The sequence below is a fragment of the Pseudomonas sp. GM78 genome, from assembly GCF_000282475.1.
Lineage (GTDB): Bacteria > Pseudomonadota > Gammaproteobacteria > Pseudomonadales > Pseudomonadaceae > Aquipseudomonas.
This window is the reverse complement of record NZ_AKJF01000200.1, coordinates 56,891-108,523: the sequence shown is the minus strand read 5'-3', so window position 1 is coordinate 108,523 and position 51,633 is coordinate 56,891. Positions and strand designations below refer to the sequence as shown.

Here is a 51,633-nt window from a genome sequence, read left to right as displayed (position 1 = left end):
GAGCCAGCCTGCTGGCGATGGTGTGTCAGACACATTGATGTCGACTGACACACCATCGCCAGCAGGCTGGCTCCCACAGGTTTACAGCACAGGGTTTAGGACTGTTTTTCGAACTTCAAATCCCAAACGCCATGCCCAAGACGTTCGCCACGGCGTTCGAACTTGGTGATCGGGCGCTCGGCCGGGCGTGGCACGCACTTGCCGTCTTCGGCGAGGTTGCGGTAACCCGGGGCAACGTTCATCACTTCCAGCATGTATTCGGCATACGGTTCCCAGTCGGTGGCCATGTGCAGGATACCGCCGACTTTCAACTTGCTCCGCACCAGCTCGGCGAAGGATGCCTGAACGATGCGACGCTTGTGGTGACGGCTCTTGTGCCATGGGTCCGGGAAAAACAGCATCAGGCGATCAAGGCTGTTATCGGCCACGCAGCGGTTGAGCACTTCGATGGCATCGCAATCGTAGACCCGCAGGTTGGTCAAACCCTGGGTCAACACGCCGTTGAGCAGCGCGCCAACACCCGGACGGTGAACCTCGACGCCGATGAAATCCTGCTCCGGCGCCGCCGCAGCCATTTCCAGCAGCGAATGGCCCATGCCGAAACCGATCTCCAGCGAACGCGGTGCCGAGCGACCGAACACCTGGTCGAAGTCCACCGGCGCGTCGGCCAGGGGCAGCACAAACAGTGGCGCGCCCTGCTCCAGGCCACGTTGCTGGCCTTCGGTCATGCGCCCGGCGCGCATCACGAAACTCTTGATGCGGCGGTGTTGGCGCTCGTCGCCTTCTTCCGTCTGGATTGGCGTGTCGTTCGATTCAGTCATCAATGGCTCTTACTTGATCAGACCATCCAGCGGCGAAGAGGCGCTGGCATAGAGTTTTTTCGGCATGCGGCCGGCGAGGTAGGCCAGGCGGCCTGCGACGATCGCGTGTTTCATGGCTTCGGCCATCATGATCGGCTGCTGGGCGTGGGCGATGGCCGAGTTCATCAGCACCGCATCACAGCCCAGCTCCATGGCGATGGTGGCGTCGGAAGCTGTGCCGACACCGGCATCCACCAGCACCGGGATTTTCGCTTCTTCGAGGATGATCTGCAGGTTGTACGGGTTGCAGATCCCCAGGCCCGAACCGATCAGGCCGGCCAGCGGCATGACCGCGATGCAGCCGATTTCCGCCAGCTGACGGGCGATGATCGGGTCATCGCTGGTGTAGACCATCACGTCGAAGCCTTCCTTGACCAGCGATTCGGCGGCCTTGATGGTTTCGATCACGTTGGGGAACAGGGTTTTCTGATCCGCCAGCACTTCCAACTTAACCAGGTTGTGACCATCGAGCAGCTCACGGGCCAGGCGGCAGGTGCGCACGGCCTCGACAGCGTCGTAGCAACCGGCGGTGTTCGGCAGGAAGGTGTAGCGATCCGGCGAGAGGAAATCCAGCAGGTTCGGTTCGCCCGCGTTCTGGCCGAGGTTGGTGCGGCGCACGGCGAAGGTGACGATCTCGGCACCCGAGGCCTCGATGGCCAGGCGGGTTTCTTCCATGTCACGGTACTTGCCGGTACCGACCAGCAAACGCGACTGGTAAGTACGACCGGCCAGGACGAAAGGCTTGTCGCTACGAACGATGCTCATGGGGAATCCTCTGTAGGGGTGAGGGTCTTGCAGAATTCTGTCGGCCCTTGGGCCACGGGCTAGCCGCCACCGATGGCGTGCACCACTTCGACATTATCGCCGTCGTTCAACGCAGTGTCTGCGTGCTGGCTGCGCGGGACGATATCCAGATTGAGTTCGACCGCCACCCGGCGTCCGGTCAGGTCCAGACGGGTCAGCAGGGCCGCAACGGTTTCACCGTCGGGCAGTTCAAAGGATTCGCCGTTCAACTGAATGCGCATGTCGAATGCCGCCATCATTTTTTGGGGCTGGCATTCTAGCCCGATCGTGACCTAAAGGTCAGCAACAAGCGTCAAGCGGTCAGCGGCAGGCGCCAGGCGGCGAGCCCCAGGCAGAGCCAGCCGGCGAGGAAGGCCAGGCCACCGAATGGGGTGACGATGCCGAGCTTGCTGACACCCATCAGCGTCAGCACGTACAGGCTGCCGGAGAACAGCACGATGCCGATGGCAAACGAAGCGCCGGCCCAGGTCACGAGGCGACCGGGAATCTGCGTAGCCAGCAACGCCACGCCCAGCAATGCCAGGGTATGCACCAGCTGATAGGTGACGCCGGTATGGAAAATCGCCAGGTATTCGGCGCTCAGGCGGTTTTTCAGGCCGTGGGCGGCAAACGCCCCGAGACCGACACCGGTGAAGCCGAAAAAAGCGGCCAGCATCAAAAAGCCACGCAGCATGAAGAACTCCAGTCAGTCTCGATCAACAGGGTCTGTATAATGGCCCGCTCAACGGGTTCGGCCAAGCCATCTCTATGCTGCGTATCTATTTCCGCCATTTCATCAAGGCCGTGCTCTGGTTCATGGGCGGCAGCGTATTGCTGGTGCTGATTTTCCGCGTGGTGCCTCCTCCGGGAACGGCCTTGATGGTCGAGCGCAAGATCGAATCCTGGTTCGACGGCGAACCCATTGACCTGCAGCGCACCTGGAAGCCGTGGGAAGAAATTTCCGACGACCTGAAAGTTGCGGTGATTGCGGGCGAAGACCAGAAATTCCCCGAGCACTGGGGGTTCGACGTGAATGCGATCAAGGCGGCACTGGCCCATAACGAACTCGGCGGTTCGATTCGCGGCGCCAGCACCCTCAGCCAGCAGGTGTCGAAAAACCTGTTCCTGTGGTCTGGCCGCAGCTGGTTGCGCAAAGGCCTGGAAGCTTGGTTTACCGGGTTGATCGAAGTGTTCTGGCCCAAGCAGCGGATTCTTGAGGTGTACCTCAATAGCGTCGAATGGGACGACGGGGTATTTGGCGCCGAGGCGGCGGCCAGGCATCACTTTGGTACAAGCGCAAAAGGCCTCAGTCGCCAGCAATCGAGCTTGCTGGCCGCCGTGTTGCCGAACCCGCGAGTGTGGAGTGCCAGCCATCCGACCGCTTACGTGGCGCGACGTGCGGGCTGGATTCGGCGGCAGATGAGTCAGTTGGGTGGGGACAGTTATTTGGTAGGGCTCAACGATTCACGCCGGGCACTTTGGGAACAATGATCCCCAAAGCAAAAGATCGCAGCCTTCGGCAGCTCCTACAGGGTGTACATCATTCCAATGTAGGAGCTGCCGAAGGCTGCGATCTTTTGCTCTTCAAACAAAAAACGCCCCGATCATTGATCGGGGCGTTTTTTATTGCCTTCGCGCAGGTTACGCCGCGATCGACAATTTGAGCTTGTTCATCGCGCTCTTCTCGAGCTGACGGATACGCTCGGCCGACACGTTGTACTTCTGCGCCAGGTCGTGCAGCGTGGACTTTTCTTCTGCCAGCCAGCGCTGGTAGAGGATGTCGCGGCTACGGTCGTCCAGCACTTCCAGCGCTTCGTGCAGGTTGTGGTTGGAGTTGTCGCTCCAGTCGGCATCTTCCAGTTGACGGGCCGGGTCGTACCGGTGGTCTTCCAGATAGTTGGCCGGCGACTGGAAGGCGCTGTCGTCGTCGGCTTCAGCAGCCGGGTCGAAGGCCATGTCGTGACCGGTCAGGCGACTTTCCATCTCGCGCACTTCCCGCGGCTCGACCCCGAGGCTTTCCGCCACACGGTGGACTTCCTCGTTGTTCAGCCAGGCCAGGCGTTTTTTCTGGCTGCGCAGGTTGAAGAACAGCTTGCGCTGGGCCTTGGTGGTCGCGACTTTGACGATCCGCCAATTACGCAGGATGAATTCGTGGATCTCAGCCTTGATCCAGTGCACGGCAAAGGACACCAGGCGCACGCCCATTTCCGGGTTGAAGCGCTTTACGGCCTTCATCAGGCCGACGTTACCTTCCTGGATCAGGTCAGCCTGAGCCAGGCCGTAGCCGGAATAGCTACGGGCGATATGTACGACAAAACGCAGGTGGGCGAGCACCATCTGCCGAGCCGCCTCAAGATCCTGCTCATAATAGAGACTCTCGGCCAGTTCACGCTCCTGCTCCGGCGTCAGCAATGGAATGCTGTTGACGGTGTGCACATAGGCCTCCAGGTTCGCACCCGGGACCAGAGCATATGCAGGCTGCAAAGAATTGGTCATACGAAAAAACCTCCCACTTACATACTCGTGCCATTGGCACTGCGAAAATTGACCGGAAACCGCAAGACAAGTTCCCTTAGAAACTGCAAGGTCAATCACGCGCAAAAAAGATTCTACTTCGGCGCCAGCTCCCTGAGATGACGTGCGACTGCAATCCATGCACCGATATAACCCAACAGCACCGCGCCAAGCAAGAGAGACAGACCGTCGGCAACCGGTACACCGGCCAGGGCGAAATCACTCCCGTACAACCCGGCCAGCCCGACCACCGCATCGTTCAGCCAGTTCAGGCCGAACGCCAATACGCCCCAGGAAAGAATCCCCGCACCGAAACCATACAGCGCCCCCATATAGAGAAAGGGCCTGCGCACATAGCTGTCAGTGCCGCCCACGAGTTTAATCACTTCTATCTCTGTGCGGCGGTTTTCAATATGAAGACGAATGGTATTGCCTATCACCAAAAGTAATGCAGAAACCAGAAGCACGGTCAGACCGAAGACAAATCGGTCGCCCAGCTTGAGGATGGCTGCCAGACGCTCGACCCAGACTAGATCAAGCTGCGCCTGTTGTACCTTGGGCAGTTCGGAAAGTTTTTGTCTTAATGCTTCAAGGGCCGGCTTGTCGACCTCCGTCGGCGTTACCAGCACCACGCCAGGCAGCGGGTTTTCCGGCAGCTCCTTGAGCGCTTCGCCCAGGCCCGACTGTTGCTGGAACTCTTCCAGCGCCTGATCCCGACCGACGTATTCGGCATCGGCCACCCCAGGGATGCCCTTGATCTGTTCGCGCAACGCCTCGCCATCCGTCGGGCTGGCCTCGAGTTGCAGGTACAGGGAAATCTGCGCCGCGCGCTGCCAGGAACCGCCGAGGCGTTCGACGTTACTTAGCAAAAGTGACAGGCCCATGGGCAAACTCAAGGCCACTGCCATCACCATGCAGGTGAAAAAGCTGCCGATGGGCTGCTTGCCCAGGCGACGCAAGCTGTCCAGCAGGCTGGCGCGATGGCTTTCGATCCAGGCACGCAACAGCGTGGCGAAATCCGGACCATCATCGTCGTCGCGTTTTTTCTTCTGCGGTTGCGGGTCGGCAGCCTTGGGGGCCACGCGCTCGGAAACCTTTGGACTGCGAGTAGCACTCATTCGCCGGCCTCCCCATCGCCGATCAATCGGCCGCGTTGCAGTGTCAGCATGCGGTGGCGCATGCGCGCGATCAGCGCCAGGTCGTGGCTGGCGATCAGCACACTGGTACCCAGGCGATTGATGTCTTCGAACACACCCATGATTTCAGCCGCCAGACGCGGGTCGAGGTTACCGGTTGGTTCGTCCGCCAGCAGCAGCGCCGGGCGGTGAACGATGGCGCGGGCGATGCCGACGCGTTGCTGCTGGCCGGTAGACAGGTCGCCAGGATACAGATCGGTCTTGTCCGACAGCGCCACGCGCTCCAGGGCCGAGTCCACGCGCTTGGCGATTTCGGCCTTGGACAGACCGAGGATCTGCAACGGCAGCGCGACGTTATTGAACACCGTGCGATCGAACAGCAACTGGTGGTTCTGGAACACCACGCCGATCTGCCGACGCAGGAATGGAATCTGTGCGTTGCTGATGGTGCTCAGGTCTTGCCCGGCCAGCAGCAGCTTGCCGCTGGTCGGGCGCTCCATGGCCAGCAACAGCCGCAACAAGGTGCTCTTGCCGGCGCCGGAATGGCCCGTGACAAACAAAAATTCGCCCCGACGGACTCGAAAGCTCAGCTCATGCAAGCCGACGTGACCGTTCGGGTAGCGTTTACCGACCTGTTCGAAACGAATCATGAACGCTCCCGCTCGGCAAACAGTGCCTGGACAAAGGGTTCAGCTTCAAAAGTGCGCAAATCGTCGATGCCTTCACCGACGCCGATGTAGCGGATCGGCAGGCCAAACTGCTTGGCCAGGGCGAAAATCACCCCGCCCTTGGCGGTCCCGTCGAGCTTGGTCAGCGCCAGGCCGGTCAGTTCGACGGTCTGGTTGAATTGCTTGGCCTGGTTGATGGCGTTCTGGCCGGTGCCGGCATCGAGTACCAGCAACACCTCGTGCGGCGCGTCGGCATCGAGCTTGCCGATCACCCGGCGAACCTTTTTCAGCTCTTCCATCAGGTTGTCTTTGGTGTGCAGGCGACCGGCGGTGTCGGCGATCAGCACATCGATGCCACGGGCCTTGGCGGCTTGCACGGCGTCGAAGATCACCGAAGCCGAGTCGGCCCCGGTGTGCTGGGCGATGACCGGAATCTTGTTGCGCTCGCCCCAGACCTGCAATTGCTCGACCGCGGCAGCACGGAAGGTGTCGCCGGCGGCCAGCATGACTTTCTTGCCTTCCAGCTGCAGCTTCTTCGCCAGTTTGCCAATGGTGGTGGTTTTACCGGCGCCGTTGACGCCCACCACCAGGATCACGAAAGGCTTGTTCTGCGAGGTGATTTTCAGCGGCTGCTCGACGGGCTTGAGCATGGCTGCCAGCTCGGCTTGCAGGGATTTGTACAACGCATCGGCATCGGCCAGTTCCTTGCGCGCAACCTTCTGGGTCAGGCGCTGGATGATCACCGAAGTGGCCTCCACACCGACATCGGCGGTCAGCAGGCGGGTTTCGAGGTCATCGAGCAGCTCGTCATCGATGGCTTTCCTGCCCAGGAACAGGCTGGCCATGCCTTCGCCGATGCTGGCACTGGTCTTGGACAGGCCTTGCTTGAGACGGGCGAAGAACCCGGCTTTGGTTTCTTCGGTGCGAACCGGCTCGACTGGAACTTCGACGGGGGCAGCGGCAACAGGAGTAATAACTGGTGCAGGTGCAGGTGCAGGTGCAGGTGCAGGTGCAGGCTCTGGCTCTGGCTCTGGCGTTTGAACAATCGGCGCAACCGGTGCAACCGGCGGCACAAATGCAGCAGCCGCAGGCATTGGCGCAGCCTCGACGACCGGTGCCACGACCGGCTCGACCACGGGTGCCTGAACCGGCTCAGGCGCCGATACCGTCTGCACCGGAATTGGCGGCGTCACGTGCGGCGCCAGCTCATCTTCAACCAGCGCCACCGGTTCTTCCGCCACCGGCAAGGTCAACCAGGGCTCGGAGACCGGAGTCAGTGGCAATTCGGCGACGATTTCAGGCGCCGCCTCTACAACCGGTTGCAGCACCGGCTCGGCGATCGGCAGCACAACTGGCGCAGGTTCGGCAGCATTTACTACCGGCGCAGGCGTTGGCTCAGGAAGTGGTTGTGGCTGTTCGACGACGGGTTCCTGCGGCTTTTTGCGCAGCCATCCGAACAGGCTTTTCTTTTCGCCAGCCGTAGCTGGGGTCTTCTTGTCGTCGTTGGAACCAAACATGGGGGACGGCTATCTCACGGTAGCGACGCGCCAACGGGCGCCCCGGCAAATGAATATTCGATGCAGAACAGACTGCGATTGATCCAGCTTGTTCATGCGCAACATTTTGTCGAGGTGCAAAAGGCACCCTGCAAAAACGATTTCACTAAGGACTGATGGCGGAAAATCGGCGAAAAAGCAGAGTTTAGTTGATAAACCATAGCTTACGGCCGCAAACCCAAACAACCTGATCAAACGCAAAGGCCTGATAGGCGTGGCCGCCAGTAAAACGGATCAGTATCCTAGCACCCTCTCGCCCGCTGACGCTAAGAACAAGCGGGCAGCCCCAAAGGTTTAAAAACGAATGAATGCCCTAGCCCGCCGCGCTGCAGGCCTGCTGCTCAGCACACTTTGCCTGCCCCTTTCGGCCCTGGCGGCCGACCCGCAACCGACCCACGAATTCACCCTCGACAACGGCTTGAAGGTCGTCGTGCGCGAAGACCATCGCGCGCCGGTGGTGGTTTCCCAGGTCTGGTACAAGGTTGGCTCCAGCTATGAGACGCCCGGCCAGACCGGCCTGTCCCATGCCCTGGAACACATGATGTTCAAGGGCAGCGAGAAAGTCGGCCCCGGCGAAGCGTCGCTGATCCTGCGCGACCTCGGCGCCGAAGAAAACGCCTTCACCAGCGACGACTTCACGGCGTACTACCAGGTCCTGGCCCGCGACCGCCTGGGTGTGGCCTTCGAACTGGAAGCCGACCGCATGGCCAGCCTGCGCCTGCCGCCCGACGAGTTCGCCCGCGAGATCGAAGTCATCAAGGAAGAACGGCGCCTGCGCACCGACGACAAACCCATGTCCAAGGCCTATGAGCGCTTCAAGGCCATGGCTTACCCGGCCAGCGGCTATCACACGCCGACCATTGGCTGGATGGCCGACCTGGACCGCATGAAAGTCGAGGAGCTGCGTCACTGGTACCAATCCTGGTACGTGCCGAACAACGCCACGCTGGTGGTGGTCGGCGACGTCACGCCGGACGAGGTCAAGACCCTGGCCCAGCGCTACTTCGGCCCGATCGCCAAGCGTGAGGTACCGGCGGCGAAGATTCCGCTGGAACTGGCCGAGCCCGGCGAACGCCAGATCACTCTGCACGTGAAGACCCAATTGCCCAGCCTGATGCTGGCCTTCAACGTGCCGAGCATCGCGACCGCCGAAGACAAGCGTCTGGTCAATGCCTTGCGATTGATTTCGGCCCTGCTTGACGGCGGCTACAGCGGACGCATCCCGACGCAACTGGAGCGCGGCGAAGAACTGGTGTCCGGCGGCTCGTCGAGTTACGACGCCTACACCCGTGGTGATAGCCTGTTCACCCTGTCGGCAACGCCCAACAGCCAGAAGAACAAGACCATCGCCCAGGCCGAAGCCGGTTTGTGGAAGCTGCTTGAACAACTGAAAACCACCGCGCCGACCACCGAAGAACTGGAACGCGTACGGGCACAGGTCATCGCCGGCCTGGTTTACGAGCGCGACTCGATCACCAGCCAGGCCACCGCCATCGGCCAGCTGGAGACCGTCGGCCTGTCGTGGAAGCTGATGGACACCGAGCTCGCCGAGCTGGAAAGCGTGACACCGCAAGACATCCAGAACGCCGCCAAGCTGTATTTCACCCGCGAACGTCTCAGCGTCGCCCATGTTCTGCCGGAGGAGACGACTCATGAGTGAACATAAAAAACCGCGCCTGGCCCTGCTCAGCCTGATCGCAGTCGCCCTGATCGGCTCTGCTGCATTCTATTTCTCCAAAACCAATGACTCGGTTGCCAGCGAAGCGCTGGACAAGGCCAAGGCCAGCCAGAAGCTGCAATCGCTGACCGAACTCAACGGCAAGGCGCCAAGCCACCGCACACTCGACGTACAGACCTGGAGCACCGCCGAAGGCGCCAAGGTGCTGTTCGTCGAAGCCCGTGAGCTGCCGATGTTCGACATGCGCCTGATCTTTGCCGCCGGCAGCAGCCAGGACGGCAACGCACCTGGCCTGGCGCTGTTGACCAACGCCATGCTCAACGAAGGCGTGGCCGGTAAGGATGTCAGCGCCATTGCCCAGGGCTTCGAAGGCCTGGGCGCCGATTTCGGCAACGGTGCCTATAAAGACATGGCGGTGGCGTCTCTGCGCAGCCTCAGCGCCGCCGACAAGCGCGAACCGGCGTTGAAGCTGTTCGCAGAAGTCGTCGGCAAACCGACCTTCCCCGCCGACTCGTTTACCCGCATCAAGAACCAGATGCTTGCCGGCTTCGAATACCAGAAACAGAACCCCGGCAAACTCGCCAGCCTCGAGTTGATGAACCGCCTGTACGGCGAACACCCGTACGCGCACGCCAGCGATGGCACGGCGCAAACCGTTCCGGCCGTCACCCTCGCGCAACTGCGCGGGTTCCACCAGAAAGCCTATGCCGCGGGCAACGTAGTGATCGCGCTGGTCGGCGACCTGTCTCGCGCCGAAGCCGAAGCCATTGCCGCCCAGGTCAGCGCCGCCCTGCCCAAAGGCCCGGCCCTGCCGAAGATCGAGCAACCCGCCGAACCCAAGGCCAGCATCGGCCACATCGAGTTCCCATCCAAGCAAACCAACCTGATGCTCGCGCAACTGGGCATCGACCGTGACGATCCGGATTACGCGGCTCTGTCCATGGGCAACCAGATCCTCGGCGGTGGCGGTTTCGGTACGCGGCTGATGAGCGAAGTGCGCGAGAAGCGTGGCCTGGCGTATGGTGTGTACTCAGGTTTCAGCCCGATGCAGGTACGCGGCCCGTTCATGATCAACCTGCAGACCCGCGCCGAGATGAGCGAAGGCACCCTGAAACTGGTGCAGGATGTGCTCGCCGACTACCTCAAGACCGGCCCGACCGAAAAAGAACTCGACGATGCCAAGCGCGAACTGGCCGGCAGCTTCCCGCTGTCCACCGCCAGCAACGCCGATATCGTCGGCCAGCTGGGTGCGATCGGCTTCTACGACTTGCCGCTCAATCACCTGGAAGAATTCATGCAACAGTCGCAGAACCTGACCGTCGAGCAGGTCAAGGCGGCCATGAACAAACACCTGAGCACGGACAAACTGGTCATCGTCAGCGCTGGCCCGACCGTGCCGCAAAAGCCGTTACCGGCCCCAACTGATAAACCCGCCGAGCAACCGCTCGGGGTTCCGGAGCATTAATGGCCACTTCTCGCCCGAAAAAACCTGTCCACAACGTGCATAACGGTGTGAACCAGCTGCGCATCATCGGCGGCGAATGGCGCAGCCGCAAGCTGAGCTTCCCCGACGCGCCGGGCCTGCGCCCGACGCCAGACCGGGTGCGTGAGACCCTGTTCAACTGGCTCGCACCCTACGTCCCGGGCGCCAAGGTGTTCGATCCGTTCGCCGGTAGCGGCGCACTGTTCCTCGAGGCACTGTCCCGTGGCGCCGCGATGGGCCAGGCGCTGGACGCCAGTAGCCTTGCGGTATCGAGCATCAAGGAGCACCTGGGTACCCTGCGCTGCACCACCGGCCAGATTCAAACGGCCGACGCCTTGCGCTACCTGGAAACCCAGGCCGCCGTTGCCTACGACCTGGTGTTCCTCGACCCGCCGTTCAACCAGAACCTGCTGCCGACCGTTTGCGCCCTGCTTGAAGAGCGCCAGTGGCTGGCGGATGACGCCTGGGTCTACACCGAAAGCGAAAACGCACCCTCGACCCTCGGCCTGCCAGGCAACTGGCGCCTGCACCGGGAGCAAAAATCCGGACGGGTCTATTATTCATTGTGGCAACGTATGGCAGAGATCGCCGGTTAACCGACCGGCCTGAACAAGGCGCGCGCCGCAATGCAGGCGTGCGCCACTGCATAGAGACCCATCGTGTTCCATCCGCCAGAACGCTTCACCCCGGCCTTCGGCCTCGGCAATCCGCACTTGCAGACCTTGTGGGGCCCGCTGTGGCGCAAAACCACCCACCTGCAACGTGAGCGCGAACGCCTGTGGCTGGAGGATGGCGACTTCCTCGACCTCGACTGGCATGGCCCGCACACCCTCGATGCGCCTTTGGTCCTGGTGTTGCACGGACTTACCGGCTCGTCGAATTCACCTTACGTTGCCGGGATACAGAAAGCGCTGGGCGACCAGGGCTGGGCCAGTGTCGCGCTGAATTGGCGCGGCTGCTCCGGCGAACCCAACCTCTTGCCGCGCAGCTACCATTCCGGCGCCAGTGAAGACCTGGCCGAAACCATCAGGCACCTGCGGGCAAAACGCCCTCTCGCGCCGTTGTATGCCGTCGGATACTCCCTGGGCGGCAATGTGCTGCTCAAGCATCTGGGCGAAACCGGCAGCGCCAGCGGCGTGCTCGGTGCGGTGGCGGTGTCGGTGCCGTTTCGCCTGGACCAGTGCGCCGACCGCATCGGCCAGGGTTTCTCCAAGGTCTATCAGGCGCACTTCATGCGCGAGATGCTGGCCTACATCAAGAACAAGCAACGGCAGTTTCAGCATGACGGCCGCGAAGAAGGCCTCGCGACCCTCGCGGCCCTCGGCTCGCTGGAAAACATGCGCACGTTCTGGGATTTCGATGGCCGGGTGACCGCGCCGCTCAATGGTTTCGCGGATGCTCACGACTACTATCGCCGCGCATCGAGCCGCTACTTCCTCGGCGAGATCTGTACGCCGACCCTGATTATCCACGCAGCCGACGACCCCTTCGTTTTTCCCCACAGCCTGCCGCACGCTGACGAGTTGTCAGCCTGCACGCAATTCGAATTACAGGCCCGGGGCGGGCATGTCGGCTTCGTCGATGGCACCTTCCGCCAACCGGGGTACTACCTGGAGCGACGCATCCCGCAGTGGCTGGCCAGCATGGGTCGCGGGTAAGCCATGGATAACGCCCAGGGCGAGTCCATCCACTTCTGGCAAACGGCGCCGCTGGCCGGAGTCGAGCTGTTGTCGGCACGCTACATCGAGCACCGTTTCGCCCCCCATGTGCATGACGGCTATGTGATCGGCATGATCATGGCTGGCGCCCAGCGTTACCGTTACCGCGGCGCCGAACACCTGGCCGGCAGCGGCACATTGGTGCTGATCAACCCTGATGAACTGCACACCGGCCACAAGGGCACGGAGGACGGCTGGCTGTACCGGGCGTTCTATCCCGACAGCGGGCAGATTCTTTCACTGCTGGCCGAGCTGGAACTGCCGACCCATCACCTGCCGGCGTTTGGCGCCACGCTGTATCGCGACCAGGATCTGGTGAACGGCTTCTGTCAGTTGCATCGCTTGCTGGAAAGCCCGGCCACCGCACTGCAGCAACAAACCGCCTGGCGGGAACTGATGCTGTCACTGCTGCAACGTCATGCGGCGGTGCCGGTTGCCGGCAAACCGGGCAAGGAGCACCGGGCGGTGACATTGGCCAAGGACCTGCTGCACGCGCAATTGGCGGCGCCGCCCTCGCTGGAAGAACTGGCAGCAGCGGTGAACCTGTCGCCTTTCCACTTCGCCCGGGTATTCCGCCGCGCCACCGGCATGCCGCCGCACACCTGGCTGATGCAACAGCGCATCGCCCGGGCGCGGGCGTTGTTGCAGGGCGGCTGTTTGCCGCTGGACGTCGCGACGCAACTGGGTTTTGCCGACCAGAGCCACCTGAGCCGGCAATTCAAGCAGGTGTATGGGGTTGGGCCTGGGGCGTATCGCAGCGCGCGCCTTTTTTGATTTTTATTCGCCGGTGGCAACACCGCGAGCCGGATCATTGATCCACTCACTCCACGACCCGGCATACAACGCCCCCAACGGATAACCCGCCAGGCACAGGGCAAACAGGTTATGGCACGCCGTCACGCCAGACCCGCAATACGCCACCAGATCGGCCGGCGAACGCCCGCCGAGTTTCGCGGCAAACCGCTGTTTGAGCTGATCGGCTGGCAGGAAACGCCCGTCGCTGCCCAGGTTGTCGGTGAAGGCCGCACATTGCGCACCGGGGATGTGCCCGGCAATCGGATCGATCGGTTCGACTTCGCCCTTGAAGCGCGGCAAGGCGCGGGCATCGAGCAAGGTCAGCGAGGGCTGGGCCAGTCGCTCCTGCAACTGCTCGGCGCTGAGGATCAGCGCGTTTTCCGGCACGCCGGTAAATGCGCCGCGACCGGTCGACGGTGGATCAAGGCTCAGGGGCAGGCCCGCCGCGTGCCAGGCCTTGAGCCCGCCATCGAGGATGAACACGCCGTCACGCTTGCCCAGCCAGGCCAGCAGCCACCAGGCCCGCGCCGCAAAGGCACCCGGCCCGTCGTCATATAAAACCACTTCGCTGTCGGCGTTGATGCCCCAGGCCTGCAGGCGTTCGATCAGGTCGGCCGGCTCGGGCAATGGATGACGCCCGGTCACGCCCTTGATCACTTTGCCACTCAGGTCGCGCTCGAGATCGGCAAAAGACGAGCCGCCGATGTGCCCTTGTGCGTAGCTGCGCTGGCCGTAATCCGGGTCTTCAAGAGCAAAACGACAATCAAGAATCACCAACCCCGGCTGGTCCTTTTTCAGGTCCAGTGCTTGCGGGCTGATCAGTTGCGCAATGGGCATAACGGGCTCCTGTGATGGGCAGTTTTCGATCCTGCTGAATTCGTTATTTCATACTTCTTCCAATGCCTGGGCCAACGGCACGTAAAACTCTTCGAACAGCGCATCGACCGCGTCACGCGCCTGGTCCGTGACGAAACCCGCCTCCAGCACCAGTACCTGGTACACGCCGCGCTTGATGGCCTGCTCGCTGAGGTGGCTGGAGTTTTCCCGCGTGGTGCACAAAAAACGCACCCAGGAGGTGAGGATGATCCACGCATTGATCGTCAGGGACTCGATCTGCACCCGATCCATCTTCAGGATGCCGGCGGCGACAAAACCTTCGTAGATGGCGGCGCCCTGAATCACGCAGCGCTGGGAAAAGCGCCGGTAGCGGGCCGCCAGTTCCGGGTCACTGTCGAGCAAGTGCTCCAGGTCCCGGTGCAGGAACCGGTAGCGCCACATGGCTGACAACAGCTCCTTGAGGTAGAAGCGCTTGTCTTCCACCGTGGCGGCGCGCCCCTGTGGCGGGCGCAGGAAACTGTCCACCAGGCTCTCATACTCGCTGAACAGCACGGCGATGATCGCCTGCTTGTTGGGGAAGTGGTAGTACAGGTTGCCCGGAGAAATCTCCATGTGGGCGGCGATGTGGTTGGTGCTGATGCTGCGCTCGCCCTGCTGGTTGAACAGCTCCAGGCTGTTCTGCACGATGCGCTCGCTGGTTTTTATCCTTGGGGCCATGGCTTGAGCTTAAATTCAGAGTGCGTTGAGGGGCATCTTACGGCCTATCCGCGAGCGATAAAACAAAGCGGTGCCGAGGATGGTATTTGACTTTTTAGAGTATAGACTCTAGAAATGCTCTCACTACAATAAATCCGGAGCCCAGCATGACTGCCGACATTTCCTATCTGCAAAATCTCCAGCAGCCTCTGGAGGAGCTCCAGGCCCTGTTCGACGCACAGCGCGCGGCCTATGCCACCAACCCGATGCCACCCGCGGCCCAGCGCCAGCAATGGCTCAAGGCACTGCGGGATCTGCTGGACAACGAACGCCAGGCCCTGATCGATGCGATCAGCCAGGATTTCAGCAACCGCAGCGCCGATGAAACCCTGCTCGCCGAACTGATGCCCAGCCTGCAAGGGATTCATCACGCCAGCCGCCACCTCAAGGGCTGGATGCGCCCGTCGCGGCGCAAGGTCGGTGTCGCATTCCAGCCGGCTTCGGCGAAGGTGGTCTACCAGCCACTCGGCGTGGTCGGGGTCATCGTGCCGTGGAACTATCCGCTGTACCTGGCCATAGGGCCTTTGGTCGGCGCGTTGTCGGCGGGTAACCGGGTGATGCTCAAACTCAGCGAGTCGACCCCGGCCACCGGTTTGCTGCTCAAGGCATTGTTCGCGCGAATCTTCCCCGAAGACCTGGTCTGTGTGGTGCTGGGCGAAGCCGATATCGGCGTGGCGTTTTCACGCCTGCCCTTCGATCACCTGCTGTTCACCGGCGCCACCAGCATCGGCAAGCACGTGATGCGCGCGGCGGCGGAAAACCTCACGCCGGTCACGCTGGAACTGGGCGGCAAGTCCCCGGCCATTGTTTCCCATGACGTACCGCTCAAGGATGCCGCCGAACGCATCGCTTTCGGCAAGACCCTCAATGCCGGCCAGACCTGCGTGGCCCCGGATTACGTGCTGGTGCCGGAAGATCGCGTCGGCGCGTTCGTGGAGGCCTATCGACAGGCGGTTCGCGGTTTTTATCCGACCCTCGCCGACAACCCGGACTACACCGCGATCATCAATGACCGACAACTGGCGCGACTCAAGGGCTATGTCAGCGACGCCACCAGCAAGGGTGCGCTGCTGATTCCATTGTTCGAGCAAGGCCAGGGCCGTCGCATGGCGCATAGCCTGCTGCTCAACGTCAGCGACGAGATGACGGTGATGCAGGACGAAATCTTCGGCCCGTTGCTGCCGATCGTGCCTTACAAGCATCTGGACCAGGCGTTTGCCTACATCAACCAGCGGCCTCGCCCACTGGCGCTGTACTACTTCGGCTACGACAAGCGCGAGCAAGACCGCGTACTCAACGAGACCCATTCCGGAGGCGTGTGCCTCAACGACACCCTGCTGCACGTGGCCCAGGATGACATGCCGTTCGGCGGCATCGGCCCTTCGGGCATGGGCCATTACCACGGCCACGAAGGCTTCCTGACCTTCAGCAAGGCCAAGGGCGTGCTGATCAAGCAAAGGTTTAACGCGGCGAAACTGATCTACCCGCCCTACGGCAAAGCCATTCAGAAACTGATCCAGAAGCTGTTCATTCGCTAACGATGACCACCGCCGGGTAATAACAATAATGCACCCAAGCCTGTCCGAAACACCCGCGCTGTCACGGCGCGGCCTGCTCAAATTCAGCCTCGGCGCCAGCGCCTTTCTTGCCACCGCCGGGTTGGGCGCCAGCCTCGGCGGCTGCTCATCGAGCGTGCCGGCCAGTGGCTTCACGGCGCTGCGCAGTGGCGATTTGCAGTTTCTGCGCGCCCTTGTGCCGGTGATGCTCGACGGTGCAGTAGCGGCCGCCAGCATGCCCGAGGCTGTCGAGGGCACGCTGAAAAGCCTCGACTACAACCTCGATCACCTGTCGCCGGAAATGCTCAAGCTCACCCGGCAATTGTTCGACGTGTTGGGCATGGCCGTGACCTGCGGGCCGCTGACCGGGATCTGGGGCAGCTGGGAAAACGCCAGCGCCGAAGATATCCGCAACTTCCTCGATCGCTGGGAAAACAGCTCGTTGAGCCTGCTGCGCATGGGGCACAGCTCATTGCTGCAGCTGGTGATGATGGCCTGGTACGGGCGCAAGGAGTCATGGGCGCATTGCGGGTATCCAGGGCCGCCAACGGTTTGAGACCGTGTCGCCCCCATCGCGGGCAAGCCCGCTCCCACAGGATTGAGTCGTTCACAAAAGGTAGGACACCTCAAAACCTGTGGGAGCCGGGCTTGCCCGCGATGGCGTCATCCGCCTCACCACTGCATCCAAACCATAACAACTAGAGAATTTTAAGATGCCCGTACCCGACCCGTTCCGCGAAGGCATGGCCCGTGGCTGGAAAACCCATGACGGCTCACAACTGACCCAGGACCTGACCCTCGAAGCGGATGTGGCGATCATCGGCAGCGGTGCCGGTGGCGGGACCACGGCCGAAATCCTCAGTGCGGCCGGCTACAAGGTGCTGCTGATCGAGGAAGGCCCGCTCAAGACCAGCAGCGACTTCAAGTTGCTCGAAGACCAGGCCTACGCCAGCCTCTACCAGGAAGGCATCGGCCGCATGAGCAAGGACGGCGCGATCACCATCCTCCAGGGCCGGGCGGTGGGCGGTACCACGCTGATCAACTGGACCTCCAGCTTCCGCACGCCAGAACCAACCCTGGAACACTGGGCCAGGGAACACGACGTGAAGGGCCACTCCCCTGCTGAAATGGCGCCCTGGTTCGAGAAAATGGAACAACGCCTGGGCGTCGCTCCATGGATGGTGCCACCCAATGCCAACAACGATGTGATCCGCAAGGGCTGCGAAAAGCTCGGTTACAGCTGGCATGTCATCCCGCGCAATGTGCGCGGCTGCTGGAACCTCGGCTACTGCGGCATGGGCTGCCCGACCAACGCCAAGCAATCGATGATGGTCACGACCATTCCGGCCACCCTGGATAACGGCGGAGAGCTGCTGTATCTGGCCCGCGCCGAAAAACTCATCATCAGCGGCGACACAGTCAGCGGACTTCACTGCGTGGCGATGGACGAGCGCTGCGTCGAGCCCACCGGGCGCAGTATCAAGGTCAAGGCCAAGCATTACGTGCTGGCCGGCGGCGGCATCAACAGCCCGGCGCTGCTGTTGCGCTCCGACGCGCCCGATCCGCACAAGCGGCTGGGTACACGAACCTTCCTGCACCTGGTGAACATGTCCGCCGGCTTGTTCGACGAGGTCATCAACCCGTTCTACGGCGCGCCACAGTCGATCTACTCCGACTATTTCCAATGGCAGGATGGCACCGCTGGCAAGATTGGCTACAAACTGGAAGTCCCGCCGCTGCACCCGGCGCTGGCCGCCACCCTGCTGGGTGGCTTCGGCCAGGAAAGCGCCCGGCACATGGCCGACCTGCCGCACACCCACGCCATGCTGGCGCTGCTGCGCGACGGCTTCCACCCGGACAGTCCCGGTGGCAGCGTTCAACTGCGCAATGACGGTACCCCGGTGCTCGACTACCAGGTTTCACCCTACGTCTGGGACGGTTTGCGCCGGGCCTTCCACAGCATGGCCGAGATCCAGTTCGCCGGGGGTGCCAAGGCCGTGATGCCCATGCACGCTGATGCCCGCTACGTTAAAACCCTGGGCGAAGCGCGCACGCTGATCGACGGGCTCAACCTGGCGTTGTACCGCACGCGCTTGGGCAGCGCCCATGTGATGGGCGGTTGCAGCATGGGTGAAGACCCGAAAAATGCCGTCACCGATAGCCTTGGCCGGCATCATCAACTGGGTAATCTGTCGATCCATGACGGCTCGCTGTTCCCCACCAGCATTGGCGCAAACCCGCAGTTGTCGGTCTATGGACTGACGGCGCAACTGGCGACTTCCCTGGCCGAACGTTTAAAAAACCCATGAAAAAAGTGATTATTCCCATCGTCTATAGTGCTTTCTTACCCAACAGGCGACTTGGCCGACCGGTTTGGCTGCGATACCATCCGAATCCCCAACGCACTCCCGCCAGGACGACGCGATGAACCGAGTGTTGTACCCAGGTACCTTCGACCCTATTACCAAGGGCCATGGCGATCTGGTCGAACGCGCCTCGCGCCTGTTCGATCACGTGATCATTGCCGTTGCCGCCAGCCCGAAGAAAAACCCGTTGTTTCCCCTGGAACAGCGTGTAGAGCTGGCCCGCGAAGTCACCAAGCATCTGCCGAACGTTGAAGTGGTCGGCTTCTCGACGCTGTTGGCGCATTTTGCCAAAGAGACGAATGCCAACGTGTTCCTGCGTGGCTTGCGCGCAGTGTCGGACTTCGAATACGAATTCCAGCTGGCCAACATGAACCGCCAGCTGGCCCCGGATGTGGAAAGCCTGTTCCTTACCCCGTCCGAGCGTTATTCGTTCATTTCCTCGACGCTGGTTCGTGAAATTGCAGCCTTGGGTGGCGATATCACCAAGTTCGTGCACCCGATCGTGGCGGACGCCCTGACACAGCGCTTCAAAAAGTAGGAGCTGCCGCAGGCTGCGATCTTTTGATCTTGCCTGCGCTCTTCCTGCTCTCGATCGCACCCGGGTGCAATGCGGGCGCCAATGCGGCACAATTAGCGCATTGATTTATTGCGCCCGGGCCTGCCGCCCCGGCTGGAGTTAGCATGTCCCTGATCATCACCGACGATTGCATCAACTGCGACGTCTGCGAACCCGAGTGCCCCAACGCCGCCATTTCCCAGGGCGAAGAAATCTATGTGATCGACCCGAACCTGTGCACCCAGTGCGTCGGCCACTACGACGAACCGCAGTGCCAGCAGGTCTGCCCGGTGGATTGCATTCCTCTGGACGAAGCCCATCCAGAGACTGAAGAGCAGTTGATGGAGAAGTACCGGAAGATTACCGGGAAGGCTTGAAGTCCTGCGCTGCCTGCTCCGGCGCCATCGCGAGCAGGCTCGCTCCCACAGGGGATTTGTGAACGTTCAGCTCTGGCAGCGTGGGCAAAAAACGCTGGCGCGCTGCCCCAGTTTCACTTCCCGCAGGCCCGTGCCACAGACTTTGCAGTGCTCACCGCCGCGACCGTACACGAACAGCTCCTGCTGAAAATAACCCGGCTGCCCGTCCCCGCCGATAAAGTCGCGCAGCGTGGTGCCGCCGCGCTCGATGGCGGCCGCCAGGATGCGCTTGATCTCGATCGCCAGCTTCAGGTACCGCGCCCGGGAGATGCTTTTGGCTTCGCGACGCGGGTCGATACCGGCGGCGAACAGGGCTTCGGTCGCATAGATATTGCCGACGCCCACCACCACCGCGTTGTCCATGATGAACGGCTTGACTGCCATCGAACGCCCGCGTGACTGCTGGAACAGTCGCTCGCCATCGAACAGGTCGGTCAACGGCTCCGGCCCCAGGCGAATCAACAGCTCATGATTGAGCGGATCGAGACTCCACAGCATCGCACCAAACCGCCGCGGGTCGGTGTAGCGCAAGGCCAGGCCCGATTCCAGTTCGATATCCACATGCTCATGCTTGGCTGCCGGCAGGCCGGCTTCCACCAGGCGCAAATTCCCCGACATGCCCAAATGACTGATCAAGGTGCCGACCTCGGCATTGATCAACAGGTACTTGGCGCGCCGCTCCACCAGCACGATGCGCTGACCGGACAGGCGCACATCGAGGTCTTCGGGGATCGGCCAGCGCAAGCGGCGATCGCGCACGATCACCCGGCTGACGCGCTGGCCTTCCAGGTGCGGCGCAATCCCGCGGCGGGTGGTTTCGACTTCTGGCAGTTCAGGCATGGTGCTCTCGGATCAGGCGCTCGGTGAGAAGAGGTTCGCCGTTCAGCGGTGAGCGCCGAGGTCGCGAATAGTCTGCTTCAGGGTTTCGAAATCGTAATCCGAGAGCCCAACGTAATCGAGCACCAAATGGCCGATGCTGTTCCACTCGTGGTCTTCGGCCTGGTTACCCAGCACCCGGTAGGACGCACAAATGTGCTCGGCCATTTTCAGGATCGCCAACAGGTTTTTCAGGGCGCTGTTGCGTGACGACTCGTCGCTGAAAATCGCCAGCGCATTGTGATGATTGGCGATCGCGGCAGACACGTGATCCGGCAGGCGCCAGGACTTGGCTGTGTAATACCCGACCACGGCGTGGTTGGTGTTGAACGCCTGGTTCTCGGTGTCCACCACCCGGCAATCGGGGCCGGCGTTGGCATAGGCCTGTTCCAGCACGCTCATGTAGTTGGGGAACCGCTGCAGCATCAGCGGCACGCCGCAGTCGTGGAACAGGCCCAGGGCATAGGCTTCATCGCCGGCCTGGGCGCCAATGCGCTTGGCCAGGGTCAGGCAGGTCATCGCCACGTCCTGGGCGGTGTCCCAGAACCGGTTCAAGGTGACGATGGTGTCATCGTTCATCTCGCCCTTGATCGACTGCGCATTGATCAGGTTGATGATCGAACGGCTGCCCAGCAGATTCACGGCGCGCTGGATCGAGGCGATCTTGTTGCTCAGGCCGTAATACGGCGAGTTGACGATTTTCAGCAGGGAGCCAGAGAGGCCAGGGTCCTGGGAAATCAGCTTCGCGATCACGTCCAGATCCGGGTCGGGCATGTACTGCTCCATCTGCAGATCCACCATGATCTGCGGTTGGGCCGGCACACTGATGCCTTGCAAGGATTGCTGGATTTGTTCGGCGGTAAGCTCTTGGGACATAAGTACACACTCTGGGTCAGGCGCAGATTCTAACTTTTCTGGATTGGATCCGACACCTTGGCCGGTGCACCGATTGAAGTTTCATCTGCTCCCGGCTGACTCAACCGCATGTCCATCCACCGCGCCGCGGCCTTGTGCAACACGGTATACTCCCGCTCTTTTTTCCGGAGCGACGTCATGTCCCTGCCTAGCCTGCGCCTCAAAGCCAACGCCGACCGTCGCCTGCGCAACGGTCACCTGTGGGTCTACAGCAACGAAATCGACGTGGCTGCCACCCCGTTGCACGGCTTCAAGGCCGGCGACCAGGCGATCCTCGAAGCCGCTGGCGGCAAGCCGCTGGGCATCGTTGCGATGAGCCCGAACAACCTGATCTGCGCGCGCCTGCTGTCGCGCGACATCAAGCTGCCACTCGACAAGTCGCTGCTGGTGCATCGCCTGAACGTGGCCCTGTCGCTGCGCGATCGTCTGTTCGACAAGCCGTTCTATCGCCTGGTCTACGGCGACTCCGACCTGCTGCCAGGCCTGGTGGTCGACCGTTTCGGCGACATCCTGGTGGTGCAGATCGCTTCGGCGACCATGGAAGCCCATAAAGACGACGTGATCGCAGCGCTGACCCAAGTGCTCAAGCCAAGCGGCATTCTGTTCAAGAACGATTCCGCCGCGCGTGATGCCGAAGGCCTCAACCGCTATGTCGAAACCGTGTTCGGCCTGGTGCCGGAATGGGTTGCACTGGAAGAGAACGGCGTGAAATTCGAAGCGCCGGTCATCCAGGGCCAGAAAACCGGCTGGTTCTACGACCACCGCATGAACCGCGCACGCCTGGCGCCATACGCCAAGGGCAAACGCGTGCTCGACCTGTACAGCTACATCGGCGGCTGGGGCGTTCAAGCCGCGGCATTCGGCGCCAGTGAAGTGTTCTGCGTCGACGCCTCGGCCTTCGCCCTCGACGGTGTCGAGCGCAACGCCGCGCTGAACGGTTTCGCCGAGAAGATGACCTGCATCGAAGGCGACGTCTTCGAAGCCCTGAAAGAGCTCAAGGCCAGCGAAGAGCGCTTCGACGTGATCGTGGCCGACCCGCCAGCATTCATCAAACGCAAGAAAGACATGAAAAACGGCGAAGGCGCCTACCGCCGCCTGAACGAACAAGCCATGCGCCTGCTCACCAAGGACGGCATCCTCTTCAGCGCCTCCTGCTCGATGCACCTGCCGGAAGACGACCTGCAGAACATCCTGCTGACCAGCGCCCGCCACCTGGACCGTAACATCCAGATGCTGGAACGTGGCGGCCAGGGCCCGGATCATCCGGTGCATCCGGCCATCCCGGAAACCCGCTACATCAAGAGCATTACTTGCCGGTTGCTGCCAAACAGCTAATAACACGACACCATCTACTGTAGGAGCTCGTTCCTACAGTAGATTCAGAAACGTCCCACGCACCCCGCATTGACTTCCAAGTTCAGCAAGCCAACTCTCGACCACTCCTCACGGACCGAGAGCGCTGTCGATGCCCCCTGCCCCGCACGCTACAAAAAAATCCTCGCTGATCCTGCTGTTAATGACCATGACGCTATTGGGCGTATTTCCGCTGGACGTCGTCCTGCCGTCGTTTCCCGCCCTGTCTGACTACTTCCAGACCTCGGCTTCGGACATTGCCCTTTCTGTCAGCCTGTTCGCCATCGGCCTGGGGATATCCGTGGTGCTGGTCGGACCGCTTTCGGATTTATGGGGGCGCAGGCAGCTTCTACTGATCGGTATCGCCATCTCGGTGATCGGCGCAGCGGGCTGCCTGATAACCCCGGATTACCGCTGGTTCCTGATGTTTCGCGTTGTCCAGGCAGTGGGCTGCGGTTCGTTCGTGCTATCGCAGGCGCTGATCCAGGATCTGTTCGTCGGCAGGGAACAGGAGAGCCTCAGGATCTGGATGACCACCGCAGGCGGCGTCTTCATTTCCATATCACCGCTGCTGGGAACATGGCTGCAAATGCATCTTGGCTGGGAGGGTAGTTTCTATGTCTTCATCGCGCTGGCGGTCACCGTCTGGATAAATGCTGGCTTGCTGCTCAAGGAAACCCCGTGCATTCGTGGCCCGACCCCCAGTCGTTTTTTCAGCGCCTACTGGCGCCTGTGCTCCGATCCACGCTTCATGGGCTATTGGCTGATTTCCGCCCTGGCCTTCGCCTGCCATTTCTCATTCATCGTCATCTCGCCGATCATTTTCATGGAGCGCCTGGCACTCACACCCTACGAATTCGCGTGGGTAATGCTGCTGTACGGTGCTGCTTACATAGTTGGCGGGATAGTCGCCAGCGCACTGCATCGGCGCCTGCAGGCCAATACGCAGATCATCGTCGGCCTGGGGCTGATCGCGCTATCGGGGTTGGTCATGCTGTGGCTGGCCAGCCAGTTTGGGCTCACTGCCGCAGCCGTGCTGATACCGATGCTGATTTGTACCGCCGGCACTACTATTGCCCGCCCCATTGCCAATTCCAAAGCCATGACCCTCCACCCGCAGGATGCCGGCACGTCCACTTCGGTCGGCGGAGTGATGATATTCATGTGCGGCGGCGTGATCAGCGTTGTGATCAATCTGGCCTCCGCAGAACTGACCTCTGCCCTCGCCCTGTGTTTCCTTATCCTGAGCGGTGTGAGCCTGGCAGTGAACACGCTGATCACGCAGCGCAATCCAGCACTGAAAGTGAGCTGAAACACGCCGGTCGTCATCCAGCACACGCCACCGACGCTTGATCCACGCTTCACGGCATTCCCTCCAGCCGCCAGCCGTGTAGAATCGCGAACATTCATCGCCAGTCATCCCCGGCGGGTTTATGAGCTCAAGCTGAAGCGCGCGGCGATCCCGCAAAGTTATCGGCAACTTCCGGACACCCGGCCATTTCTGAGTGTTCCAGACGTCAATAGAAGCTCACTTCCCTTTTGATACCTGATTAGCCGCCCGGAGTGCTTCATGCCTGATTACCGCTCGAAAACATCCACCCACGGCCGCAACATGGCCGGCGCCCGCGCACTGTGGCGCGCAACGGGGATGAAAGATGACGACTTCAAAAAGCCGATCATCGCCATTGCCAACTCCTTTACCCAGTTCGTACCGGGCCACGTCCACCTCAAGGACCTGGGCCAACTGGTCGCCCGCGAAATCGAACGCGCTGGCGGCGTGGCAAAAGAATTCAACACCATCGCCGTCGATGACGGCATCGCCATGGGCCACGACGGCATGCTCTATTCGCTGCCGAGCCGCGAGATCATCGCCGACTCCGTCGAGTACATGGTCAATGCCCACTGCGCCGACGCCATCGTCTGCATCTCCAACTGCGACAAGATCACCCCTGGCATGTTGATGGCTTCCCTGCGCCTGAACATCCCGGTGATCTTCGTGTCCGGCGGCCCGATGGAAGCCGGCAAGACCAAACTGGCCAGCCACGGTCTCGACCTGGTCGACGCCATGGTGATCGCCGCCGACTCCAGCGCTTCTGACGAGAAGGTTGCCGAGTACGAGCGTAGCGCCTGCCCGACCTGCGGTTCGTGCTCCGGCATGTTCACCGCCAACTCGATGAACTGCCTGGTTGAAGCCCTGGGCCTGGCATTGCCGGGCAACGGTTCGACCCTGGCCACCCACAGCGACCGCGAGCAGCTGTTCCTGCAGGCCGGCCGCACCATCGTCGAGCTGTGCAAGCGTTACTACGGCGAGAACGATGACTCGGTGTTGCCGCGCAACATCGCCAACTTCCAGGCGTTCGAAAACGCCATGACCCTGGACATCGCCATGGGCGGTTCCACCAACACCATCCTGCACTTGCTGGCCGCCGCCCAGGAAGCCGAGATCGATTTCGACCTGCGCGACATCGACCGCCTGTCCCGTCACGTGCCGCAACTGTGCAAGGTCGCGCCGAACATCCAGAAGTACCACATGGAGGACGTGCACCGTGCCGGCGGGATCTTCAGCATCCTCGGTTCGCTGGCCCGTGGCGGCCTGCTGCACACCCAGCTGCCGACCGTGCACAGCCGCAGCATGGAAGAAGCCATCGCCAAGTGGGACATCACCCAGACCAACGACGAAGCCGTGCATCACTTCTTCAAAGCCGGTCCTGCGGGCATCCCGACGCAAACCGCGTTCAGCCAGTCGACCCGCTGGGACACCCTGGACGACGACCGTGAAAACGGCTGCATCCGTAGCGTCGAGCACGCCTACTCGCAAGAAGGCGGCCTGGCTGTGCTGTACGGCAACATTGCGCTGGACGGCTGCGTGGTGAAAACCGCCGGCGTCGACGAGTCGATCCACGTGTTCGAAGGCAACGCGAAGATCTTCGAAAGCCAGGACAGCGCCGTGCGCGGCATCCTCGCCGACGAAGTGAAAGAAGGCGACATCGTCATCATTCGCTACGAAGGCCCGAAAGGCGGCCCGGGCATGCAGGAAATGCTCTACCCGACTTCGTACCTGAAATCCAAAGGCCTGGGCAAAGCCTGCGCCCTGCTCACCGACGGCCGCTTCTCCGGCGGCACCTCGGGCCTGTCCATTGGCCACGCTTCGCCTGAAGCGGCTGCTGGCGGCGCGATTGGTCTGGTGCAGGACGGAGATAAAGTGCTGATCGACATTCCGAACCGCTCGATCAACCTGTTGGTCAGCGATGAAGAACTGGCGGCACGCCGGGTGGAGCAGGACAAGAAAGGCTGGAAACCGGTTGAAGTGCGCCCACGTAAAGTGACCACCGCGTTGAAGGCCTACGCCCTGCTGGCGACCAGTGCCGACAAGGGTGCTGTGCGTAACAAGGCGATGCTTGATGGGCTGTAAGGCTTAAGCGTTGAACAAAAAATGCCCCGCCAAGTGCGGGGTATTTTTTTGCTAATGAAGTCGAGGCGGCAATGGATACGCTGTGAATGTGACGCCGCCATCGCGGGCAAGCCCGCTCCCACAGGGATCTTCAGTGTTCACACACCCTGTGTTTTCACCCGAAACCTTGTGGGAGCGGGCTTGCCCGCGATGGCAGCACCTCGGTCTTACTGAATCTCTTCAGGTTTGACGATCACCCAATTCTTGTCCGCCGTCACCGGCAACCCTTCCTTGGCCTGGGCCGCCGCGTTCTTGGCCATCATGCCCTGGATCTGGGTCATGTATTTGTCCTTGCGGTTGACCCACAGATGGATGCCGCCCTTGGCCACGTCGACGCCGTGGAACAGCATGTAGCCATCGCTGGTCGGGGTATCGCCGCCGACGAGCACCGGTTTTTTCCACTCGTCGATGTAGGTCAGGATCGCCGCCTGCTTGCCGGCCATCCAGGTCGCCGGGGTCCACAGGTACGGCGTCAGCTCGAGGCCCAAGTTGGCCTTCTCGTCATATTTGCCGGCGGTGATCTGCTTGCGCGCGGTAGTCAATGCGCCGGTCTTCTGGTCCTTGAGCAGCAATGACACGCCAATGACGTTCTGCGGTTTGACGTTGTAGCCATACTTCGGATCGGCCGCGACCATGCGCACCAGCTCTTCCGAGGCGGCGGTCATTACGTAGACCTCGATGCCGTTTTCCATCAGCTTGTTGTAGAGCTCTTGCTGGCCGGTGAAGATTTTCGGCGGGTTGACGTCGAGTTTCTTGACCACGTCGCCTTCGTAGTAAGTCGCTGGCACCGGTTTGCCGGAGGCCATCAATTCGTCGACGTAGCCCTTGAGTTCCTGGAGCGTGAAGCCGGAGAACACTTGCGCGACCCATGGATAACAAACCATGTCGTCGAGCTCACAGAGGCGGTAGTAGTAGCTGAACAGGCTTTCCTTGTGGTCGGCGGTGTCCTTGAACGGCATCAGTTTCAGGGAGGGGTCGAGTTTGTCGCGGGTGATCAAGCCTTTGTTTTCCATGAACGGCAGCAACGACTCTTCGAGGTCGTAGCGGTAACTGGTGTTGTCCATGTCGAACACCGCGTAGTTACCTTTGTTGGCGTTGGCGGCAATCATGGCATCCAGCGCCTTGGCCTGATCGGCTGGCCAGTGTTTCAGATCCGTGGCGAATACCTGGCCGGCGAGGCCAAGGCAAAGAGCTGCAGCCAGTAATTTCGGTGCGAACTTCATCCTCATATCTCCCTGATTGAAAGACATCGACGCTAACAAATACCTGTGACAGTCCTCATCCGTCAGCGACCGCCAACGTACCTTTCGCGCCAGCCACATTCTCAAAAGCGACGCGCGCTTATTCCAAAAACGACACTTTCAAGACGTTTTTGATATTAAATCATTAGTTTTCAAGCTGTTAGGCTTGCCGGTTCGCAGCTGCCCCGGAAGGCAGTTCGCACATGTCTAATGGGAGTTCCAATGAATCTGCCGCTGATTCTCAATCTGCTGGTGTTCCTCGCTTTGCTGCTGGGCCTGGCGCAAACCCGCCACACGACATTTAGCCTGGCGAAAAAAGTCCTGCTGGCACTGGTGCTGGGCGTGGCGTTCGGTGTGGCGCTGCACACTGTCTACGGTGCCGGTAACCCGGTGCTGAAAGCCTCGATCGGCTGGATCGATCTGGTGGGCAACGGCTATGTGCAATTGCTGCAAATGATCGTGATCCCGTTGGTGTTCGCTTCGATCCTCAGTGCCGTAGCCCGTCTGCACAACGCCTCGTCGCTGGGCAAGATCAGCTTCCTGACCATTGGCACGCTGCTGTTCACCACCGCCATCGCGGCATTGATCGGCATCGGCCTGACCAACCTGTTCGGCCTGACCGCCGAGGGCCTGGTGGCTGGCACCCAGGAAATGGCGCGCCTGCAAACCATCCAGAGTGACTATGCCGGCAAGGTCGCCGACCTGAATGTGCCGCAGTTGCTGCTGTCGTTCATCCCGCAAAACCCGATCGCCGACCTGGCGCGGGCCAAGCCGACGTCGATCATCAGCGTGGTGATCTTTGCGGCGTTCCTCGGGGTTGCGGCGCTGCAGCTGCTGAAGGACGACGTGGAGAAAGGTCAGAAAGTGATCAACGCCATCGACACCCTGCAAGCCTGGGTGATGCGCCTGGTGCGCCTGGTGATGAAACTGACCCCGTACGGCGTGCTGGCGCTGATGACCAAAGTGGTCGCCGGCTCCAACCTGCAGGACATCATCAAGCTCGGCAGTTTCGTGGTGGTGTCCTACATCGGCCTGGGCCTGATGTTTGTGGTGCACGGGGTGCTGGTGTCGGCCGCCGGGATCAACCCGCTGCGGTTCTTCCGCAAGATCTGGCCGGTGCTGACGTTTGCGTTCACCAGCCGTTCGAGCGCAGCAACGATTCCGTTGAGCATCGAAGCGCAGACCAGCCGCCTGGGCATCCCGCAGTCCATCGCCAGCTTCGCCGCCTCGTTCGGCGCGACCATTGGCCAGAACGGCTGCGCCGGCCTGTATCCGGCGATGTTGGCGGTGATGGTGGCCCCAACCGTTGGCATCAACCCGTTGGACCCGCTGTGGATCGCGACGCTGGTGGCGATTGTGACCTTGAGCTCTGCAGGTGTGGCTGGCGTTGGCGGGGGTGCGACGTTTGCCGCGCTGATCGTGTTGCCGGCGATGGGCTTGCCGGTGTCACTGGTGGCGTTGCTGATTTCGGTCGAGCCGTTGATTGATATGGGGCGCACGGCGTTGAACGTGAGTGGTTCGATGACGGCCGGGGCGATTACCAGCCAGGTGATGCAGCAGACGGATAAGGCGCTGCTGGATGCGGATGAGCATTCGGCGTTGGCGCACGCCTAAGTTCTTTAGCGCCTGATCTGGCCTCATCGCCAGCAGGCTGGCTCCCACAGGGATTTTGGGTGTTCACACAATCTGTGTTCCACCTCAAACCCACTGTGGGAGCCAGCCTGCTGGCGATGCTCTTAGGCTTTTTCCCAGACTTCGAAGTTGTACGCTGGCTTGTCATCTACGGCCGGGTTTTCGATGTTGGAAACCAGTTTCCACTGGTTCAAATCAAACTCCGGAAACCACGCATCCCCTTCCGGGCTCAGCGCCACACGGGTCAGATACAGCCGATCAGCCTGGGCCAACCCCTGCGCATACAACTGCGCCCCGCCGATCAACATCAGCTCATCGACGCCCTGCTCCTTCGCCCACTCTTCGGCACGCGCCACGGCCGCTTCCAGCGACGGATAGACCTCCGCGCCTTCGAGCACCAGATCCGCCTGACGGCTGACCACGATATTCAAGCGACCCGGCAATGGGCGGCCAAGGGAATCCCAGGTCTTGCGCCCCATGATGATCGGCTTGCCCAGGGTGGTGGCCTTGAAGTATTTGAAGTCCCCCGGCAGGTGCCAGGGCATGCTGTTGTCGACGCCGATCACGCGGTTTTCACCGAGGGCTGCGATCAGGCTGAGGGGGAGTGATTTAGTCATGCCGGCGAGGATACCAGAGCCGTGCTTTCCCCGATAAGCGCCACAGCGGTTATGCTCACAGTTCAATTGAGCGACGGGATGCCGCGTGACTGAACTGAACAATCTCTGGCTGACAGAAGCCATCCGCCTGCGCGAAGAATACGCCGGCCCCCTGGAAGATCTGGAAGCCAATCGCCTGGCCCGCAGCGCCGGCGGCGATCTGCCGACACGCATTCAACGCCGCGCCCTGTGGCTGGCCGACCGCGATGGCTTGAGCGAAGCACTCAAACACTGGCTGCAAGGGGCGCGACTGGCGCTGATCGTACTGGCGGTGCTGGCCGTGGTCAGCGGCGCGGGCCTGGCCTTTGCCGCCATGGGCGACGGCCTGCACCCGGTGAATGTGTTCTGGGCGCTGGGCAGTCTGCTCGGGCTCAATCTGATCCTGCTGCTGAGCTGGGCCCTGGGCCTGGTGTTTGCCGGCGAACACGGCGCCAGCCTCGGCCGCTTGTGGTTGTGGCTGAGTGAAAAACTCGCCCGGGACGCCAAGGCCGCGCAACTGGCACCGGCCCTGCTGCTGTTGCTGCAACGCCAGAAACTCAATCGCTGGGCGATCGGCGTGCTGGTCAACAGCCTGTGGTTGCTGGCGATGCTCAGTGCCCTGGTGATTCTGCTGACGTTGATGGCGACCCGGCGCTACGGCTTCGTCTGGGAAACCACGATCCTCAGCGCCGACACCTTTATTGCCGTGACCCAGGCCCTGGGTACACTCCCGGCCTTGCTCGGCTTCAGCGTGCCCACCGAGGAGATGATCCGCGCCAGTGGCGACGCCGCACTGAACATCGAAAGCGCCCGCCAGGCCTGGGCGGCGTGGCTGGTGGGCGTGTTGCTGATCTACGGCGTGGTGCCGCGCCTGGTCCTGGCGGTGTTTTGTTTGTGGCGCTGGAAGGCCGGCCGGAGAACCTTGCAGCTCGACCTGAACCTGCCTGGTTACGCGCAACTGCGCGAACGGCTGATGCCCACCAGTGAGCGCCTCGGTGTCAGCGATGCCGCGCCGGCCGAACTCCCTCGCGCGCAAGGCGGTGTCAGCGAACAACTCAGCGATGGCGCACTGTTGGTCGCCATCGAACTGGACGACGACCGCCCGTGGCCGCCGCAACTGCCCAAGAGCGTGAGCAACGCAGGCATCCTCGACAGCCGCGAATCGCGACACAAACTCCTCGAACAACTCAGCCGCTTTCCTCCTGCGCGCCTGGCGATCGCTTGCGATCCACGGCGCTCGCCGGATCGCGGCAGCCTGGCGCTGATTGCCGAACTGGCCCGCAGCGCCAGCGCCACCCGCATCTGGTTGTTGCAAGCTCCGCCCGGCGAAGCGCTGGACGCCGAACGCCTCGGCGACTGGCATGTGGCGCTGCAACAGCTGGAACTGCCGTTCGCCGATTGCGCACCGATGAACTGGCTGGAGAAGGGTCATGATTAACCCACTGAAACTCGCGGTCGTCGGCCATACCAACGTCGGCAAAACCTCGTTGTTGCGCACCCTGACTCGCGATGTCGGTTTCGGCGAAGTGTCCCACCGCCCCAGCACCACGCGGCATGTCGAAGGTGCGCGTTTGTCGGTGGACGGCGAGCCGTTACTGGATCTCTACGACACGCCCGGACTGGAAGACGCCATCGCCCTGCTCGACTACCTCGAACGCCTGGAGCGTCCCGGCGAGCGACTGGACGGCCCGGCACGACTGGCACGTTTTCTTGAGGGCAGCGAAGCCCGGCAGCGCTTCGAACAGGAAGCCAAGGTCCTGCGCCAGTTACTGGCGTCGGACGCCGGGCTGTATGTGATCGACGCCCGGGAACCGGTCCTTGCCAAATATCGCGATGAGCTGGAAGTGCTGGCCAGCTGTGGCAAACCGCTGCTGCCGGTGCTGAATTTTGTCAGCAGCGACAACCACCGTGAGCCGGCATGGCGTGAAGCACTGGCGCGCCTGGGTTTGCATGCGTTGGTGCGCTTCGACAGCGTCGCGCCGCCGGAGGATGGCGAACGCCGGCTCTATGAAAGCCTCGCACTGCTGTTGGAACATGCCCGTCCACAGCTTGAGCGGTTGATTGCCGATCAACAGGCGCAACGCCTGGCGCGCCAGCAAAGTGCGGCGCGCTTGATCGCCGAGTTGTTGATCGATTGCGCCGCCTGCCGGCGCAGCGTGGTCAGCGAGGCCGAACAGGAACAGCAGGCCATCAACGAACTGCGCAAAGCCGTTCGCCAGCGAGAGCAGCGCTGTGTCGAAGCCCTGCTCAAGCTCTATGCCTTCCGCCCACAGGACGCGGCAGCCAGCGACTTGCCGCTGCTCGATGGTCGCTGGGGCGATGACTTGTTCAACCCGGAAACCCTCAAGCAACTGGGCGTGCGGGTCGGCGGCGGGATCGCGGCCGGTGCGGCAGCCGGCGCCGGAGTCGACTTGCTGGTCGGTGGCATTACCCTCGGTGCGGCGGCACTGGCCGGTGCGATTGCCGGCGGCGCCCTGCAAACCGTGCGCAGTTATGGCGGTCGGTTGCTGGGCAAGATCAAGGGCCAGCGTGAGCTGACGGTCGACGACAACGTACTGCGGCTGTTGGCGCTGCGTCAACGGCAACTGCTGCAAGCGCTGGATGCCCGTGGGCATGCGGCGATGGACAGCATCCAGGTCGCCACGCCCCAGGACAAGACCTGGCGCGAGGGCAAACTGCCGGAAGCGCTGAACAAGGCACGGGCACATCCGCAGTGGTCGTCGCTCAATGCGCATGCAAAGTTGAATCAGGCAGAGCGCCAGGAGCAAATCGAAGAGCTGGCGCAAAAGCTGTAGGAGCGAGCCTGCTCGCGATGGACGTCAACGATAACGCTGGCAGCCTGACACCCCGCGGGGCTCTCAGATTCATCGCGAGCAGGCTCGCTCCTACAGTTGACAGAGTTCTCCTGTGGAAGATTTTATGCAGCCAGCAAACGCACCGCTTTTTCCTTCAAGACGCCGAGATCAATGACCGGCACATGCATCTCCTTGGCCAGCTCATCCCACTGGCGCATGCGCAAACTGACTGCGCACAACGGGTCCTGTTCGAAGACTTCAGCCTCGGCAGCCGTCATCACCCCGCCCTGATACTCCAGAGTCCGGCGACTGGCTTCGCTCAATCGCTCGAAATATCCAGGCTCCTTGAGCGTCAGGTAGCGCTTGGCCTGAACGTGGTACTCCACCAGCCGCGCCATGCGCTCGCTGAAGCCGACGCTGCGCAAGTAATCGGCGCCCAGCCGTTCATGGCTGACCACGCCAAAGCCGCCCATGTTCTCGGCGCCTTCGGCGCAGATGTGCCCGATGTCGTGGAAAAACGCGGCAAGCACCACTTCGTCATCGAAGCCCTCGGCCATCGCGCACTGCGCGGCCTGGGACATGTGCTCGATTTGCGATACCGGTTCGCCGATGTAGTCGGCATCGCCGAAGCGCTCGTATAACGCGAAAACCTTGGCGACTGCTTGTTCGTTGGGGTTCATCAGAAGTCTCGCGATGAAGTTGGATTTGCGTTGAATAGTAGACCGCTTTCGTCGGAACGCCGCCCGGACCAAGCCCGCTCCCACAGGTTTCCGGGTGAGACACAAATTGTGTGAACACCGACGATCCCTGTGGGAGCGGGCTTGGTCCGGGCGGCGTTCCGACGAAGAGGCCCTATAATCCTATAAAGATTTACTTGGCCGCCACTTTCTCCGACTTACCGTCATACCGCTTGCGCCACTCGCTCAGAATCTCGTCGCGGTTCTTCGACGCCCAGGCAAAGTCGTTCTTGATCAAACGCTGCTCATAGTCAGCCGGCAACTCGGTCTGCGGCTTGGCGATGCCCGGCTGCGCAAGTACGGCAAAGTTCTCTTTATAAAGCTCCATCGCCTCAGGGCTGGCCGAGAAGTCCGCGAGTTTCTTCGCGGCGTCTTCATGTGGCGTGCCCTTGATCACGGCGGTGGCTTCGATTTCCCAGCCCAGGCCTTCCTTCGGCAGGATGATGTCCAGCGGCGCGCCCTGGCGCTTGAGCTGGACAGCCGGGTATTCAAAGGAAATGCCGATCGGGAATTCACCCGCCGCCGCCAGCTTGCAGGGCTTGGAACCGGAGTGAACGTACTGGCCGATGTTCTGGTGCAGGCCGTCCATGTACGCCCAGCCCTGCTTCTCGCCGAAGGTTTGCAGCCAGGCACTGACGTCGAGGAAACCGGTGCCGGACGACGCCGGGTTAGGCATGACGATCTTGCCTTTGTACTCGGGTTTGGTCAGGTCTTGCCAGCTCACGGGCTTGCTCAGGCCCTGCTTTTCGGCTTCGACGGTGTTGAAGCAAATGGTCGCGGCCCACACGTCCATGCCAACCCAGGCTGGCGGGTTGGCGGCGTCGCGGTAGTTGCCGCCGATCTTGCCGAGGTCTTTCGGCGCGTAGCTTTGCAGCATGCCTTGCTGGTCGAGGATCGCCAGGCTTGAAGCCGCCAGGCCCCATACGGCATCAGCCTGCGGGCGGTCTTTTTCGGCCAGCAGTTTGGCGGTGATGATCCCGGTGGAGTCACGCACCCATTTGATCTCGACGTCCGGGTTGGCCTTTTCGAAGGCTTGTTTGTAAGTCTTGAGTTGTTCGGCTTCGAGGGCGGTGTACACCGTCAACTCGGTTTTCGCCGCAAAGGCGTTCAGGCTGAAAGCGGTGAGGACAGCAGCGGCCAGGGCCAGGGGCTTGAACATGATCTTTTCCTGTAGTTGAGTTGAGAGGGTGAATCAGTGACCAGGCGCGGTCTGCCGCCAGGCTTGCGAGCGGCGCAGCAAACCCCGCGAAGCCCAGGCCAGCAGCAAGGACACGCCCGCCGAGGTGAACAGAATCAGGGTCGACATCGCCGCCGCACCGCCGACGTTGCCGGCGTCGTCCATGTTCAGCACCGCGACCGCCGCGAGGATGGTGTCGGGGCTGTAGAGGAAGATCGCTGCCGAGACGGTGGTCATGGCCGAGACGAACAGGTAGCGCACGATGTCCAGCAGCGCCGGCAGGCAAATCGGCACGGTGACCCGCAGGTAATGGCGGTACAGCGGTGCCTTGAGTGACAGCGCGGCCGCTTCGAACTCGGCATCGAGTTGGCGCAGCGCAGTGGTGGCGGTCATCTGCGCGGTGGTCAAATAATGCGCAATGGTGCAGACCACCAGCAGGGTCATGGTCCCGTAGAGCACATGCAGCGGGTTGCCGGTGAGGTTGAAGAAGAAGACGTAACCCAGGCCCAACACCAGTCCCGGCACCGCCATCGGTACGAAGCTGAGCATGCGCAGGGCCAGGTTCAAGCCGCGCTGGTCTCGGGTTTTCTCCATCAGGTACGCACCGGTAAAGATCAACAGGCTGCCGATCAGTGCCGTGCACAACGCCATCTTCACGCTGTTGCCGTAGGCCAGCCAGCCGCCACCCGCGGTGTCGTTGAACTGGTAGTGGTTGAGCGAGAGCGACAGGTTGTACGGCCAGAACTTCACCAGCGACGAGAACACCGCCATGCCGAACACCATCAGCAACGCGGCGCAGATCAGCAGCACAATCGCCAGGTAGCAGCCGTCGCGCAGTTTCGAGGGCGCCGGCTTGAAGACTTGCGCACGGCCGCTCATGGAGTCGCCATGTCGCCGACGCAACCAGGCATCGACCCCGAAGCTGAACAGCGCCGGCAGCAACAGCACCATGCCGATCAACGCGCCGCGACCGAACTGCTGCTGGCCGACAACGGCTTTGTAGGCTTCCAACGCCAGCACTTGATAGTCGCCACCGACCACTACGGGTACGCCGAAATCAGTGATGGTCAGGGTGAACACCAGGCAGAATGCAGCGAACACTGCCTGACGGGTCGCCGGCCAGGTGATGCTGCGAAAGGCTTTTGCCGGACTGGCGCCCATGCTGGAGGCGGCATCGAACAGGCGCGCATCCGCCAGGGAAAGCGCTGACAGCAAAATCATCAAGGCGTGTGGGAAGGTGTAGATGACCTCACCCAGAACAATGCCCCAGAAGCCGTAGATATTGTCCGAGAGCAGGCCGCGCAACATGCCCTGGTTACCGAACAGATAAACCAGGGCAATGCCGGGCAGCATCGACGGCGCCATCAATGGCAGCAGAGAAATGCCACGCCAGATGCCTTTGCCCGGAATCAAAGTACGCTGCAGAGCGTAGGCAAACAGGTAGGCCAGTGGTACGACAATGGCCGCGACGCTAAGGGAAACCTTGAGGCTGTTACCCAGTAACCAATGGAAATTGGCACTGGTTACCAGTTCCTTGGCTGCAACCCAACCACCGCCCTGCCCGGCTTCGGCACTGAAGCCGCGCCAGAAGATGGCCAGCAACGGCATCAATACCGCGACGCCAAGCAGCACCAGCAAGAGGACTTTGCCGCCGACCACGAACAACCGGTCGCCGAGTTCGGCGCGGGACATCTGCCGCACCTGCTTGCGCGGCAGCGCCACAGCGATGTTCGCATTCATCAGGCAAACACCTGCAGGCTCTGTGGCGGCAAGGCCACCATGATCTGCTGCGCGCCAAGACGCGGCATGGCTTCGGGTGCCAGTTCGGCCAACAGTGCGTGGCCAGGCAAGTGATCAAGCTCGAAGCTCATGCGGCAGCGATTGCCCAGGAAGGTGATTTCGCGAACCTTGGCCGGGAACAGGTTTTCTTCATGCATCGGCGGATTGACGTTGATCGCTTCCGGACGGCAGAACAAACGGCCCGAGGCGTTTTTTGCGCTGCCGTCGGCCAGGCGCAGATTCATTCCGCCGACCTGGGCGTGGCTGTCGCTGTTGCGGCGGAATGGCAACCAGTTGCCCTGGCCGACGAATTCAGCCACAAACGGCGTGGCCGGACGGTTGTAGATTTCCTGCGGTGTGGCGTACTGCTCGACCTTGCCGTTGTTCATCACGGCAATACGGTCGGCCATCAGCATGGCCTCGTCCTGATTGTGGGTGACCATCAGCGTGGTGATGCCGAGGCTGCGTTGCAGCTGGCGCAGCTCGGTGCACAGATGCTCGCGCACGCGGGCATCGAGTGCCGACATCGGTTCGTCCAGCAGCAACAGGGAAGGCGCCGGGGCCAAGGCGCGAGCCAGCGCTACGCGCTGCTGCTGCCCACCGGACAACTGGCCCGGGTACTTTTTCTCACTGCCGCTGAGGCCGACCAGTTCCAGCATCTGACCGACACGCTGACGCACCTGATCGCGACCGCTGCCGGCCAGTCCGTAGGCAATATTCGCTTCGACGGTGAGATTGGGAAACAGCGCGTAGGACTGAAACAGAATGCCGTAGTCGCGCGCCTGGGGCGCCAGATGGGAAACGTCGCGATCGCCCAGATACAGCTCGCCACTGTCCTGCTTCTCCAGCCCGGCGATGCAACGCAGCAAGGTGGTCTTGCCACAGCCCGACGGGCCCAGCAGGCACACCAGTTCACCGGCCGCGACGTCGAGGGAAACGTTATCCAGCGCAGTGAACGCGCCAAAGCGCTTCTGTACGCCGCGCACCTTCATCGGGGCGCCGGGGTTGGTCAGGGCAGTTGTGATCGAGTTGTTCATGGACGGACCTCATCTGGCAGATGGGGCCATCCTAGGGTTGTAATGCGTCCGTCATGTGGCAGTAAGGCAAAAACCGCCGATAGTGGTATTCAAGGATTTTGGTTGAGTAGCGCCTATTGTGGCCTCATCGCTGGCAAGCCAGCTCCCACAGGTTTTGCACAATCCTGTGGGAGCTGGCTTGCCAGCGATGAGGCCAGAACAGGCAATAGAAATCTCAGGCGGGAGACATTTCCTGCGCCAACCCCAGAAACGCCGCCGGCAATCGTGCGTTTTTTCGCTCTTTGAGGCAGTACAGGTACTCCGGAATCTGCGGCGCATTCTCGATGGTCAGCACGCGCAATTGCGGATCGTGGGGCACTTCCTGCCGGGCAATGATGCTGATGCCGATGTTGCGCAACACCGCCTCGCGAATCGATTCGCGGCTGCCGATCTCCAGCAGTGGCCCGAAACTCACACCGGCGCTGGCGAGCAACTCTTCAGTCAAACGACGAGTGGTCGAGCCTGGCTCGCGCATCAACAACGTATGCCCGGCCAACGCGCTGAGCGGCACGTGATCGTGCACCGCCAGCGGATGGTTGCGATGCACCGCCAGCACCAGCGGATCGCTGCCAAGCACCCGCCGAATCAGTCGCGCGTCGTCGAGCAGTTGCGAAGATGCCGCGACATCGACCCGGTATTCCTCCAGCGCTTCGAGCACCTGCTGGGAGTTGCCGATTTCCACCGACACTTCCACCTGCGGCAAACGCTCGCGAAACGTCTTCACCAGATCGAGAATGTAATACGGCGCCGTGGCGGCGATGCGCAATGTGCCCTGGACCTGTCCGCTGTTGCGCAGGAAAAATTCGATCTCGGCTTCCTGCTGCAGCAGTGCCTTGACCATCGGCAACAGCCGCGCGCCTTCATCGCTGACGCTGAGACGGCGGCCGCCACGGTAGAACAACTCAACCGAGTACTGGCTTTCCAGGTTGCGAATCTGGGTGGTCACCGTGGGTTGGCTCAAGCCGAGCTTTTTCGCTGCCAGGGTAATGCTGCCCAGGCGGGCAACCATGTAAAACGCCTTCAGCTCGGCACTCAGCACAACCGTCCCTCATCGATTATTTGCGCAGCAGGCGCAATCCATTGAACACCACCAACAGGCTTACGCCCATGTCAGCGAACACTGCCATCCACATGGTGGCGAGCCCGTTGAAGGTTACCCCAAGAAAGATCGCCTTGATGACCAATGCCAGGGCAATGTTCTGCTTGAGGATGCTCGAGGTTTGTCGCGACAGGCGAATGAATGCGGGGATTTTGCGCAGATCGTCGTCCATCAGGGCGACATCGGCGGTTTCGATGGCGGTATCGGTGCCCGCGGCGGCCATGGCGAAACCAATCTGCGAACGCGCCAGTGCCGGTGCGTCATTGATGCCGTCGCCGACCATCCCCACCTGATGACCCTGTGCATAAAGTGTTTCGATGGCCTGCAGCTTGTCGGTCGGCAATAAATCGCCCTGAGCCTGATCGATGCCGACTTGTGCGGCGATCGCCTGGGCGGTGTGGACGTTGTCGCCGGTGAGCATCAGAGTCTTGATGCCCAGTTCGTGCAGCTGCTCAATGGCTTCGCGGCTGGTTTCCTTTACCGTATCGGCGACGGCGAAAAGCGCCAACGGACCGGACTTGTCGAGCAACAGCACCACAGACTTGCCTTGTTTCTCCAGGGCAAACAGCTTCTCTTCCAGCGCAGGTGAGCACAAACCCAAGTCTTCCACCAATCGATGGTTGCCCAAGTGGTAGAGCTGGCCATTGATCTCGCCGCGCACGCCGCGCCCGCCAAGGGCTTCAAAGTTATCCACAGCCAAAGGTGCAGGCTGTTTATCCACAGCCGCGTTGGCGATGGCCCGTGACACCGGGTGATCCGAACGACCGGCCAGCGCCGCTGCAATCGCCGGAGCCGTGGCGTCGGCAGAAGGGTCGAGTGACAGGTAATCGGTTTGCACCGGCTTGCCGTGGGTAATCGTGCCGGTCTTGTCCAGCGCCAGATAGTCGAGCTTGTAGCCGCCCTCCAGATAAACACCGCCCTTCACCAGAATGCCTTTGCGCGCCGCCGCCGCAAGGCCGCTGACGATGGTCACCGGTGTGGAAATCACCAAGGCACAAGGACAGGCGACAACCAGCAGGACCAGCGCACGGTAGATCCAGTCAAACCAAAGCGCATTCATGAACAGCGGTGGAATCACCGCCACCGCCAGGGCCAGGACAAACACCGCCGGGGTGTAGATTTTCGAGAAGCTGTCGACGAAACGCTGGGTCGGTGCCCGCGCGCCTTGAGCCTGTTCGACGGCGTGAATGATCCGCGCCAGCGTCGAATGGTTCGCTTCGGCGGTCACCGCATATTCCAGGGATCCGGCCTGGTTGATGGTGCCGGCGAACACCTTGTCGCCAACGGTTTTCTCCACCGGCAGGCTTTCACCCGTTATCGGTGCCTGATCGATGGTCGAACTGCCCGACAGCACTTCACCGTCCAGGCCAATTCGCTCGCCGGGGCGTACCCGCACCCGCGCGCCGAGTTCGATGGATTTGACGTTTTGCGCAACCCAGCTGCCATCGGCCTGCAACACCGTGGCCTGCTCCGGCGTCATCTGCATCAGGCCGCCGATGGCGTTGCGCGCCCGGTCCAGCGACCTGGCTTCGATCAGCTCTGCCACGGTAAACAGGAACATCACCATCGCCGCTTCCGGCCACTGTCCGATCAGGATCGCACCGGTCACCGCAATGCTCATCAGCGCATTGATATTCAGGTTGAGGTTTTTCAGGGCGATCCAGCCCTTCTTGTAGGTTCCAAGTCCGCCGCTGAGGATCGAGACCAGTGCGATAACCGCCACCACCCAGTTCGGCGCAGCGCTGGTGAAGTGAATCACCTCGGCCAGCAGTGCCCCCACCCCCGACAGCGCCAATGGCCACCAGGGCTTTTTCGCAGGCGCCGCGGCGAGCGCTTCAACGCCCTGCTCCAGCGGCTCGGCCTGCATGCCGAGGGACTTGATGGCGTCGATGATCGGCGCAGTGCCTGGCAGGTCGTGGGTCACGCCGAGCACTCGGTTGATCAGGTTGAATTCCAGCTGCTGCACACCCGCCAGCTTGCCAAGTTTGTTCTGGATCAGCGTTTGCTCGGTCGGGCAATCCATGGCCTCGATGCGGAAACTGCTCAGCCGCGCGCCGGCGGTTGGCGTTTCGCTCAACTTGATCAGCGAAGGTGCCACCACTTTGGCCGAACAGCAGGAATCCCCGTGGCCACCATGGGCATGTTTGTGCACAGGCTGCAGTTTGTGGCTGTGATCGTGGTCAGCCCCGGGTTTGTGGGTGTGAAGGGAATCGCTCATCGGGTCGCGTCCTTGAAGGTGCCTGTTGCCAAGTAAAGACCCTGTAGCCACTATAGGGTCAAGCACCCATTTGGAGATTGCCGTCATGAAGATTGGAGAGCTGGCCAAACTCACCGACTGCGCCGTGGAAACCATCCGCTACTACGAACGCGAGAACCTGCTGCCGGAGCCGGCCCGCAGCGACGGCAACTACCGTGTCTATACCCAGGCCCACGCCGAACGCCTGACCTTCATCCGCAACTGCCGCACCCTCGACATGACCCTCGAAGAAATCCGCAGCCTGCTGGCGTTTCGCGACAGCCCGCAGGACCAGTGCGAAAGCGTCAACGCGCTGATCGACGAGCACATCCATCACGTCAAGGCGCGGATCGATGGCCTGCTGGCCCTGCAGGCACAACTGCTCGACCTGCGCCAGCGTTGTGGCGAAGGGCCGGATGTCGAGCAGTGCGGGATTTTGCAGCGGCTGGAAGTGAGTGGTGGGGTTGTGGCGACGGAGGTGGAGCATTCCCATGTGGGCCGAAGCCACGGCCATTGAGAACACCGCAAAACCCTGTGGGAGCGGGCTTGCCCGCGATAACGGTTTGTCAGTCACATCAATGTTGAATGTACCGCCGCCATCGCGGGCAAGCCCGCTCCCACAGGTTATTCGTTAGGCTTTAGACCGCCATTGGCGCGGTCATCGGCGCATGGTGCTCGTAGCCTTCCAGCGAGAAATCACTTGGCTCGACCAGTTCCAGCCACTCCGGCTGGTAAACGCCGGTCTTGGCAAACTCCGGTACGCGGTCGGAAATCACCAGCTTGGGCATCGGGAACGGCTCGCGCTTGAGCTGTTCGTTGAGCATGTCCAGGTGATTTTCGTAGACGTGGGCGTCGCCGATGAAATAGGTGAACCAGCGCGGCGTGTAGCCGGTCAGGTGCCCGATCAGGCTCAGCAACGCGGCGCCTTCGGTGAGGTTGAACGGCGTGCCCAGGCCCAGGTCATTGGAACGGATGTAGAGGGTCAGGGAAATCTCCCTGGTCTCGACATTCGGGTGGAACTGATACAGCAGATGGCACGGCGGCAGGGCCATTTCATCGAGCTGCGCGACGTTCCAGCCGTGAAACAGGATGCGGCGGCTGCCCGGGTCCTTGATGATGGTGTCGACGCACTGGCGAACCTGATCGATGGCTTTGTACAGCACCACGTAGGCCTTGCCGTCTTCTTCACCTTCGGCAATCTGGCGATAACCCTGCTTCAGGGTCTGCTCGATAGCGGCCGGGTTGCTCACCGGGATCTGTTTGTACGCCGGCCATTTACGCCATTGCACGCCGTAGATCTCACCGAGGTCGTCTTCACCCTGGCGGAACGGGTTGGCCAGCCACTGGGCGTTTTCATTGGCGTTCTGGTCCCAGACCTTGCAGCCCAACGCGCGGAATTCGGCGGCATTGTTCACGCCACGCAAAAACCCGCACATTTCGCCGATGGCCGATTTGAAGGCCATCTTGCGCGTGGTGATCGCCGGGAAACCTTCCTTCAGGTCGTAGCGCAGCATCGCGCCCGGAAAGCTGATGGTGTTCACGCCAGTGCGGTTGGCCTGTTTGGTGCCGTTCTTGATGACGTGGGCGACCAGTTCGAGATATTGCTTCATGAGTTACCTGTGTCCTTGAACCCGCGGCCGTCGCCGCGGGGTTCGAATTTTATACGGCTGCCGCTGGAGTCGCCGGAGCTCGGTGATACGCCAGCCAGATCAGGAACAGCCCGCCGACGATCATCGGTACGCAGAGCACCTGGCCCATGGTCAGCCAGTTCCAGGCCAGATAGCCCAGTTGCGCATCCGGTACGCGAACGAATTCGACGATGAAACGGAAGATGCCATAGAACAGTGCGAACATCCCCGATACCGCCATGGTCGGCCGCGGTTTGCGCGAGAACAGCCACAGGATCAGGAACAGCGCCACGCCTTCGAGCGCGAACTGATACAGCTGCGACGGGTGACGCGCCAGTTGCGCCGGATCGGTCGGGAAGACCATCGCCCACGGCACATCGGTCGCCTTGCCCCACAACTCGGCGTTGATGAAGTTGCCGATACGCCCGGCGCCCAGGCCGATCGGCACCATCGGCGCGACAAAGTCCATCAGCTGGAAAAACGACTTGTTGTTCTTTTTACCGAACCACAAGGCGGCCAACATGACGCCGATGAAGCCGCCGTGGAACGACATGCCGCCCTTCCACACTTCAAAGATCAACAGCGGGTTGGCGATATAGGCACTCAGGTCGTAGAACAGCACGTAGCCCAGGCGGCCACCGACGATCACCCCCATCGACATCCAGAACACCATGTCGGAGAGCTTCTCCTTGGTCCAGGTCGGGTCGAAGCGGTTCAATCGGCGCGACGCCAGCAGCCACGCGCCGCCGATGCCGATCAGGTACATCAAGCCGTACCAGTGGATTTTCAGCGGACCGATGGCCAGGGCCACCGGGTCGATCTGCGGGTAAGGCAGCATTGCGACTCCTCATGAGTTCAAATCAATTCCCGGGCGACGCTGTCACCTCAGGATTAAGCCAGGATTGTGCCGAGCGTCAGAGTAGATGCTTCAGACTAGAAAGTTCAGACCAACGCAGAACAGCAAAGCGGCAAACAGTCTTTTCAGCAACCTTGGCGACAGATTGTGCGCCAGTCGCGCGCCGAAGCGGGCGAAGACCATGCTGGTCAGGGCAATGCCCAGCAGCGCCGGCAAATAAATGAAACCCAGACTATGGGCCGGGAGCAGCGGGTCGTGCCAGCCCAGAATCATGAAACTTAATGTACTTGCCAGGGCGATCGGCAGGCCGCAGGCCGACGAAGTTGCCACCGCTTGTTGCATCGGCACGCTGCGCCAGGTCAAAAACGGCACGGTCAGCGAACCGCCGCCAATGCCGAAAATCGCCGAGGCCCAGCCAATGACGCTGCCGGCCACGGTCAGACCGACTTTGCCCGGCACGGTTCGACTGGCCTTTGGCTTGACGTCCAGCGCCAACTGCGCGGCGATCACCAGGGCGAACACACCGATGATTTTCTGCAGGTTCGGCCCGGAAATCGCCTCGGCGGTCAGCGCTCCGAAACCGGCACCGATCAAGATGCCGACGGTCATCCACAGGAAAATCGGCCAGCGCACCGCGCCGCGACGGTGATGCTCGCGTACCGCATTGACCGAGGTGAAGATGATCGTCGCCAGGGACGTACCGACGGCGAGGTGGGTCAGGATCGATGCATCGAAACCTTGCAGGGTGAAACTGAACACCAGCACGGGGACGATGATGATTCCTCCACCCACGCCAAACAGCCCCGCCAGCACCCCGGCACAAGCGCCGAGCGCCAGATAGAGCAGAAATTCCATGCTGTTTCCCCACCCAACCCCAAAACCGGAGCGGCATGGTAACGGATGCATGGCCTTGGGCTCCACTGGATGGCGATGGATACCCGCACGATGTCTGCGTAGAGTGGGCAAAAAACACACAAGGATCACCTTATGTGCCTGATTGTTTTCGCTTGGCGACCGGGCCACGCCCAACCGCTGATCGTGGCGGCCAACCGCGACGAATTCTATGCCCGCCCCAGCCTGCCGCTGGCGCAATGGCCCGAAGCACCGCAGGTGCATGCCGGGCGCGACCTGGAGGCCGGTGGCACCTGGCTCGGTGTCGGCGCCAACGGGCGCTTTGCCGCGCTGACCAACATCCGCGATCCGCATCGACCGCCAGGGCGCAAGTCTCGTGGTGAACTGGTGGCGCGCTTTCTCACGGGCGAAGTGCCAATTGATGACTATTTAGACGACGTTGTCACACGTTCGCCGGAATATGGCGGATTTAACCTACTGATCGGCAACACCAATGAGTTGTGGCATTTCAATGCGCGGGAATCGGAAGCGGTGATGCTGCCGCCGGGGGTATACGGCCTGTCGAACGCCGGGCTGGATACGCCGTGGCCGAAACTGCTCAAGGCCAAGGCGGCGCTGAGCGAGGTGCTGGATGATCCGCAACCTCAGTCTTTGCTGGCCTTGCTCAGTGATTCGCAGCAAGCGCCGTTTGCAGATCTGCCGGACACCGGAGTGGGGTTGGCCACCGAGACGTTGCTGTCGAGTGTGTTTATTGCCAGTCAGAGTTATGGAACGCGGGCGAGTACGGCGTTGATTGTGCAGGCGGATGGTGCGCGGCATTTGGTCGAAAGGAGTTTCGGACCGTATGGCGGGCATTTGGGGGAAGTGGAAATCAGGCTTTAGGCGTTGCCTGGACTGACGCCATCGCGGGCAAGCCCGCTCCCACAGGGATTACTGGTGTGAATGCAACCTATGTCACACCACAAAATCCTGTGGGAGCGGGCTTGCCCGCGATGGGGCCATCAGCGTTTCAGAGGGGTTTGATCGCCGCCGGATTGATCATCCGCGCCAACCCAAGGTTCTTCAGCGCCAATTGCAGCGAGCTGTGGATAACCTGCGGGTTGTCGATGGTCATCAGCTCGGCGAGCAGTTCCCTGGCCTTGCTCAGGTTGATCTGGCGCAGCATCCACTTCACCTTCGGCAGGTTGGTGGCGTTCATCGAAAGGCTGTCGAAACCCATCGCCATCAACAGCACCGCCGCCGCCGGATCACCGGCCATTTCGCCGCAGATACTCACCGGCTTGCCTTCGGCATGGGCGTCACGCACCACGTTTTGCAGGGCTTGCAGCACCGCCGGATGCAGGTAGTCGTAAAGGTCGGCCACTCGCGGGTTGTTACGGTCCACGGCCAACAGATACTGGGTCAGGTCGTTGGAACCGACCGAGAGGAAGTCCACCTGCCGCGCCAGCTCCTTGGTCTGGTACACCGCCGCCGGAATCTCGATCATCACGCCAATCGGTGGCATTGGTACGTCGCAGCCTTCGTCGCGCACTTCACCCCAGGCCCGGTGGATCAGGTGCAGGGCTTCTTCCAGTTCATGGGTGCCGGAGATCATCGGCAGCAGGATCCGCAGGTTGTTCAGGCCTTCACTGGCCTTGAGCATGGCGCGGGTCTGCACCAGGAAGATTTCCGGGTGGTCGAGGGTGACGCGAATGCCGCGCCAGCCTAGGAACGGGTTGTCTTCCTTGATCGGGAAGTACGACAGCGATTTGTCGCCACCGATGTCCAGGGTCCGCATGGTCACCGGTTGCGGGTGGAACGCGGCGAGTTGTTCGCGGTAGATCGCCAGCTGTTCCTTTTCGCTCGGGAAGCGCTGGTTGATCATGAACGGCACTTCGGTGCGGTACAGGCCGACACCTTCGGCGCCACGTTTCTGCGCGCGCGCCACGTCCGCCAGCAGACCGGTGTTGACCCAAAGCGGCATGCGATGGCCATCGACCGTGATACAGGGCAGATCGCGCAGCGCATCCAGCCCGAGGGCCAGTTGTTTCTCTTCCTCGACCACTTCGGCGAACTGCTTGCGCAGCACGTCGCTGGGGTTGGTGTAGACCTCGCCACGGTGACCGTCGACGATCATGCCGATGCCGTCGACCTTGGAATACGGCAGGTCGACCAGGCCCATCACCGTCGGAATGCCCATGGCCCGGGCAAGGATCGCGACGTGGGAGTTACCGGAGCCGAGTACCGACACCAGGCCCACCAGCTTGTTTTCCGGAACCTCGCCGAGCATGGCCGGCGTCAGTTCTTCGCTGACCAGGATGGTGTTGTCGGGGTAGACCAGGGTCTGCTGGCGCTCTTCCTGCAGGTAGGCGAGCAAGCGACGACCGAGGTCCTTGACGTCCGACGCCCGCTCACGCAGGTAAGCGTCGTCCATCAGTTCGAAACGGTTGACGTGATCGGTGACCACTTGGCGCAGCGCGCCCTGGGCCCACTGCCCGGTCTTGATCACGGTGGTCACTTCGCTGCCCAGCGCCGCATCGTCGAGCATCATCAGGTAGACGTCGAACAAGGCGCGCTCTTCCGGGCGCAACTGCGTGGCGAGCTTGGCGGACAACGCGCGCATGTCGGCGCGCACGCCTTCGATGGCGGTCTTGAACAGCCCCAGCTCCGCTTCGATGTCGACGATGGTCTTGTCGGGCACCACGTCCAGGTCGGCCGGCGGCAGCATGACCACCGCAGTACCGACCGCCGCACCCGGCGAGCCCGGCACGCCGATGAACTTGGCTTCCTGGATACCCTTGCCCTGGCGACCCAGGCCACGGATCGAACCGGTGGCCTCGGCGTGGGCGATAACCCCGGCGAGTTGCGCGCTCATGGTCACGAGGAAGGCTTCTTCACCCTCATCGAACTGGCGGCGTTCTTTTTGCTGGATGACCAACACGCCGACGACGCGACGGTGGTGAATGATCGGCGCCCCTAGGAACGAGGCGTAGCGCTCTTCACCGGTTTCGGCGAAGTAGCGGTAGCGCGGGTGATCCGCGGCGTTTTCGAGGTTCAGGGGTTCTTCACGCGTGCCGACCAGGCCAACCAGACCTTCATTGGGCGCCATGCTGACCTTGCCGATCGAGCGCTTGTTCAAGCCCTCGGTGGCCATCAGCACGAAACGGTTGGTCTCGGGATCAAGCAGGTAGACCGAGCAGACCTGGCTGCCCATGGCCTCTTTGACGCGCAACACAATAATCCCCAACGCCGCCTTGAGATCCTTGGCGGAGTTAACTTCCTGGACGATCTTGCGCAGCGTATTGAGCATGGCTCGGGGTCGAACTCCGTCGTCAGTCGCGCGCTAAAAGGCGCGGGGCAAGCTCTTTGAGGGCGCGTCGATACACCTCGCGCTTGAATGTCACCACCTGGCCCAACGGATACCAATAACTGACCCAGCGCCAGCCATCGAATTCCGGTTTACCGGTCAAATCCATCCGCACCCGCTGCTCATTGGAGACGAGGCGCAGTAGAAACCATTTCTGTTTCTGGCCGATGCACAGCGGCTGGCTGTGCGTCCTGACCAGACGTTGCGGCAAACGATAGCGCAACCAGCCCCGGGTGCAGGCGAGTATTTCAACATCTTCGCGCTCCAGGCCCACTTCTTCGTTCAACTCGCGGTACAAGGCGTCTTCCGGCGTCTCCTGGGGGTTGATCCCGCCTTGAGGAAACTGCCAGGCATCTTGATTGATACGGCGAGCCCATAGCACCTGGCCGGCATCATTCGTGAGAATGATCCCGACATTAGGACGGAAACCATCGGGGTCGATCACGGCAACAACCTCGCAAACGCATGTCGTCGCATTGTTCCACAAAGGTTGTGAAGGCAGCAACGCGCCGGCCTACCTTATGTGCACTCTTGTGAAAAGTCCGTATTGTGGACGCCTTTCTACAGACTTTTCAGCGAGTAACTGCAATGCGGCTGGCTTTATTCGACTTGGACAACACGCTTCTGGGCGGCGACAGTGACCATGCCTGGGGTGACTACCTTTGTGAGCGCGGCTTCCTCGACGCCGTTGCCTACAAGGCACGCAACGACGAGTTCTACCAGGATTACCTGGCAGGCAAGCTGGATAATGCCGCCTACCTGAACTTCTGCCTGGAAGTGCTGGGCCGTACCGAAATGGTCACGCTGGATCAGTGGCACAACGACTATATGCGCGACTGCATCGAACCGATCATGCTGCCCAAGGCTATCGAACTGCTGGCCAAACACCGCGATGCTGGCGACAAACTGGTGATCATCACTGCGACCAACCGCTTTGTCACAGGCCCTATCGCCGAGCGCCTGGGTGTCGAGACCCTGATCGCCACCGAATGCGAAATGCTCGATGGCCGCTATACCGGGCGCAGCACCGACGTACCGTGCTTCCGTGAGGGCAAGGTGACAAGGCTCAATCGCTGGCTGGAAGAGACCGGGCACAACCTGGAGGACAGCTACTTCTATAGTGATTCGATGAATGATTTGCCGCTGCTGGAGCAGGTGGTGAATCCGGTGGCGGTCGATCCGGATCCGAATCTGCGCGCAGAGGCCGAGAAGCGTGGCTGGCCGGTGATTTCGTTGCGCGACTGAAGATCAAAAGATCGCAGCCTTCGGCAGCTCCTACAGGTGTACGCATAACCCTGTAGGAGCTGCCGAAGGCTGCGATCTTTTCGGATTAAACCGGTTTGGCGCCCATCAACCCCGCGATAGCCACAAAGCAGACAAAACTGAACAACGCCAAGGCAAAGGTAAATTTACCCACCCCACCCGGCGTCTTGCGCACCTTGTTCAGCCGCACCAGCAACCAGAACCACGCCAGTGCCGCCACGGTGTAGAGCACGCTCGAGGCCAGCAACCAGGTTTTCCCCAGCGGCCAGCCCACCAGATGCACCATCCACCAACCGGTGAATGGCATGCTCAGCAACGCCAGCCCCATCAACAACCAGATGAATACACGCGGACTTTGCAAGGTGCGGCTCGCCGCCGTCGCGTCGCCATTTCGCTTGGTGCGCCAGACCCAGATCCCCAGGCCCAGCGCGCAAAGCAGCACGACCACCGTCGCCACCATGTGCGCCGTCTTGAGGGCAGTTAAGGTTTCCATGGTTCGATCTCCTTATGCGTTGCCCCTCAGCGTAGCCGCTCAGCCAAGAAACAGCTGATAGGCCGGGTTGTCGCTTTCGTCCCAGTACGGGTAGCCGATTTCTTCCAGCGCTGCTGGCACCAGGTGCCGCTCCTCGTGGGGGACTTGCAGGCCCGCGACCACACGACCATCGGCCGCACCGTGGTTGCGATAGTGGAACATCGAGATGTTCCAGCGCCCGCCGAGCTTATTAAGGAAATTGAACAGTGCCCCCGGACGCTCCGGAAACTCGAAGCGCAGGATCACTTCATCGACCACATGCGCCGCGCGCCCGCCGACCATGTGACGGATGTGCAACTTGGCCAGTTCGTTGTCGGTCAGGTCGACAACCGGAAAGCCCTGCTCGCTCAGGCTGGCGATCAGCGCGCGGCGAGGGTCGGTTTCCGGATGAGTCTGCACCCCGACAAAGATGTGCGCTTCGCTGCCCGTGTTGTAGCGGTAGTTGAATTCGGTGATCTGGCGCTTGCCGATGGCTTCGCAGAACGCCTTGAAGCTCCCCGGCTGTTCAGGGATGGTCACGGCGATGATGGCTTCACGGCCTTCGCCCAGTTCGGCGCGCTCGGCGACATGGCGCAGACGGTCGAAATTGACGTTGGCCCCGGAGTCGATGGCCACGAAGGTCTGACCGGTGACGCCGCGGGACTCGACGTACTTCTTGATCCCGGCCACGCCCAGGGCGCCGGCAGGTTCGGTGATCGAACGGGTATCGTCGTAGATGTCCTTGATTGCCGCACAGATTTCGTCGGTGCTGACTGTGATGACTTCGTCGACGTAGTCTTTGCAGATATCAAAGGTGTGTTGGCCGATCTGGGCCACCGCGACGCCATCGGCAAAGATGCCCACGGTGGGCAACACCACACGCTCACCCGCCGCCATGGCGGCTTGCAGGCAATTGGAATCGTCCGGCTCGACACCGATGACCTTGATGTCCGGACGCAAGTACTTCACGTACGCCGCGATACCGGCGATCAGGCCGCCGCCGCCGACTGGAACGAAGATCGCATCCAGGGGCGCCGGGTGCTGGCGCAAAATCTCCATGGCCACCGTGCCCTGCCCGGCAATGGTGTGGGGATCGTCATAGGGGTGAATGTAGACGTAGCCTTTTTCGTCGACCAGTTTCAACGAGTAGGCCAGGGCCTCCGGAAACGAATCGCCGTGCAGCACCACTTTGCCACCGCGCGAACGCACGCCTTCGACCTTGATCTCGGGAGTGGTCTTGGGCATGACGATGGTGGCTTTCACGCCCAGGACCTTGGCCGCCAGGGCCAGGCCTTGCGCATGATTGCCCGCGGAAGCGGTGACCACACCACGAGCGCGTTCTTCGGCGCTCAGTTGCGTCAGCTTGTTGTAGGCGCCACGAATCTTGAACGAGTACACCGGCTGCAAGTCTTCACGCTTGAGCAAAATCTCGTTGCCCAGCCGCTCGGAGAGCTGGCGGGCAGTCTGCAATGGGGTTTCTACGGCAACGTCATAAACGCGCGAGGTGAGGATCTTTTTGACGTACTGTTCAAGCATCGGAAAGCATCACTGAGCGGGTTGGGCAGGATCAAGGAGTCTAACCCGGCTTTTGGCCGCACGACCACACGAATCAAGAGGTTTTGGCCCGGCATGGAGCTATAATGCCTGCCTTTGCATTCTTACCTTGCCCGCTTCCGGAGCCCGCATGACCCAGGATCAACTCAAACAGGCAGTGGCCCAGGCCGCCGTCGACTTCATCCTCCCGAAACTCGACGACAAGAGCATCGTTGGGGTCGGCACCGGTTCCACCGCCAACTGCTTCATCGACGCCCTGGCCCTGCACAAGGGCGCATTCGATGGCGCAGTCGCCAGCTCCGAAGCCACCGCCGCACGCCTCAAGGGCCACGGGATCCCGGTCTATGAGCTCAATACCGTCAGCGACCTGGAGTTCTACGTCGACGGCGCCGACGAGAGCGACGAGCACCTGAACCTGATCAAGGGCGGCGGCGCGGCCCTGACCCGCGAGAAAATCGTCGCGGCCGTGGCCAAGACCTTCATCTGTATCGCCGACGCCAGCAAGCTTGTGCCCGTCCTTGGCGCATTCCCGTTGCCCGTTGAAGTGATCCCGATGGCCCGCAGCCATGTTGCCCGCCAGCTGGTGAAACTCGGCGGCGACCCGGTCTACCGCGAAGGCGTGCTGACCGACAACGGCAACATCATCCTCGACGTGTTCAACCTGCAGATCACCAACCCGGTTGAACTGGAGTCGCAGATCAATGCGATCGTCGGCGTGGTCACCAACGGCTTGTTCGCGGCGCGTCCGGCGGATCTGCTGTTGCTGGGGACCAGCGAAGGTGTGAAGACCCTGCGCGCCCAGTAAGACAACGCAAAAGTAAGACAACGCAAAACCTGTGGGAGCGAAAACCTGTGGGAGCGAGCCTGCTCGCGATGGCGGCCTAACAGCCAACAGAGATGTTGAATGTCATGGCCCCATCGCGAGCAGGCTCGCTCCCACAGT

The 51,633-nt window shown here is 61.5% G+C and carries 48 protein-coding genes; 21 read left to right on the top strand and 27 right to left on the bottom strand.

Annotated features, from left to right (window positions below; genetic code table 11):
* Positions 1-95 precede the first annotated feature (95 nt).
* The 4 genes from trmB to PMI35_RS04100 all read right to left on the bottom strand — a co-directional run bounded on the left by trmB (position 96) and on the right by PMI35_RS04100 (position 2,337).
* The gene (gene trmB, locus PMI35_RS04085; RefSeq protein WP_008065101.1) at positions 96-821 is read right to left on the bottom strand and encodes a tRNA (guanosine(46)-N7)-methyltransferase TrmB; all 726 of its coding nucleotides are present in this window, start codon (positions 819-821) and stop codon (positions 96-98) included.
* Between the two features lie 9 nt (positions 822-830).
* The gene (locus PMI35_RS04090) at positions 831-1,625 is read right to left on the bottom strand and encodes a thiazole synthase (protein ID WP_008065100.1); all 795 of its coding nucleotides are present in this window, start codon (positions 1,623-1,625) and stop codon (positions 831-833) included.
* 59 nt (positions 1,626-1,684) lie between these two features.
* A complete protein-coding gene (gene thiS / locus PMI35_RS04095; protein ID WP_050562648.1) occupies positions 1,685-1,885 on the bottom strand; it encodes a sulfur carrier protein ThiS in 201 nt (66 codons plus the stop codon).
* 71 nt (positions 1,886-1,956) lie between these two features.
* The gene (locus PMI35_RS04100) at positions 1,957-2,337 is read right to left on the bottom strand and encodes a DUF423 domain-containing protein (RefSeq protein ID WP_008065089.1); all 381 of its coding nucleotides are present in this window, start codon (positions 2,335-2,337) and stop codon (positions 1,957-1,959) included.
* 74 nt (positions 2,338-2,411) lie between these two features.
* On the opposite strand from PMI35_RS04100, the gene mtgA reads away from it, so the two are divergent.
* On the top strand, positions 2,412-3,134 hold the full coding sequence (gene mtgA / locus PMI35_RS04105; protein ID WP_008065087.1) for a monofunctional biosynthetic peptidoglycan transglycosylase: 723 nt from the start codon (positions 2,412-2,414) through the stop codon (positions 3,132-3,134).
* A gap of 150 nt (positions 3,135-3,284) precedes the next feature.
* Here mtgA and rpoH read toward each other — a convergent pair whose 3' ends face one another.
* The 4 genes from rpoH to ftsY form a co-directional block, all read right to left on the bottom strand.
* Positions 3,285-4,139 (bottom strand): RNA polymerase sigma factor RpoH, encoded by an 855-nt coding sequence (rpoH, locus tag PMI35_RS04110; protein WP_008065085.1) that lies wholly within the window; start codon positions 4,137-4,139, stop codon positions 3,285-3,287.
* A gap of 113 nt (positions 4,140-4,252) precedes the next feature.
* Entirely contained in the window at positions 4,253-5,275 is a 1,023-nt protein-coding gene (ftsX, locus tag PMI35_RS04115) for a permease-like cell division protein FtsX (RefSeq protein ID WP_008065083.1), read from the bottom strand.
* On the bottom strand, positions 5,272-5,943 hold the full coding sequence (gene ftsE / locus PMI35_RS04120; RefSeq protein WP_008065082.1) for a cell division ATP-binding protein FtsE: 672 nt from the start codon (positions 5,941-5,943) through the stop codon (positions 5,272-5,274). Before ftsE ends, ftsX begins: the two co-directional genes overlap by 4 nt.
* The gene (gene ftsY, locus PMI35_RS04125) at positions 5,940-7,478 is read right to left on the bottom strand and encodes a signal recognition particle-docking protein FtsY (RefSeq protein ID WP_008065081.1); all 1,539 of its coding nucleotides are present in this window, start codon (positions 7,476-7,478) and stop codon (positions 5,940-5,942) included. Before ftsY ends, ftsE begins: the two co-directional genes overlap by 4 nt.
* Before the next feature lie 343 nt (positions 7,479-7,821).
* On the opposite strand from ftsY, the gene PMI35_RS04130 reads away from it, so the two are divergent.
* The 5 genes from PMI35_RS04130 to PMI35_RS04150 all read left to right on the top strand — a co-directional run bounded on the left by PMI35_RS04130 (position 7,822) and on the right by PMI35_RS04150 (position 13,170).
* Entirely contained in the window at positions 7,822-9,177 is a 1,356-nt protein-coding gene (locus PMI35_RS04130; RefSeq protein WP_008065080.1) for a M16 family metallopeptidase, read from the top strand.
* Positions 9,170-10,660 carry a M16 family metallopeptidase gene (locus tag PMI35_RS04135; protein WP_008065079.1) on the top strand — a complete coding sequence of 497 codons (1,491 nt, stop codon included), beginning with the start codon at positions 9,170-9,172 and terminating at the stop codon, positions 10,658-10,660. Before PMI35_RS04130 ends, PMI35_RS04135 begins: the two co-directional genes overlap by 8 nt.
* Positions 10,660-11,274 (top strand): 16S rRNA (guanine(966)-N(2))-methyltransferase RsmD, encoded by a 615-nt coding sequence (gene rsmD / locus PMI35_RS04140; RefSeq protein ID WP_008065078.1) that lies wholly within the window; start codon positions 10,660-10,662, stop codon positions 11,272-11,274. Before PMI35_RS04135 ends, rsmD begins: the two co-directional genes overlap by 1 nt.
* A 63-nt stretch (positions 11,275-11,337) precedes the next feature.
* Complete coding sequence (locus PMI35_RS04145; protein ID WP_008065077.1) at positions 11,338-12,336, top strand: hydrolase; 999 nt, start codon at positions 11,338-11,340, stop codon at positions 12,334-12,336.
* Positions 12,337-12,339: 3 nt separating this feature from the next.
* The gene (locus tag PMI35_RS04150) at positions 12,340-13,170 is read left to right on the top strand and encodes an AraC family transcriptional regulator (RefSeq protein ID WP_008065075.1); all 831 of its coding nucleotides are present in this window, start codon (positions 12,340-12,342) and stop codon (positions 13,168-13,170) included.
* A gap of 3 nt (positions 13,171-13,173) precedes the next feature.
* Here PMI35_RS04150 and PMI35_RS04155 read toward each other — a convergent pair whose 3' ends face one another.
* Together PMI35_RS04155 and PMI35_RS04160 are read right to left on the bottom strand one after the other, a co-directional pair.
* Complete coding sequence (locus PMI35_RS04155) at positions 13,174-14,028, bottom strand: sulfurtransferase (RefSeq protein WP_008065073.1); 855 nt, start codon at positions 14,026-14,028, stop codon at positions 13,174-13,176.
* Between the two features lie 48 nt (positions 14,029-14,076).
* Positions 14,077-14,745 carry a TetR/AcrR family transcriptional regulator gene (locus PMI35_RS04160; RefSeq protein WP_008065071.1) on the bottom strand — a complete coding sequence of 223 codons (669 nt, stop codon included), beginning with the start codon at positions 14,743-14,745 and terminating at the stop codon, positions 14,077-14,079.
* Between the two features lie 146 nt (positions 14,746-14,891).
* On the opposite strand from PMI35_RS04160, the gene PMI35_RS04165 reads away from it, so the two are divergent.
* From PMI35_RS04165 to PMI35_RS04185, 5 genes are all read left to right on the top strand, one after another.
* Positions 14,892-16,322: a coniferyl aldehyde dehydrogenase gene (locus PMI35_RS04165; protein ID WP_008065069.1), complete on the top strand. Its 1,431-nt coding sequence runs from the start codon at positions 14,892-14,894 to the stop codon at positions 16,320-16,322.
* A 28-nt stretch (positions 16,323-16,350) separates the two neighbouring features.
* Entirely contained in the window at positions 16,351-16,896 is a 546-nt protein-coding gene (locus PMI35_RS04170; protein ID WP_008065067.1) for a hypothetical protein, read from the top strand.
* Between the two features lie 157 nt (positions 16,897-17,053).
* Positions 17,054-18,649, top strand: coding sequence for a GMC family oxidoreductase (locus PMI35_RS04175; RefSeq protein ID WP_008065064.1), 1,596 nt, complete (start codon positions 17,054-17,056; stop codon positions 18,647-18,649).
* Between the two features lie 115 nt (positions 18,650-18,764).
* Positions 18,765-19,244, top strand: coding sequence for a pantetheine-phosphate adenylyltransferase (gene coaD, locus PMI35_RS04180; RefSeq protein WP_008065062.1), 480 nt, complete (start codon positions 18,765-18,767; stop codon positions 19,242-19,244).
* Positions 19,245-19,387: 143 nt separating this feature from the next.
* Positions 19,388-19,639 carry a YfhL family 4Fe-4S dicluster ferredoxin gene (locus tag PMI35_RS04185; RefSeq protein WP_003195146.1) on the top strand — a complete coding sequence of 84 codons (252 nt, stop codon included), beginning with the start codon at positions 19,388-19,390 and terminating at the stop codon, positions 19,637-19,639.
* A 66-nt stretch (positions 19,640-19,705) separates the two neighbouring features.
* Here PMI35_RS04185 and mutM read toward each other — a convergent pair whose 3' ends face one another.
* Positions 19,706-20,518 (bottom strand): bifunctional DNA-formamidopyrimidine glycosylase/DNA-(apurinic or apyrimidinic site) lyase, encoded by an 813-nt coding sequence (mutM, locus tag PMI35_RS04190; protein ID WP_008065060.1) that lies wholly within the window; start codon positions 20,516-20,518, stop codon positions 19,706-19,708.
* A gap of 42 nt (positions 20,519-20,560) precedes the next feature.
* Complete coding sequence (locus tag PMI35_RS04195) at positions 20,561-21,376, bottom strand: HDOD domain-containing protein (RefSeq protein WP_177325086.1); 816 nt, start codon at positions 21,374-21,376, stop codon at positions 20,561-20,563.
* Positions 21,377-21,607: 231 nt separating this feature from the next.
* Between PMI35_RS04195 and PMI35_RS04200 the strand changes: the two genes are divergently transcribed.
* The 3 genes from PMI35_RS04200 to ilvD all read left to right on the top strand — a co-directional run bounded on the left by PMI35_RS04200 (position 21,608) and on the right by ilvD (position 26,234).
* Positions 21,608-22,804, top strand: coding sequence for a class I SAM-dependent rRNA methyltransferase (locus PMI35_RS04200; RefSeq protein WP_008065056.1), 1,197 nt, complete (start codon positions 21,608-21,610; stop codon positions 22,802-22,804).
* A gap of 130 nt (positions 22,805-22,934) precedes the next feature.
* Positions 22,935-24,134: an MFS transporter gene (locus tag PMI35_RS04205; protein WP_008065054.1), complete on the top strand. Its 1,200-nt coding sequence runs from the start codon at positions 22,935-22,937 to the stop codon at positions 24,132-24,134.
* Positions 24,135-24,392: 258 nt separating this feature from the next.
* The gene (gene ilvD, locus PMI35_RS04210; RefSeq protein ID WP_008065051.1) at positions 24,393-26,234 is read left to right on the top strand and encodes a dihydroxy-acid dehydratase; all 1,842 of its coding nucleotides are present in this window, start codon (positions 24,393-24,395) and stop codon (positions 26,232-26,234) included.
* A gap of 206 nt (positions 26,235-26,440) precedes the next feature.
* Here ilvD and PMI35_RS04215 read toward each other — a convergent pair whose 3' ends face one another.
* Positions 26,441-27,496, bottom strand: coding sequence for a hypothetical protein (locus PMI35_RS04215; RefSeq protein ID WP_008065042.1), 1,056 nt, complete (start codon positions 27,494-27,496; stop codon positions 26,441-26,443).
* 240 nt (positions 27,497-27,736) lie between these two features.
* Here PMI35_RS04215 and PMI35_RS04220 point away from each other — a divergent pair, with 240 nt between their 5' ends.
* On the top strand, positions 27,737-29,128 hold the full coding sequence (locus PMI35_RS04220) for an L-cystine transporter (protein WP_008065040.1): 1,392 nt from the start codon (positions 27,737-27,739) through the stop codon (positions 29,126-29,128).
* Positions 29,129-29,250: 122 nt separating this feature from the next.
* On the opposite strand, the gene PMI35_RS04225 is transcribed toward PMI35_RS04220, so the two are convergent.
* Positions 29,251-29,763 (bottom strand): dihydrofolate reductase, encoded by a 513-nt coding sequence (locus PMI35_RS04225; RefSeq protein ID WP_008065039.1) that lies wholly within the window; start codon positions 29,761-29,763, stop codon positions 29,251-29,253.
* An 85-nt stretch (positions 29,764-29,848) separates the two neighbouring features.
* Between PMI35_RS04225 and PMI35_RS04230 the strand changes: the two genes are divergently transcribed.
* On the top strand, positions 29,849-31,219 hold the full coding sequence (locus tag PMI35_RS04230; protein ID WP_008065038.1) for a DUF2868 domain-containing protein: 1,371 nt from the start codon (positions 29,849-29,851) through the stop codon (positions 31,217-31,219).
* Positions 31,212-32,576: a GTPase/DUF3482 domain-containing protein gene (locus PMI35_RS04235; RefSeq protein ID WP_008065031.1), complete on the top strand. Its 1,365-nt coding sequence runs from the start codon at positions 31,212-31,214 to the stop codon at positions 32,574-32,576. Before PMI35_RS04230 ends, PMI35_RS04235 begins: the two co-directional genes overlap by 8 nt.
* Before the next feature lie 122 nt (positions 32,577-32,698).
* Here the strand turns inward: PMI35_RS04235 and PMI35_RS04240 are convergent, their stop codons facing one another.
* The 6 genes from PMI35_RS04240 to PMI35_RS04265 form a co-directional block, all read right to left on the bottom strand.
* Positions 32,699-33,256: a phosphonate degradation HD-domain oxygenase gene (locus PMI35_RS04240; protein WP_008065028.1), complete on the bottom strand. Its 558-nt coding sequence runs from the start codon at positions 33,254-33,256 to the stop codon at positions 32,699-32,701.
* Positions 33,257-33,446: 190 nt separating this feature from the next.
* Complete coding sequence (locus tag PMI35_RS04245; protein ID WP_008065026.1) at positions 33,447-34,472, bottom strand: putative 2-aminoethylphosphonate ABC transporter substrate-binding protein; 1,026 nt, start codon at positions 34,470-34,472, stop codon at positions 33,447-33,449.
* A 33-nt stretch (positions 34,473-34,505) separates the two neighbouring features.
* Entirely contained in the window at positions 34,506-36,230 is a 1,725-nt protein-coding gene (locus tag PMI35_RS04250) for a putative 2-aminoethylphosphonate ABC transporter permease subunit (RefSeq protein WP_008065002.1), read from the bottom strand.
* Entirely contained in the window at positions 36,230-37,306 is a 1,077-nt protein-coding gene (locus tag PMI35_RS04255) for a putative 2-aminoethylphosphonate ABC transporter ATP-binding protein (protein ID WP_008065000.1), read from the bottom strand. Before PMI35_RS04255 ends, PMI35_RS04250 begins: the two co-directional genes overlap by 1 nt.
* Positions 37,307-37,520: 214 nt before the next feature.
* Positions 37,521-38,384: a LysR family transcriptional regulator gene (locus tag PMI35_RS04260; RefSeq protein ID WP_008064997.1), complete on the bottom strand. Its 864-nt coding sequence runs from the start codon at positions 38,382-38,384 to the stop codon at positions 37,521-37,523.
* A gap of 16 nt (positions 38,385-38,400) precedes the next feature.
* Positions 38,401-40,662: a heavy metal translocating P-type ATPase gene (locus PMI35_RS04265; protein ID WP_008064995.1), complete on the bottom strand. Its 2,262-nt coding sequence runs from the start codon at positions 40,660-40,662 to the stop codon at positions 38,401-38,403.
* A gap of 85 nt (positions 40,663-40,747) precedes the next feature.
* On the opposite strand from PMI35_RS04265, the gene cadR reads away from it, so the two are divergent.
* Positions 40,748-41,197 (top strand): Cd(II)/Pb(II)-responsive transcriptional regulator, encoded by a 450-nt coding sequence (cadR, locus tag PMI35_RS04270; protein WP_008064993.1) that lies wholly within the window; start codon positions 40,748-40,750, stop codon positions 41,195-41,197.
* A 121-nt stretch (positions 41,198-41,318) separates the two neighbouring features.
* Here cadR and PMI35_RS04275 read toward each other — a convergent pair whose 3' ends face one another.
* From PMI35_RS04275 to PMI35_RS04285, 3 genes are all read right to left on the bottom strand, one after another.
* Positions 41,319-42,290: a thymidylate synthase gene (locus PMI35_RS04275; RefSeq protein ID WP_008064990.1), complete on the bottom strand. Its 972-nt coding sequence runs from the start codon at positions 42,288-42,290 to the stop codon at positions 41,319-41,321.
* A 49-nt stretch (positions 42,291-42,339) separates the two neighbouring features.
* Positions 42,340-43,146 (bottom strand): prolipoprotein diacylglyceryl transferase, encoded by an 807-nt coding sequence (gene lgt / locus PMI35_RS04280; protein ID WP_008064986.1) that lies wholly within the window; start codon positions 43,144-43,146, stop codon positions 42,340-42,342.
* A gap of 90 nt (positions 43,147-43,236) precedes the next feature.
* On the bottom strand, positions 43,237-44,019 hold the full coding sequence (locus tag PMI35_RS04285) for a sulfite exporter TauE/SafE family protein (protein ID WP_032832053.1): 783 nt from the start codon (positions 44,017-44,019) through the stop codon (positions 43,237-43,239).
* Positions 44,020-44,151: 132 nt separating this feature from the next.
* On the opposite strand from PMI35_RS04285, the gene PMI35_RS04290 reads away from it, so the two are divergent.
* Complete coding sequence (locus PMI35_RS04290; protein WP_008064984.1) at positions 44,152-44,898, top strand: NRDE family protein; 747 nt, start codon at positions 44,152-44,154, stop codon at positions 44,896-44,898.
* Between the two features lie 127 nt (positions 44,899-45,025).
* Here PMI35_RS04290 and ptsP read toward each other — a convergent pair whose 3' ends face one another.
* Together ptsP and PMI35_RS04300 are read right to left on the bottom strand one after the other, a co-directional pair.
* On the bottom strand, positions 45,026-47,305 hold the full coding sequence (ptsP, locus tag PMI35_RS04295; RefSeq protein WP_008064983.1) for a phosphoenolpyruvate--protein phosphotransferase: 2,280 nt from the start codon (positions 47,303-47,305) through the stop codon (positions 45,026-45,028).
* A 22-nt stretch (positions 47,306-47,327) separates the two neighbouring features.
* Positions 47,328-47,807 carry an RNA pyrophosphohydrolase gene (locus tag PMI35_RS04300; RefSeq protein WP_008064982.1) on the bottom strand — a complete coding sequence of 160 codons (480 nt, stop codon included), beginning with the start codon at positions 47,805-47,807 and terminating at the stop codon, positions 47,328-47,330.
* A 143-nt stretch (positions 47,808-47,950) separates the two neighbouring features.
* On the opposite strand from PMI35_RS04300, the gene PMI35_RS04305 reads away from it, so the two are divergent.
* Entirely contained in the window at positions 47,951-48,607 is a 657-nt protein-coding gene (locus tag PMI35_RS04305) for an HAD family hydrolase (RefSeq protein ID WP_008064981.1), read from the top strand.
* A gap of 85 nt (positions 48,608-48,692) precedes the next feature.
* Here the strand turns inward: PMI35_RS04305 and PMI35_RS04310 are convergent, their stop codons facing one another.
* Both PMI35_RS04310 and ilvA read right to left on the bottom strand, forming a co-directional pair.
* On the bottom strand, positions 48,693-49,118 hold the full coding sequence (locus tag PMI35_RS04310; protein ID WP_008064980.1) for a DUF2269 domain-containing protein: 426 nt from the start codon (positions 49,116-49,118) through the stop codon (positions 48,693-48,695).
* Positions 49,119-49,157: 39 nt separating this feature from the next.
* On the bottom strand, positions 49,158-50,672 hold the full coding sequence (gene ilvA, locus PMI35_RS04315; protein ID WP_008064979.1) for a threonine ammonia-lyase, biosynthetic: 1,515 nt from the start codon (positions 50,670-50,672) through the stop codon (positions 49,158-49,160).
* Positions 50,673-50,820: 148 nt separating this feature from the next.
* On the opposite strand from ilvA, the gene rpiA reads away from it, so the two are divergent.
* Entirely contained in the window at positions 50,821-51,495 is a 675-nt protein-coding gene (gene rpiA, locus PMI35_RS04320; protein WP_008064978.1) for a ribose-5-phosphate isomerase RpiA, read from the top strand.
* The last annotated feature ends 138 nt before the right edge of the window (positions 51,496-51,633 follow it).

What these genes read in the sequence shown, in the direction of transcription:
- trmB (WP_008065101.1), bottom strand. Translation starts at nt 821, where the DNA reads ATGACTGAATCGAACGACACGCCAATCCAGACGGAAGAAGGCGACGAG.
- PMI35_RS04090 (WP_008065100.1), bottom strand. Translation starts at nt 1,625, where the DNA reads ATGAGCATCGTTCGTAGCGACAAGCCTTTCGTCCTGGCCGGTCGTACT.
- thiS (WP_050562648.1), bottom strand. Translation starts at nt 1,885, where the DNA reads ATGCGCATTCAGTTGAACGGCGAATCCTTTGAACTGCCCGACGGTGAA.
- PMI35_RS04100 (WP_008065089.1), bottom strand. Translation starts at nt 2,337, where the DNA reads ATGCTGCGTGGCTTTTTGATGCTGGCCGCTTTTTTCGGCTTCACCGGT.
- mtgA (WP_008065087.1), top strand. Translation starts at nt 2,412, where the DNA reads ATGCTGCGTATCTATTTCCGCCATTTCATCAAGGCCGTGCTCTGGTTC.
- rpoH (WP_008065085.1), bottom strand. Translation starts at nt 4,139, where the DNA reads ATGACCAATTCTTTGCAGCCTGCATATGCTCTGGTCCCGGGTGCGAAC.
- ftsX (WP_008065083.1), bottom strand. Translation starts at nt 5,275, where the DNA reads ATGAGTGCTACTCGCAGTCCAAAGGTTTCCGAGCGCGTGGCCCCCAAG.
- ftsE (WP_008065082.1), bottom strand. Translation starts at nt 5,943, where the DNA reads ATGATTCGTTTCGAACAGGTCGGTAAACGCTACCCGAACGGTCACGTC.
- ftsY (WP_008065081.1), bottom strand. Translation starts at nt 7,478, where the DNA reads ATGTTTGGTTCCAACGACGACAAGAAGACCCCAGCTACGGCTGGCGAA.
- PMI35_RS04130 (WP_008065080.1), top strand. Translation starts at nt 7,822, where the DNA reads ATGAATGCCCTAGCCCGCCGCGCTGCAGGCCTGCTGCTCAGCACACTT.
- PMI35_RS04135 (WP_008065079.1), top strand. Translation starts at nt 9,170, where the DNA reads ATGAGTGAACATAAAAAACCGCGCCTGGCCCTGCTCAGCCTGATCGCA.
- rsmD (WP_008065078.1), top strand. Translation starts at nt 10,660, where the DNA reads ATGGCCACTTCTCGCCCGAAAAAACCTGTCCACAACGTGCATAACGGT.
- PMI35_RS04150 (WP_008065075.1), top strand. Translation starts at nt 12,340, where the DNA reads ATGGATAACGCCCAGGGCGAGTCCATCCACTTCTGGCAAACGGCGCCG.
- PMI35_RS04155 (WP_008065073.1), bottom strand. Translation starts at nt 14,028, where the DNA reads ATGCCCATTGCGCAACTGATCAGCCCGCAAGCACTGGACCTGAAAAAG.
- PMI35_RS04160 (WP_008065071.1), bottom strand. Translation starts at nt 14,745, where the DNA reads ATGGCCCCAAGGATAAAAACCAGCGAGCGCATCGTGCAGAACAGCCTG.
- PMI35_RS04165 (WP_008065069.1), top strand. Translation starts at nt 14,892, where the DNA reads ATGACTGCCGACATTTCCTATCTGCAAAATCTCCAGCAGCCTCTGGAG.
- PMI35_RS04170 (WP_008065067.1), top strand. Translation starts at nt 16,351, where the DNA reads ATGCACCCAAGCCTGTCCGAAACACCCGCGCTGTCACGGCGCGGCCTG.
- PMI35_RS04175 (WP_008065064.1), top strand. Translation starts at nt 17,054, where the DNA reads ATGCCCGTACCCGACCCGTTCCGCGAAGGCATGGCCCGTGGCTGGAAA.
- coaD (WP_008065062.1), top strand. Translation starts at nt 18,765, where the DNA reads ATGAACCGAGTGTTGTACCCAGGTACCTTCGACCCTATTACCAAGGGC.
- PMI35_RS04185 (WP_003195146.1), top strand. Translation starts at nt 19,388, where the DNA reads ATGTCCCTGATCATCACCGACGATTGCATCAACTGCGACGTCTGCGAA.
- mutM (WP_008065060.1), bottom strand. Translation starts at nt 20,518, where the DNA reads ATGCCTGAACTGCCAGAAGTCGAAACCACCCGCCGCGGGATTGCGCCG.
- PMI35_RS04200 (WP_008065056.1), top strand. Translation starts at nt 21,608, where the DNA reads ATGTCCCTGCCTAGCCTGCGCCTCAAAGCCAACGCCGACCGTCGCCTG.
- PMI35_RS04205 (WP_008065054.1), top strand. Translation starts at nt 22,935, where the DNA reads ATGCCCCCTGCCCCGCACGCTACAAAAAAATCCTCGCTGATCCTGCTG.
- ilvD (WP_008065051.1), top strand. Translation starts at nt 24,393, where the DNA reads ATGCCTGATTACCGCTCGAAAACATCCACCCACGGCCGCAACATGGCC.
- PMI35_RS04215 (WP_008065042.1), bottom strand. Translation starts at nt 27,496, where the DNA reads ATGAAGTTCGCACCGAAATTACTGGCTGCAGCTCTTTGCCTTGGCCTC.
- PMI35_RS04220 (WP_008065040.1), top strand. Translation starts at nt 27,737, where the DNA reads ATGAATCTGCCGCTGATTCTCAATCTGCTGGTGTTCCTCGCTTTGCTG.
- PMI35_RS04225 (WP_008065039.1), bottom strand. Translation starts at nt 29,763, where the DNA reads ATGACTAAATCACTCCCCCTCAGCCTGATCGCAGCCCTCGGTGAAAAC.
- PMI35_RS04235 (WP_008065031.1), top strand. Translation starts at nt 31,212, where the DNA reads ATGATTAACCCACTGAAACTCGCGGTCGTCGGCCATACCAACGTCGGC.
- PMI35_RS04240 (WP_008065028.1), bottom strand. Translation starts at nt 33,256, where the DNA reads ATGAACCCCAACGAACAAGCAGTCGCCAAGGTTTTCGCGTTATACGAG.
- PMI35_RS04245 (WP_008065026.1), bottom strand. Translation starts at nt 34,472, where the DNA reads ATGTTCAAGCCCCTGGCCCTGGCCGCTGCTGTCCTCACCGCTTTCAGC.
- PMI35_RS04250 (WP_008065002.1), bottom strand. Translation starts at nt 36,230, where the DNA reads ATGAATGCGAACATCGCTGTGGCGCTGCCGCGCAAGCAGGTGCGGCAG.
- PMI35_RS04255 (WP_008065000.1), bottom strand. Translation starts at nt 37,306, where the DNA reads ATGAACAACTCGATCACAACTGCCCTGACCAACCCCGGCGCCCCGATG.
- PMI35_RS04265 (WP_008064995.1), bottom strand. Translation starts at nt 40,662, where the DNA reads ATGAGCGATTCCCTTCACACCCACAAACCCGGGGCTGACCACGATCAC.
- cadR (WP_008064993.1), top strand. Translation starts at nt 40,748, where the DNA reads ATGAAGATTGGAGAGCTGGCCAAACTCACCGACTGCGCCGTGGAAACC.
- PMI35_RS04275 (WP_008064990.1), bottom strand. Translation starts at nt 42,290, where the DNA reads ATGAAGCAATATCTCGAACTGGTCGCCCACGTCATCAAGAACGGCACC.
- lgt (WP_008064986.1), bottom strand. Translation starts at nt 43,146, where the DNA reads ATGCTGCCTTACCCGCAGATCGACCCGGTGGCCCTGGCCATCGGTCCG.
- PMI35_RS04285 (WP_032832053.1), bottom strand. Translation starts at nt 44,019, where the DNA reads ATGGAATTTCTGCTCTATCTGGCGCTCGGCGCTTGTGCCGGGGTGCTG.
- PMI35_RS04290 (WP_008064984.1), top strand. Translation starts at nt 44,152, where the DNA reads ATGTGCCTGATTGTTTTCGCTTGGCGACCGGGCCACGCCCAACCGCTG.
- ptsP (WP_008064983.1), bottom strand. Translation starts at nt 47,305, where the DNA reads ATGCTCAATACGCTGCGCAAGATCGTCCAGGAAGTTAACTCCGCCAAG.
- PMI35_RS04305 (WP_008064981.1), top strand. Translation starts at nt 47,951, where the DNA reads ATGCGGCTGGCTTTATTCGACTTGGACAACACGCTTCTGGGCGGCGAC.
- PMI35_RS04310 (WP_008064980.1), bottom strand. Translation starts at nt 49,118, where the DNA reads ATGGAAACCTTAACTGCCCTCAAGACGGCGCACATGGTGGCGACGGTG.
- ilvA (WP_008064979.1), bottom strand. Translation starts at nt 50,672, where the DNA reads ATGCTTGAACAGTACGTCAAAAAGATCCTCACCTCGCGCGTTTATGAC.
- rpiA (WP_008064978.1), top strand. Translation starts at nt 50,821, where the DNA reads ATGACCCAGGATCAACTCAAACAGGCAGTGGCCCAGGCCGCCGTCGAC.